Genomic DNA, 57671 nt, shown 5'->3' on the forward strand with positions numbered 1-57671 from the left:
TTGAGGTACTCATTTTTTAGCATTTGAGCCTCTTTTTCACTTGCTTTTCTTCTTTTATTTTCCGACTCTGAGAATGAATACTCACACCCTTGTAAAAAACCTACACCTGTCAGACTCCCCTCTCTCCCCACACTCCCCACACCCGCTACCCATACGTGAGAAATTCGAGTGTACTCTGCGCCTTTTCTGATTGTTGATCTACCGAGATGGATGTACGACCTTGCCCATAGCCGATTACAATGAAAACGCGATCGCACTTTCTCAAGGAGTATGCAGCAGTGCAGCCGGATTTACTGGGCTTAGAAATTAGTAAGGGAGAATTGAGGCGTTTGACTGGGTTTGACCCAGAAGATGTTTTCCGGCCTTCGGTTATGAAAGATAAAGAGAAGCGATTTGGCTTTTTAATCAACGAATTGCTGGTGGCTTTAGCACTCACACCAATTATTGTGGGTTTTATTTATGCGTTTATTATTTTGCCAACTATTGGTTCTTCCATCACATTAGGCATTATTTTATTAATTTTAGTACCGTTGGCTGTACTTGTTGGGCGATCGCTCTGGCGCAAGTTCACTTGTCCGCAAGCACTCACCATACTTTTAGATGAAGTCGATCAATATCACGCTGTAATTAACGCCATAGATATTCACGACCAATTAGCCACCTCAAATAACGCCCTCAACGACAGAGAACAAGTAATTTCAGCCTTACAATTAATTCGGGAAGATTTAGTCCGCGCCTTAAAAACCGAGCGAGTTTTACGGGACAATAAAAAACTCCTGGCGAATAATCAAGAATTATTTGTGAATAATTTAGCCAATCTGCAAGCTTTACAAGTCAGTACCCAAGCTGGCGAATATGCTCAACTACTCAATCAATCATTGCAGATTGCTCTTGATGTACAAGCCGAAATTAGAAAGTTGCAAAAGCCTTAATTCAAGATTGCATTGCCGCAATTTTGCTCAGATTTCTACTGGAGGATGCCAGCCTGCGGAAACCCAAGCTTGTCTGACAACAACAGCATAGGGATTATTCAATTGCAGAGCTAAAACAGTCGCGCGACCACAGGTAGTTAAACCTACAATCTGACTACCATCGTCTGTCCAAGTAAAATGATCTGACCACTTTTGTTGACGAGGGTTGAATAGTTTGACTTTAGAGTTAGTTATGGGATCTTTGGCATAGGCAGGACTTACGCAAAATCATGAAAAAACGAACCGCAAAGGGCGCAAAGGACACGAAGTTAAGAGGATTTGATAGGGTTCTTGCGTAAGTCCTAATAGGTTTGAATACCTTTGTAGGAATTACATAACCGACAGGCAAGCCAGAGATTTTCTTCATCATCAGTACCACCTGCTGCTTTGGGTACAATGTGTTCAATTTCGAGAATGCCTAGAACATACTTTTGAAGACTGCGGCAGTAACCGCACTGATTGTTGGCTTGTGTCCTGATTCTTACACGGACTGCTTCTGGAATTTGGCTCACTGGCTTAAAGGCTCAATTAATCCACGTTTGACAGCTTCATGTAGAGCAGTTGCTTTCCGTAAGAGTCCTTCTTGATAAATTTGCATCAAGTTTTGTAACTCTGGACGCTCATTATCGGTAATAGTCCCTGCTTGTTGACGCTCAAGTAATTCACTCAATCTGCTATCCTGTTCGGGTTCCATTTGCAATTCAGTCAAAGCTAGAATTTGTTCATTGGCAAGAACTGAGACAGGTTCTAAATTATTAACTTCTGCTCTCACAGATGGAATCGACAGTTGAATTGTATCTGCCAAAATACTAGCAACATCCCGATTTGCCAATTTCGCAAAACGTTCAGCATGTTGGTAAATCTCATCTGGTAAGGTGATAGTGATTTGAGTACTCATAACGCAAATAAGAATATTCCTCTGGATTTTTCCCTGCGATCGCTGTTTTTCTAATTAAGTTACAAGAAGTAAGTAAGCATTTCAATAATAAAAGTAAATTATAAGCTTTTACTTGTTAGGACGTACCACACTAATCAATTTACCTAATAAAGGTTCGTTAGCTAATATTGCTGTATGAATTCGTGCAGCTAAACTACTGCGTTCTGAATCGTCTGTGCAAATAATAATACCAGCATGACTGGTAAATGAACGATGCAAGCGTTTGAAGTCCCGACGGTTGAGGGTTAAAACAACTCGCTCGTTATTGCTGGCAAATGTTAGAACTTCATCATCGGGAATTTTTAAATTAGCTTTGCCAGCTTCTTGAACAGTTAGCACATCATGTTTTAAATCACGCAAGTACTCAACAACTTCTAAGGGAAATTATTCATCTGCATACAAACGAGCCATTAATCTTCTTCATTCTCCTGAATGGCTGTTTCAATTTCCTCTGGGTAGACTGTGGCATAAACCCAAGCATTAGTTAAGTCAGTTGCCGATAAAGTTGGATAATCTCTCAACAATTGAGCTTCACTAATACCTAATCTTCTAGCATTGATTAATACCCACACAGGAATACGTGTATCAGAAATACAAGCATCTCCACCACATACGCCAGGAGTTTTTTCAATACCTCGCCAAGAGTTACCTAAACTTTGAGCAAGCATTTGAATTGCTTGTGCTTTCTCGTTTGGTGTCAAGGCAAGTAATTCTGGCTCTAGTTTTTGCAGCGTCATATCATTATTGCCAAGTCAGCAGGAAGAAAGACTACATCTAATATTTTAACTAGAACAGGAATACACCATTTTTGCGAGATAATAAAAAATCGCTGGCAAATCATTGAGTGAATCTGCCAACCTAAACACTCACTATTCAAGCTGGTATATATATTTAACTGCTAAATTATTGCAGATTATTCTCTCAAGTCTGAAATATCCCACACAACAGTTGTGCTGCTGACTCTCATGAGTAACAAACCCAAAATAATTGTTTTAGATGATGATCCTACTGGTTCGCAAACAGTCCACAGTTGCTTGCTGCTGATGCGCTGGGATGTGGATACTTTACGCATTGGTTTGCGTGATGAATCACCGATTTTTTTTGTCCTGACTAACACCCGTGCGCTACCTCCAGAGTCAGCCGCAGCTGTAACTAGAGAAGTTTGTCAAAATTTAAAACAAGCAATAGCGGCTGAAGGAGTTAACGATTTTTTGGTTGTTAGCCGTTCTGATTCTACTTTACGCGGTCATTATCCCATTGAGACGGATGCGATCGCCGATGAACTCGGTTCTTTTGATGCTCATTTTCTCGTACCAGCATTTTTTGTTGGCGAAGCCTCTCGAAGAGAAGGCGGACGCATCACCTGTGACAGTATCCATTACTTAATTATTGATGGTGTCCCAACTCCAGTACATGAAACTGAGTTTGCCCGCGATTCTGTATTTGGTTATCATCACAGTTACTTACCCAAATATGTTGAAGAAAAGACTCAAGGGCGCATCAGCGCGGAGTCTGTCACCCGCTTTTTACTGGCTGATATTCGTGCTGGTAGCTTAGAACGCTTGCTGCAACTCACTGGTAATCAGTGCGCTGTAGTTGATGGTGAAACTCAAGCTGACCTGGATATGTTCGCCAAAGATTTATTAGCCGCCGCCAGCCAAGGTAAACGCTTTTTATTTCGTAGCGCCGCCAGTATTTTAACAGCTTTGGCTGCCTTACCTCCCCAACCGATTGCGTCCGAAAACATGGCTAAATACGTGCGCCAAGGTAAACCGGGTGCAGTCATTGTCGGTTCCCATGTCAAAAAAACAACTCAACAGTTAGAAGCTTTATTGCAAACAGCAGGAACAGTGGGAATTGAAGTTGAGGTACAAAGATTACTCGATCATCAAGAAAATTCTGCTACTACTTTGCTGACTGAGACATTAGCAAATATTCAGACTGTACATAACGCTGGCAAAACACCTGTTGTTTATACTAGTCGTCAAGAACTCACCTTTAATGATGTTAAAACGCGGTTAGATTTTGGGATTCAAGTTTCTAGTTTATTGATGGATATTGTGCGGGGCTTACCTGCTGATATTGGCTTTTTAATTAGCAAAGGTGGAATTACCTCTAATGATGTTTTGAGTACTGGCTTGGCTTTAACAACCGCCAGATTACTCGGACAAATTCTCGCTGGTTGTTCAATGGTAACTACACCTGCTAACCATCCCCAATTTCCCAATTTACCAGTTGTACTATTTCCCGGTAATGTTGGCGATGCTAATGCCTTGGCAACAGTTTATCAACGGTTAACTAAAGAATTATGAAGTGTGAAGTCTGAAGTCTGAAATTTCATCCTGGTCTATGAGTTTGTTCTGCAAACGTTATTTGTCATTGGATATTGATAAAATCACCTTTTTTCTAGTGAACTCTTGACTGAAAACGGCTTACGAATTATTCCTTGATGAGTGAATTAATTTTATACTTCATACTTCACACTTCAGTTGATTTTTGACTCTTGACTAATGACAATCTGCAAAAAACAGTGCAATATGTATGCCTAATAGCTGTCCGTATGTCTAGTTAAGAATAATAAATCAGGGTTGATACAAAATGTTTGTTCTGAAATACTTCAGAAACATGAGTTCAGTGAAAAACTCAAAAGTTCTGAGCCGCAGCTGTTGGTGCATCCTCCGGGAGATCACAGAAGCGTTGACAGTACTCAGTCCTCATAACTTTCTTGGGTGAGAATGTTGTTCCGTCGAGTAACTAATTTAAGATAAGTAATTACCCGGAGTTTCCGTTGTGTTTATGGCTGGTGCTGCATGACTTCTGATTTTGCTATCCCCAATCCAGAGTCAAATTCTGCGCTTCCTGATGCAGAATCCATCACTCATCTATCTGAAATAGATGTAAATTCCACGGTTTCTCAGATTGAACCGAATTCTACCGTTTTTGAGCCAGATCCCCATTCTGTGATTCCAGATACGGAATTATCATCTGTTCTCCTTTATTTAAAATCAAATTCTCCGCCTTTAGTGTTAAATCCAGAATCTGTCCCCGAAGAATCAGAGTCAAATGCTCCACTTTTGGATGTAGAGTTAAATCCTGCACCAGAAGAATTGGAATTAAATTTGGCTAAGGACTTAGAAGCGAATGCTGAAGTCCCCTATACAGATGCGAGTTCTACTCTTTGGGATGTGACAGAAACCGAAGTAGACAATCGACTCAAAAATCATATCCAAGTCCAGTTCAAACATGAAGACGGCAAACTGTTAGTGATTTTACCGACCGAATCCCAGTTACCTGCTTCGGAACTGGCTTGGTCTGATATTTGGCAACAGTTAAAGGTGCGATTAAATGCAGGCGATCGCTTAAGGATACCAAATACACCAGTGCATTTGATCGCCCATGACCGCTTGTTAGATAGCAGACAACTGCAAGATTTAGCCGACAGCTTTAGTGAAGTCCAACTCCAGCTAAAATATGTCGCTACGAGTCGTAGACAAACTGCGATCGCTGCTGTCACATCAGGGTATTCTGTAGAACAACTACAGCCCCAAACTTCCCTCAGTTCCGAACCCCAAGCCACACCCACCACCCACGCCGACGCACTCTATCTCGAAATGACCGTGCGTTCAGGAGTGGAAATTCGCCATCCCGGCACAGTAATTTTGCTAGGAGATGTCAATCCAGGTGGTATCGTAGTTGCAGAAGGAGATATTTTAGTCTGGGGGCGTTTACGTGGAATTGCTCATGCTGGTGCTGGGGGGAACCGTGAGTGCCTAATTATGGCTTTGCAAATGGAACCAACTCAATTGCGAATCGCCGATGCTGTAGCTAGAGCGCCAGAGAAGCTACCAGCACAATTTTCTCCCGAAGTGGCACATATCACGCCGCAAGGAATTCGCATCGCTAGGGCTACGGATTTTTCTAGAAATCAATTAGCTAGGATAAATCCAGTACCATAAATATCTATTATAATTCCTGAACCCTCATCGCTCGCAACTCTGAACATGACTCGCATTATTGTGATTACCTCCGGCAAAGGAGGGGTGGGTAAAACTACAGTGTCAGCAAACCTCGGTATGGCCCTGGCTAAAATGGGTCGTCAAATTGCCTTGGTTGATGCAGATTTTGGTTTAAGAAATTTGGACTTGCTGTTAGGGCTAGAAAACCGCATTGTCTACACAGCCGTAGAAGTTCTCTCTAGAGAATGTCGGTTAGAACAAGCTTTAGTCAAAGACAAACGCCAAACTAACCTCGTACTTCTACCAGCAGCCCAAAATCGTTCCAAAGATGCAGTTACCCCCGAACAAATGAAGTTATTGGTGAATGCACTAGCCCAAAAATATCAGTATGTCATTATTGATAGTCCGGCGGGAATTGAAAACGGATTTAAAAATGCGATCGCCCCAGCCAAAGAAGCCCTAATTGTAACTACACCGGAAATCTCCGCAGTTCGAGATGCTGACCGGGTAGTTGGGTTACTAGAAGCACAAGGTGTTAAGCGTGTACACTTAATAATAAACCGCATCAGACCAGCAATGGTACGGGCAAATGATATGATGTCTGTCCAAGATGTTCAGGAACTGCTTGCAATTCCCTTGATTGGCGTGATCCCTGACGATGAGCGTGTAATTGTCTCTACCAATCGCGGCGAACCCTTGGTATTAGGGGATACTCCCTCTTTAGCTGCTATAGCTGTAGAAAATATTGCTCGGAGATTGGAAGGAGAAACAGTCGAATTCTTGGATCTCGACGCACCCCCAGATAACATCTTCGCCCGATTGCGTAAGTTGTTATGGACAAAGATTGTTTAATGTTTCAGTCTCCTGATATCTATTAGCAATGATCATTGAACTTATCGAACGACTTTTTTCTCGACCTCCTGAAAACAGTCGCAATCAAGTTAAACGTCGCCTACAAGTAGTCATAGCCCACGACCGCGCTGATCTAGATGCTCAGACGTTAGAAAAAATGCGTCAAGAAATTCTAGATATTGTCTGTCGTTATGTGGAAATTGAAACTGATGGCTTGGAATTTACGCTCGAAAGTAACCAAAGAACCACAGCTTTGATTGCCAATTTACCAATTCGGCGGGTGAAAGACTCTCTGCCTCTTTTGGAAAGTGGTGATAAATCACAGTAGTTGTTCAGAAAGTGCTGAGTGCTGAGGAGTCACTGCGTTGAGCGGCTCTGCTGACTCCCTCCGTGGCGTTGCTAAGTAAAAACATACAAACCCTCTAGTTCCTAGTCTCTAGTCTCTAGCCTCTCTTTCATACTTGCTTGGTGGTAAAAATTCTTTTGTATTTTGGGCAAACTAAACTAGCCAAATACATCAGATATGTAATGAAATCACTGTTATTTCCGCAACTAATTTCTTTGAGTTTGCTAGTTTTTACTACTTTACTGACAAATTGTCAAGTATCTCAAGCATCTCAAGTATCCACTCTCCAAGCATCAGGTGTGAAAGAAAGTAAAATTATTGGAGGTGCAATTGATTGCGACAATGATGGGCGACAAAATGACTCACGCATTGATGATGATGGTGATGGTATTCCCGATAGATGTGAGATTGGTCATTCTGCAACCGCAAAACAGGAAATTGACACTCCAAAACAACTGTTTGAGAAGCTAATGCAGTCCCTCACAGAGATGACTGAAGGTTGCGAAGACAAGACAAAAGTAAAAGCAGGTGTAGTTTATAGAATTTGTACTATCAATAATGAACCTGTGACAGCTTCAGAAGCACTTTTAGAAGTCGGAGATGGGGTAGGTTTCTGGTTCAGAAATAACAAAGTTATAGCCATCAGGTATTTCCATTCTGGAGAAACTTTGTTTTTCGATGATGAACAATTAATTGCTAAATTTTCTGACGATGAAAAACTACAAAGTGAATTTTCCGATGAAGAACGTCGGGAAGCTGAGAATTTAGCCCAGTCTGGCTACCAAAATATTTTTCAAGTTTTTACTGAGTAATTTCCCTAATTTCTCATACCATTTTGGATTTTGGATTGGGTAAGGGTTGATCGGTAAGCTTTTGAGCCATCAATCTGTCGCAATCATTTTTTAATTTGGTATCAGTAAAATCCGATTTTGGAATTTTTCTAGGAGGCGTTGCTGATTTTAGAGACGCAAAAACATCTGAAAGTTTAACTTGTGGATGTTTTTCATCTCACTTTCAGCAACGCTGACTATTTTGTCAAGTATTAGACAGTAATAGACGCGATCGCTCGCGCCACTATTTAGCCTTATACTGCTTCTGTATTCTTTTCTCCAGTCCGAATCCGCACTACTTGTTCAACAGGAGAGATGAAGATTTTACCATCACCAATTTCGCCAGTGCGGGCAGCAGAAATAATTTTGTCTACCACCATATCAACTTGGTTATCTTCAACCACAATTTCTACTTTCAGTTTTTGCAGAAACTCAACAGTGTATTCTGAACCACGATAGCGTTCGGTTTGTCCTTTTTGCCGTCCAAAACCTCGCACTTCAGAAACTGTCATCCCCACGATACCCGCATTAACCAAAGCAATCTTCACTTCGTCAAGCTTAAATGGGCGAATAATTGCTTCTACTTTTTTCATGTATTTGACTCCTTAATCTTAAATAGGTTCGTTTATCTATCTAAGCAGATCAATCGTCTGACATTCTTACCAATAACCCGATTACCAAAACATAATGTAATAATTGCAACTTTTTTTAAAGTGTCTGGTTTTTGTCTATGCAGTTTTAGCAATTCAGATTGAAGTCCAAAATAGGGAGATATACAAGGAGCGAGTTGAAACTTGCTTGATTTACCTTAAAGATAGAAAAATTCTATATTTAAGTAGATTTGTTAACAATTCATGGCCAAATTAGTTACTTTGATGGGCAAATAAGGGCCTTACAATTAAATACCCAGCACCAAAAGCTGTCAGCATAACTAACACAATAGTAATCACTAATCCCCAACCATTAATTTCCCTCTTTTCCGGTTCCCTAGAAGGATAATAACTGACAGGCTGTTCCTCAATAAAGATGGTTTCCGGCTGGGGAGAACCTATTTCGACCACAGGTAAAGGAAAAGGACGGCGTTTGGCTTTTGGCGGGGCGGCTGGACGCGGACGCGCTGACTGTGAACGTGGGCGTGCTTCTTTTTTTGGCTGTTTGGGGAAATTTTTCACTTCACCACTAGCACGGCTGGGCGGGTTACTATCCTTACTTTCGGGGACACGGAAATCAACTAGTTTTTGCAATTGGGAAACAGACTGCAAGACTTTGGCAATTTCTTGGCGGAGAAATTTATTTTCTTGCACCAGTTGTTGATTTTTCGCGTTGAGTGCATCTAACTGGGCTTGGGTTGCTTCTAACTCTGCTGCCAATTCCCGATATACGTACAATGGCACAGAGGAGGGATGATTTGGAGAAGCGGGCCGTTTTGCAGAGTGGCTATGAACAGCTGCTGTGGTTGTTCGCATCGGTGAATTGGTATCAAAAGTTAAGGTAATGGAATTTTACAGAAATGCTAGGGGAAATGGCTAGATATGAAACTATGCCCAAGAATAATAGATAAATGCCGAGATAGCAAAGATTTTTTTCGGTCGAGTCAATACCTAAAAATCGCCATAACAAGCAACTAACAACTTACAATATTCCACTAAATACAGGTCAATTTCGTAACAAAGGAAAAAAGTGTCCTACAGGCCCTTGACCTTTGCCTATACTGAGTGAGTAAGCAAGAGCAGTTGTAACATAGTCTTTTGCTTGTTTGACAGATGTTAACAAATCCTTGCCCATTGCCAAATTAGCGGCGATCGCAGCTGATAGAGTACAACCAGTACCGTGGGTATTTTGCGTGTCTATTTGCTGTGTTGTCAAGAGTTCCAAACAATCGCCATCAAACCAGATATCCACCCCACGGGCATTGCCCTGCATCCCGCCACCTTTGACTAAAACACTTTGCGCTTTGAAATTACGGTGAATAGTTTGGGCAGCCGCCCTCATATCATCTAGAGTATTAATCGGGAAACCGCTTAAAATCTGCGCCTCATAGCGGTTAGGGGTAATAATTACCGCCTGGGGAATTAACTGCTGACATAAAGTTTTAATTGCATCATCATCAATTAACTGCGCCCCTGTGCGAGATACCATCACCGGGTCAACCACTAAATTATTAATTTCTAAAGCCTCTACTTGCTGGGCTACAGCCGCAATAATTTCTTGATTTAGCAACATTCCCGTTTTCGCAGCGATAACGCCAATATCCTCTGCTACCACTTGCATTTGGGCAACAACAGCCTCCGGTGGCATTGCATCCACTCGCCTCACCCCCAAGGTATTTTGCGCCGTCACGCAGGTTACAGCACTAGTACCGTGGACACAGTGAAAGGCAAAGGTGCGTAAATCAGCTTGTATCCCTGCACCACCGCCACTATCAGAACCAGCAATAGTTAAAGCTACAGGTATTTTTGATGTTGTTTCGGCATTCATAAGGGGAGTTGGGGTGTGAGGGGGGCGAGGTGGACAAGGGAGACAAGGTAGAAGGAATGACTAATGACCAATGACTAATAACCATTGACAACTTCTAGAGTCACTTCATTTCATACTTCACACTTCAGACTTCATACTTCACTTAACCTTCAATAAAGGGTTTGGTTGTGGGTTTTGGGGTCTGGTTTGTGGCACAACTGTAAGATAAGGTTGCAATTTTGCGGAGTCAACCCAGCCAGAGTAATATTTTACGCTGGTAGACTTGGGAGAAATATCAAGTAACTCTAAATCACCGCGCATTGCATTCCAATTCCTTGCTAATTCTGGGTTTGGGTTGAGTTGTCCAGAACCGATACCTTGAGGGCCGCCGCCAACTAAATTGAGAGAAACTTCATCTAAGGCACGAATAAAGCGTTGTCCATTCCAGTGCCATTCAAAACCAGGCCATTCAATAGGTGTTTTTCCTGCGGGTAAAGAACGCCCAAACTCATACTTACTTGCACCTTCATTGAGTTTTGCTGTGAAGCCTTGAGGATATGTCACCTCGTAACGTCCTTTGTTCGTTTGGAAATTCACAGGACTCCACCACAAAACTTCTACAGTCTGATTAGCTGATAAAGAAGCAGCAGACTTTTGATTAGTTGAGGCACTGTAAATTGGTAATGTTTCTGGCACTTTAGCCATTGCAGTAAAGCGCCAACAAGACCAACTCTCTGGGTTATCAGCAGCTTGCCATTTCACTTGGCAAACACCGTTAGCACTACTAACCCACAGACTGTTATTTTCTAATCTCAGTTTGTCAGGAATTGCCCCAACTAAAGGACTGTTATGTGTGGTGTATGTACTTAAAGAACCATCAGGACGATAAGCAACTAATCCCTTGGCGGGAATGTAGAGATTTCCTTCACCACTCACATTAGTACCCATCCAAAAAGTTGGACTATTAACATCGCCAGTAATGGCTAAATCTGTGATTTGTGTAAATGCCAGGGCTTCTGGTTGAATTAAGCTAAATTTATCAGTTTTTGGGTCATAACTAACAATGGTGGCAATACCGTTGTTACCTTCACCTTGCTCAAAGGCAATTGACCACCAAATCTGATCGCCATAAATTAAATTAGATGTAATTCTTGGCACACCTAACAAATTTCCTTCGGCAGAAAATCCGGCTTTTACTGCTGCATTTTGCAAATCTTTAAGGGTGTATAAAGTTTGGCGTTGAGGAGTTTTATTATTAGGTGTAATTAATTCAAAAACAATTTTATCTTTGGTTGGATCTTTGACTTCTGGGCGGGAGAGATTATTATCAGAATTTAAAGAATAATTTGGCTCTTGAATCACCCGATACTGATAAGTTTTACCCTGCAAGTTAATATTTTTGAACTTGGGATTTACTATCTCTTGGGCAAAAGCGGTATAGTTGGTTGGTGGTTGTAAGTCTTTGGGTAAAGTTCCTTTTTGGACTGTCCAAGTATTATTAGCTCGACAGAAAACAAAATCTTGCTTTAAAGTTTGAAATCTAATCGTGTCATCATTAGCTATGATATTGCGAATATGCCAATCAAACCTGTCATAAAAGCCTTCGTTTGGCTTTTGTCCTGGTAAAGCCACAACCTCAGCTTGGGGACAGTTTTCTACTTTCGCTTTCACGGTATTTGTAGCTTGAGAGATGCCGTCAATACTAGAACTACAAGCACCAAGAAGTAATAAGACACCCAAAACAGCAATATTTTTTTGCATAACCAATTCTCATCTCTTGACCAAGATGAATGATTTTTTATTTCTGTTTTTAACTACAATTTCTCTAGACAAGATTTCCCAAAATTTTGCAAAAAAATTAATTCATTTGGTTAAGATATTTGCTGGAAAAATGCTCAGGAAATTAGATCCCCGACTTATATAATAAATCGGGGATCTGATTTTGCTTTGCTTCTCAATATACCTTGCAATTTCCTAGAACTGATGACGGCGGGAAGATTAACTTTGTTCCCCGCGTAAATTTTGTAATGCTCCCTGTAAATATTTAGCCCATTGGGTGGCTAAGGGAATTTCTGTAAATGGGACAAGTACAGATTTAGCGGGTTCAGCAATAACAAATTCTATTTTGATATCTCGACCTCTGGCGGGTGGTGCTTCTATATTAACGATTGTATCGTTGACCAAAAGATTGATTTTTTTGACATCAAGTAAAGAAAAAGTTTCTACATTGATTGGGCCTTTAGTTGTGGGTTTACCCCAAGTAAGATTGTTGTCTTTTTGACCTAATACAGCATAAATATCATATTTGGCTCGTTCAAATTGTGCTGCCCAAGTTCGGTAAGCTTCGACCTTTTGATATTCTTTAGATCCTTGCCAAGCTAACCAAAAAAACGCTATCAACAAAGGCAACCATAAAAGACCACGTTCCATCGTTTAACAAATCCTGAGTCGTAAGTGAAGGTTTAACTAACTAAAGTGACAATTACACCAATCAGGGATGTAAATAAGTTATGTTAGTGAGCAAACTGGCAAAAGCGTTAACGAGTTAATATGAGAAGGCTATTATTATTGTGCCTGTTTATTATTGGGCTGGGTGCTGCTGTTTTTGGATTTTTAAATTTTCAGGGACTAGCAGCAAAAGGTGATTTTGAAACGATTGTGCTTGATTTTCGGGAAGATATTGCTAAAGATGAAATAGACCGAGACTTGCAAGCGATCGCTCAACAATACAACGTCACACCCCAATTAGATAATAAATTTTCTGCACAAGACAATGTGTATATTATCAAAGGCGATCGCCAAAGGCTGCAACAACTGAAAAAATCTCAGTTTGCCAAAGCCACAGAATTTATTGAACCAAATTACATCTATAGAATTCCCCCAGAACCTCAAACCACCGTTCTTGGAGAACTCACCCCGCCCCAAAATAAAGAAGTCAAACCTTCCTTAATCGGCCCCAACGACCCATATTACAGCAAGCAGTGGAACCTCCACAAAATCGGCATTGAAGGCGCATGGACTGAAAGCAAAGGTAGCGGCATCACCGTTGCAGTCATTGATACTGGTGTTACCCAAGTACGCGACTTAAAAGAGACAAAATTTGTCAAAGGCTACGATTTTGTCAATGACCGAGAACAAGCCACCGATGACTATGGTCATGGTACACACGTTGCAGGTACAGTCGCCCAAGCTACCAATAATCAATATGGTGTCGCGGGTGTTGCTTACGAAGCCACTCTTATGCCACTCAAAGTTTTAAATGAAAATGGTGGTGGTACAGTTGCTGATATTGCCGAAGCCATTAAATTTGCCGCCGATAAAGGTGCAGATGTCATTAATATGAGCTTGGGTGGTGGCGGTGAAAGCCAGTTAATGAAAGATGCTATTGATTATGCCTATAGAAAAGGTGTAGTCATCATTGCGGCGGCTGGTAATGAAAGTGCTAATGGTGCAAGCTATCCCGCCCGTTACCCCCATGTGATTGGTGTTTCCGCCTTCGGCCCAGAAGGTGAAAAAGCAGACTACTCTAACTATGGTGCTGGCGTAGATATTTCCGCCCCTGGTGGTAGTGACACTGGCAAGATTTTGCAAGAAACCATCAACGAAAATGGCGAAAGTGAATTTTTGGGACTCAAAGGTACAAGTATGGCTGCGCCTCACGTTGCAGGTGTAGCGGCTTTAATCAAAGCCAAAGGTATCGAAAACCCCGATGACATTTTAAAAGTTCTCAAACAGTCAGCTAGAGTTATTCAAGATGATGGGTTGAACTATTACGGTGCTGGACAACTCAACGCCGAAGCCGCAGTTAAACTAGCAGCCCAAGGACAACTCAGTTTCCCCGATTTCTTCCGGTGGTTGCGCGATAACGGTTATATTAACCCCGGCTTTTGGATAGATGGCGGTGCAGTGGCACTGTTGCCAAAAATTTTAATGGTAGTCGGTTCCTATTTACTGGCTTGGTTTTTACGGGTTTATTTCCCCTTTACCTGGAGTTGGGCTTTATTTAGTGGCTTAACTTTTGGTAGTTCTGGGTTATTTTTCCTCAAAGGTATCTATATATTTGATTTACCCCAGTGGCCTTTCCGCCTGTTAGGCAGTTCTCTACCTGAGTTGGGTAACACACTACAAGGTACAGATGCTTTTAATCCTGTATTTGCCAGTGTCTTAATTCCGCTTGTTTTAGTTGTATTCCTGCTAGGACATCCTAGTTGGAAATGGTTTGCCGTTGGTTCTACTTTAGGTGTGGCTGCTTGCTTGACAGTCAGTGCCATTTATGATCCAGCCGTTTGGGGTTTGGGTAGCGGTAACTTAGCAAGAACATTCCTCATTGTTAATGCTTTACTCTGTTACGGACTAGCCCGTTTGGCAGTTAACAACGAAAGACAAGTGGCATAAAATATCAGGGAATAGTGAGTGGGGAGTAGTGAGTAGTGAAAAATCCCCACTCCCTACTCCCTACTCTCTACTCCCCCATCTTATGAGCATCACAATTACAGGTACTATTGAACGTCGAGATATTGGTATGGGCGCTTGGGCTTTAGTCTCAGGTGACGGCATGACTTATGAAATTCTCAAAGGCGCTGATAAAAGCTTGCTCAAAGCTGGGCAGCAAGCTAAAGTCACAGGACAAGTGCGTGAAGATATCATGACAGCAGCAATGATTGGCCCAGTCTTAGAAGTAAAATCTTTTGAAATCCTTAATTCTCATTAGCAGTAGGATTTAAAACTGCTTGCAGACGAGTTCTAAACTCCCCTTTGGGGTGTCCGCCTTTGACTTCACCAATAATCTGAAATTCTCCCTCTGGCGCATCACAAATAATATAAGTAGGCCAGCCCATTTCTGATTTATCGGGATACTGGGTGAGCAAAATTTTCCGATATTTGCGATAAGTGGCTGTATCTTGCATTTTCACATCAATAAACTGCAAACCCAATTCTTCGGCTACTTTTTGGTCATAAAAAGCCATTTTATGGCAAATGCCGCAGTCTTCAGACGAAAATTTAATTACAGATAAACTCATATAATTTTGCGCCTCCCTGAAAATAGGCAATACATCGTATCATACTTATTCAAAGTAAGCATCTTACTAAAGGATGAGCGCCCAGGATAGCGCAATTAATGAAAATTAAAGTCCGAAATTGAGAGTTTTATCCAAAAAAAATAATTTTCAGGAAATACTCATAGTGTGGAAAAGCTGTTGACTAGGCGACGGAATTTAGCCAAAACCTAAGCTATGACTTTGTTCCAGATGGGGCAATGAACTCAAAAAAATTAATTTTTTAGCAATCTGTAATCTGGTTTTGACAAATCAGTAGAAATCTGACTATAAACTATGATAGGATGTACAAACTTACGATTCTCATCCAGGGTAGCTTCTGCAAAGCAACTGAGCGATCGCAAAAATATTTCCACAATCCATCTCCTACTTGTGAATAGTAGAAGGTAAATAAGTGAGTTTTATCTTAATAAACACTAAAAGTGTTTGATAAACTCTATCGGTGGCATGATAACTGCGAAGATTCAGATGGAAGTTAAGTCAATAAATGCTGACACTGATAGTCAAAAAACACTATTTGCACTAGTATATTGTCTGAAACTTACGCTAGAATATACGCCTAAGCAACTACCAACAAAAGACAATAATTGTCTCAACAATCGCCAAGTAAGTGTTAGTTAATCCAGGGAGTTAGATATCAGGGTACATCTACCAATTAATTGTTCCAAGGTCTAGCAAAGTCTTCCGGAACAATTACCATAAAGGTTTTTGGGTGCTTCAAAAGTAAAAATATAGTTGTATCTACCAAGCAGGAAAGTTAGTTATCTTAGTACAACTACCAATAATCTGTTTCCAGGATTTAGAAGTATGTTCCGGATAAAAATTCCAAAAATCAGTATGCTGCTAAAACAGCATAAAAAAATCTACCAGTTATGGCCAGTGCATAGGGGAGTTAGTTATTAGGGCGCGTCGATTGATAATATATTTATTCGAGAATTTATCAATATCTTCCGAATAAATATGCAATAATCATGGTTGCTATTTACCAAATATCAAAAAATCTCCCAGTAATGTCAGATAACTAGGAGATTTATTTATCAGGGTGCATTTATAAAAATTATTTAGTTCGAGATTTAATTAACATCTTCCGCAGAAAGCATATATAATTACTTTACTTCTGCTGAGATGTTGCTAGTAAAAAAATCCTCCCAGCCAGTGTTAGCCAACTAGGGGAGAAGTTATCAGGGTGCATCTACCAATTAATTGTTCTGTTCTCAAACTGCATCTCCCGGAACAATTTTGCACAACAAGCATCATCTACCAAAAAAAATCCCCCAGCCAGTGTTAGCCAGCTAGGGAGAAAGTTATCAGGGTGCATCTACCAATTAATTGTTCTGTTTTCAAATCGCATCTCCCGGAACAATTTTGCACAACAAGCATCATTTACCAAAAAAAATCCCCCAGTCAGTGTCAGCCAACTAGGGGAGAAGTTATCAGGGTGCATCTACCAATTAATTGTTCTGTTCTCAAACTGCATCTCCCGGAATAATTTTGCACAACAAGCATCATCTACCAAAAAAAATCCCCCAGCCAGTGTTAGCCAACTAGGGGAGAGTTTGAAAGCTTGAATGCAAGGGATAGTAAGACTTTTCCTCCTGCCTTCTGCTATATTCGGTTAAATATACTAAAATCTGAGGGCGCAAGTCTTTGCGTCTTTATTCATCTTGCACTCTTATGCTTGATAGCTATGAAAGTCAGATGGGCAATGCGGAAAATACAATAGAAATAAATTCCTTAAAATGAACCAGGTAGACTATCTCCGCATTAGTTTAATCGATCGCTGTAATTTTCGCTGTCAATACTGTATGCCGGAGGGTGCAGAACTAGAATATGCTCTCAAGCAACAACTACTCTCTGACGCGGAACTACTGACTTTGATTCAAGAGGTGTTTATCCCTGTCGGTTTTACGCAATTTCGTTTAACTGGGGGCGAACCTCTACTGCGTCCTGGTGTAGTAGATTTAGTTAAAGCGATCGCATCATTCAGGGAAACTAAAGACTTATCCATGACAACTAATGGGTTTTTACTTGCACCCATCGCCAAAAATCTTTATGAAGCTGGCTTACGCCGAATAAATATTAGTTTAGATTCCCTTGATCCTGATATCTTTGATCAAATTATCGGCAATCATGGACGTTCTCGCTGGCAACAAGTCTGGGATGGTATTCAAGCCGCCTACAAAGTGGGGTTCAACCCTCTGAAGCTGAATGTAGTGGTGATCCCCGGTGTTAATGACCACGAAATTCTCGATTTAGCTGCCCTCACCATTGACAAACAGTGGCACGTCCGGTTTATTGAATTTATGCCGATTGGTAATTGGCAATTATTTGGCGATCGCGGTTGGGTATCTTCTGCGGATTTACGCCAACGCATTCGCAAACAATGGGGATTGACAGAATCACAAGTCCGTGGTAGCGGGCCTGCGGATGTTTTTCAAATTCCGGGAGCGAAAGGCACGCTAGGATTTATTAGTCAGATGTCAGAATGTTTTTGCGATCGTTGTAACCGGATGCGACTCAGCGCCGATGGTTGGTTACGTCCCTGCTTATTAAATGAAACTGGTCAATTAGATTTAAAAACTGCCCTGCGTTCTGGTGTCAGCATCCACGAGTTACGAGAACAGGTGAGACACTTATTAGCCATCAAGCCAGAAATTAACTTTAAAGGCCGCGACTCTGGTACTACAGGCACATACAGCCGTACTATGTCGCAAATTGGCGGATAAAACTTTGTTGAGTAATGAGTTCTGAGATTTGAGGCTGTTTAATTACTCAGCACTCAGCACTCAGCACTCAGCACTTCCTTATGCTTGTCGTGAATAGTATTCCACAACCAGCAGTTCGTTAACTTGTAAAGCCACCCACTCGCGTTCGATGACACCGTTAACTTTGCCAACTAACTTGTTCTTATCAAATTCCAAGTGGCTGGGAAGGTTAGCCAAACCGGGATATTGCAAGTTAGTTTCTACCAACTTCCGTGATTGTGCTGTATCACGAACCGCAATTACCTCACCAGGACGGCACTGATAGCTGGGAATATTAACTACACGACCATTGATTGTGACATGACCGTGATTTACCAGCTGACGCGCTGCTGGAATTGTGGGAGCCATACCCAAGCGGAAAACGGTATTATCTAAGCGCATTTCTAGCAGTTGCAATAACACCTGCCCGGTAGAACCAGTAACACGTCTGGCTTTACGGACATAGCGTAGCAGTTGCTTTTCTGTTAGACCGTAGTTACAACGGAGTTTTTGCTTTTCTTCGAGACGGACAGCATATTCAGAACGCTTTTTGCGGTTCTGACCATGTTGACCGGGCGGATAGGCGCGTCTTGCGCTTTTACGAGTTAATCCTGGTAATTCGCCTAAGCGACGTACAATTCTGAGGCGTGGCCCTCTGTATCGGGACATGAGTTTCCTTAATTTAATCCTGTTTAAACTTTACCCAGACATACTATTATAAATATCTGTAAATGAAAAATGCCAAAAATCCGAAATTTAATCATCAAAAATTTATAAATATCCGAATTTATAGCGGTCGAAGCATAATCTCAGCTTATGTTTGCGGCTGAAGCTCTAAAAAATACTAAGAACTCAGCACTCAGCAATTTGCCATGACAACAGAATTGAGAATGTCAAGCAGAGTTGGCTTACATTTGAGTTAGCATAACTGAGGGTTTTGGAACAATGGCAATGGAAACACAAAAAGCGAGTAAAGCGAGAAAGCCTCAAGATCAGTCTATTTCTGGGATACTCAACACCAAAAGTATGCGCTGGACTACACCTGTTTTGGCTATAGCAGGACTGTTGATCTCTAGTCTTCCCAGCCCAGCACTGATCATATTTTCCGATGACCATGAAAGTTACCGTGCATGTGCGGCGCAACTTTTAAAAGCAGGTGTCACCCAAGCAGCCGCAGCCCAAGGTTGTGCGACAGCCATACGTCCCAGAGATTTATCTGCTTGTGTAGCAACCATTAAACAAAGAACAAAAATTAGCCCAACTGATGCGCTGGCTTACTGTTCCAGGGCGCGTCGTCCTAAAGAATTAGCCAGTTGTGTGGTTGGTGTCAGTCTCAATACCAAAGAAGAAATTAACTCAGCCGTTTTAAATTATTGTGGTCGTAGTTTATTACCTATCACTTTTGCTGACTGTGTGGTTGGTTTGCGTCGGGAAATTCCTTTAACACCAATGCAGGCGTTAGATACTTGTATTGACGCTAGTGAAACTGCTAACGGGCTAACTCTTTCTCCTACAACACCCTGAGAGGTGATTCATAGGGTAAAAATAAAAATTATCGTATTGGCGTGGCAAGGCTAAAGTAGTGCATTAGATTGGAAAAATTAACCGCAAATGTGGACGCGCAAGCGGCTTGCCGTAGGCTACGCGGATGAAATAGGTTTTTTAATGCAACATTTAAGGCTAGACACGCCAGTAGGATATTAGGACTTACGCATCAAAATGAAAAACCAAGGGTTGTGGCGAGGGTGTAGGGGTTCAGGGGTATACTGATTCAAAATCCTTACACCCCAAACCCTTTCACCCTTACACCCAATCTCCACAGATAATCTTTGTGCGTAAGTCCTGGATATTATGCAGAGGTAATTGATATTAATTTTTAAACTACATAAATTGAATTTACACAACAGATAACACAGTGCGATCGCTCTCAGTAAGACTTTTGTTAAGATGTCTTTGTCTTAGTTTAAATATTTTTGCTGACTATGACTACGCAAACTGTATCTCCATCACCAGTTTATCAAGGGCAATTTGGGGAATTTACGATTGATCAAAGCGATCGCACTGGTGTAATTATCTATCGTACTGCGTTAATGGTAGCGGCACTCAGCTTTGCTGTGGGGACTGTTTTGGCATTGTTTTACAATAATCCGACTACCATCCAAGCAATTACCCCTTTATATACCTGTTTTAGTTTAGCTCTCGGTGTGAGTTTGTTGACCATTCATATTTACATGGTTTTGCTGCACCGAGTTTTACAAGTTTTTTGGTTAATTGGGAGTATTTCTGCATTTATTTTTGCTCATTTTGACAGTCAACCTTTTGCATTGACTGTCTACACAAACCCATTGACTATTTTAGGTATAGGTTTTACCTTCGCAGCCTTAACAGGCATTTATTTTAAAGAAGCTTTCTGTTTTAATCGTCTGGAAACAAAGGTGTTAACTTTCACAGTTCCCTTGCTGTTATTAGGACATTTAGTCGGGATTTTACCAATTCAAGTAGAACAAATTTTGTTAGGAATTTGGGCAACTTTATTTTTAGTTTTTGCTTTGCGAAAAACTGTACAAGCAATTCCCGCCGATATTGGGGATAAATCTGTATTTGCTTATTTAAAAGCCCAAGGTTCAGCTAAGGTTTAATGTGGTTAATCAAACGTCAAGAAATTTGGACTCTTACAGCGCAGGGATGGGCGTTATTTCTGATTGTTTTGGCGGGTAATCTATTTTTTGTAATTCAGAATATACACTCATTTCTCGCCGTAAATTCTCCCATTAAATCAGCAGATACACTCGTTATTGATGGCTGGATATGTGATTATGCTTTAGAACAAGCAGCCGGAGAATTTAAAAGTGGTTCTTATCGCCAAATTATTACCATTGGCTCAAAAGTAGAACAAGGATTTTATCTGGCGGAATATCAGAATTTTGCCGAAATTGCAGCTTTGACATTAGCTAAATTGGGTGTTCCGCAAGATAAATTGATTATTGTACCTACGCCTAGTGTGACTAAAAATAGAACTAATGCTTCGGCGGTGGCATTATGGCAGTATATATCAGAGAAAAATTTACCAATTGAGTCAATTAATTTGTTGACAATTGATGCTCATGGGCGGAGAAGTTGGTTGATATTTAGTAATATATTTGCTCCCAAAATTCCAGTCGGAATTATCTCGGCTAAAACAAAAAACTATGATCCGCAAAAATGGTGGAGTTCTAGCGAAGGTGTGCGGGTAGTGATTAGTGAAGCGATCGCATACATTTATGCTAAGTTGATAAGCTGGAAGTTGTAAGAAGGGACAAGGGAGACACGGGGGACACGGGGGACACGGGAGACACGGGGGACGCGGGAGACAAGGGAGACACGGGAGACAAGGGGGACACGGGAGACACTGAAGCAATCTTTCTACCTTGTCTACCCCCTCTACCTTGTCTCCCCCCTCTCAGCACGTACACTTCGACTTCTCCTGACGGAGACGCTGCGCGAACGCTCAGTGTACGTGACTCAGCACTTTAAAACTTTACTTTATATAATTCAAATAATTCGCCTGATTGCTGTGCAACTAGTTTACCCCCGGTGGCTTTGATGATTTTTTCCCACTCAGCTAGAGGTTCTAAAAATACTTCTGCACCTAAATAAGTTTCTAACACCGCCCAGTCTTCCGCTAGAGGTTGTTGGGGGTTGAGAACATCAAAGACAAAATGCCCCCCAGATTTTAAAACTCGTTGAACTTCTCCTAAAACAATATTCCAGTATTCCAGGGGATAATAGCAACTAAAGCCGGTGGCGATCGCTAAATCAAATTGATTTAAGGCATAATTTAAACGGTGCGCTCCACCCAACTCTACACCTTTGAATAGTTTGGAGTTTAGCTGAGAACCGCGAGAATTAAGCGTATCTCGTGCGATGTTACTAATTTCTTGGCCATAGAAAAATGCCTGCCAATCACGCCAAGGATAAATCAAAAAACTGACACCACAACCAATATCTAAACAATGTTGATTTTTCTGCGGTTGAGCAATTTCCCAAAACGGAGAAACAGCCCTCCCTGCTAAAATACCCGCTTGCCATTCTTGGTATATTGGCAAAGCTTGTACTTCTGCTGGTAATTCAAAAGTTTGGTTTTGATATTGGCGGTTGAAGCGATAAGCTACTTGATTAGTTCTTTCTTGCCATTTATCTGAGTGGGGACTGCTGTTGAATGGAAAACTGGGAGACGGTTTTTTAGACATAAGGCTTCACGGCTGTTGAGTGTGAGTTCTGGGTTGGGGTTCGTAAAGATTGGCGAGATACGAAAAATCAAGGTTTTGAGGAAGGGTATAGGTGTGTATGTGTTCAAAAGTCTTATCCCCCTATACCCTTACACCCATTCTTAACAGAGAATAGTAGGTTGGGTGTAGCGATAGCGTAACTCAATAAGGTCTTGGAAATGTTGGGTTCCGTTCCTCCACCCAACCTACACCTGTTGAGTGTGAGTCTAGGTTGGGGTTGGTAAAGATTTATGCGATCGCCCAAGACACAACCTAAAGTCCATATTGTACAATCGCAACAAATATCATCTGGAGAACAGCTTGCCTAAATCAATCCACTCCACTCAACCACCACTAAAATTTATTCCCCAAAATTTTAACCCGCTAATACTCCAGATGATGCGGTGGTGCTTGCCATTTATCTTGCGGTTTCGGACTCGACCTTGGTTAACGGCTGGTGTGGTTAAAATCGAAGCGGAGAATGCAGAGATATTAGCCGAACTTTATCAACAATTCCAAGCCGGCAAAATCCGCTTTTTGATAGCATTTCGTCACCCAGAAGTCGAAGATCCCTTATGTATGTTGTATCTGCTGTCACGCTTGGTTCCCAAAGCAGCACGTCAGCATCATATTAACTTACAAGAACCGATTCATAGTCACTTTATTTATGAACGAGGAATGACTTTATGGGCGGGAAACTGGCTGGGTTGGTTATTTTCTCGTGTGGGTGGTGTTCCTGTGCGGCGGGGGAAACGAGTTGACAGGCTGGCTATTCAAACAGCACGAGATTTATTTGCGAATGGGAAAATACCGATCGCTGTTGCACCAGAAGGTGGTACAAATGGTCATAGTGGCATCGTTAGTCCGTTAGAACCGGGTGTAGCGCAATTAGGCTTTTGGTGTGTGGAAGACTTGCAAAAAAGCGATCGCCCTGAAACAGTATTTATAGTACCAGTTGCTATTCAATATCGTTACGTCCAGCCACCTTGGGCAAAAATAAACTGGTTATTAAGTAAATTAGAAGCAGATAGCGGTTTAACAGTCCAGTCAATTTCGCCGTCACAAATTGACAACCCGTCCGAAATTTATCATCAACGCATTTGTCGTCTGGGTGAACATCTCATCACCGAAATGGAAGAATTTTATCGCCGCTTTTATCATCAAGACTTACCCCAAATTCCAAATCAACCATTTATTACTCGACTGCATCGTTTATTAGATACTGGTTTAAAAATTGCCGAACAATATTTTGATGTTCCCGCCCAGGGAAACTTTATTGATAGGTGTCGGCGTTTAGAAGAAGCTGGTTGGAATTATATTTATCGAGACGACATTCCTGATATTAATAGCCTACCACCCTTGAAACGCGGGCTGGCTGATTGGATTGCCGAAGAAGCCGACTTACGAATGCAGCACATGAGAATAGTCGAAAGTTTTGTCGCCATTACCGAAAACTATCTCAAAGAACAACCGACTAGCGATCGCTTCGCTGAGACTGCATTATTAATGTATGATATGCTGACGCGGATTCAAAACTCCACATTACCAGGAAGACCGCGTTTAGGTTTGCGCCAAGTAAAAATTACCGTCGGTGAACCAATTTCTGTTACCGAACGCTGGGAAAAGTCCCAAAACAACCGTCAAGCAGCCAGACAAGCAGCCAGTAATTTAACCAAAGACTTGCAAACAGCATTAGAAAATTTGATTAACTAGTACAACAAGGCAAAAGGAAAAAGGCAAAAGTTAAAAGTAAGAACTGAATTTCCCCAAATGCGCGAATGGATAGGTGTAAAAAATTAGGGTTTCACCAAAATGGCTGTATTCCTTTCAGCATCAGGTTTTGCCGAAAAAAATAAATTAAAATCATCCGCGCACCTTATACAGTATAGGTTTCAGAGATTCAGTGTCAATCAATTGACATTATCGGGTGTTATAATCAACCCATCCGCGAAACTGAACCTTGAAAACTTCATAGCACAAGACTTTCTGCCTCCCGCTATTGCAATTCAAACTAATCCCTATTAGGGATTGAAACCTTTATATGTTTCAAATGGTGACATATATGTAGGATTGCAATTCAAACTAATCCCTATTAGGGATTGAAACCTTATATTAAAGAAAATGTATCTTATAAATTTGATATTGCAATTCAAACTAATCCCTATTAGGGATTGAAACAAGTAAAAAATCACGTAAGGCATCACTAAATAGAAATTGCAATTCAAACTAATCCCTATTAGGGATTGAAACTCGATTGACTCTGCTGTTTAAATCTTCTGATTCATTGCAATTCAAACTAATCCCTATTAGGGATTGAAACCACTGTGCAAGCGTTCGCATTGGGCCAGTGCAGAATTGCAATTCAAACTAATCCCTATTAGGGATTGAAACTCGCGCCGTGTTTTTTGGCGGCGACTCTAAATGGATTGCAATTCAAACTAATCCCTATTAGGGATTGAAACGCAAGGAAACTAAACATATCGATTAGAACGGTCGAATTGCAATTCAAACTAATCCCTATTAGGGATTGAAACCATTACCTTTTAAAATAGAATCCTTGCCGCGAGATTATTGCAATTCAAACTAATCCCTATTAGGGATTGAAACTTGCCGTAAATATCCTCATTGGATAATATCTGAGAAGATTGCAATTCAAACTAATCCCTATTAGGGATTGAAACCATCCACACTGGGGATGCGTAAGCCTGCCACAAATTGCAATTCAAACTAATCCCTATTAGGGATTGAAACAGACCAGTATACGTTACTTGGTTGCAAGGGATTATTGCAATTCAAACTAATCCCTATTAGGGATTGAAACAGTGATCGTAGGCACATCAGTAGGCAGGGAATCGTATTTGGATTGCAATTCAAACTAATCCCTATTAGGGATTGAAACATTGGGAATCTGATAATGAATGGCGTATACCAAATTGCAATTCAAACTAATCCCTATTAGGGATTGAAACGACTACCGCTATGGTTCACTAGGCGGGAAAGATTGCAATTCAAACTAATCCCTATTAGGGATTGAAACGTTTTACCCAGACAACAATATCATCCCAGTGGCGTATTGCAATTCAAACTAATCCCTATTAGGGATTGAAACATTTCTTCCAGATACTTGACGAGTTTCTGCTTGGATTGCAATTCAAACTAATCCCTATTAGGGATTGAAACGTGCTGCGCGGTTGATTTGGACTCAAACCGCGACCCCTATTGCAATTCAAACTAATCCCTATTAGGGATTGAAACATCAACTTATCGTACTGGCGCTGGGCTTCAGTCAACAACTGAATTGCAATTCAAACTAATCCCTATTAGGGATTGAAACATAACAAAACCTGTACTATCCTCTAGACAGTAAAATTGCAATTCAAACTAATCCCTATTAGGGATTGAAACTTTATTCACAGTTATAGCAATTTGAAAGAAGAATGCGACAGATATAAATCAGAAAAGTCTTACTGGAGCTAAATTTCTTAATGGCGAATTGCGAATTACGAATTGGTATTACTTCTATACATTGCATTGTTGATGTACAGATAATAAAGTACATTCCCAAACTAAACGCGGTTGGGCGTAAACTAAAAGTGCCTTGCGTGCCTGTTCTAGCTGATTAATAACTCCTGGTTGATGCCACTTTTGCCAATAAGAATGTTGTAGGTAATCAATTAACCATAGTTGTGATTCTGTATCTAAATCTTTGTCAATTGTTTTAGCTAGTTCTAAAGCATGGCGGGCAGATTTTGGGGCGGCGGTGAGGTGTGAGAGTAACTCAGAGGGGATAACTTGTAATTGTTCATAACAAGCGATCGCATTTCCCGGACTGCCAGCCGCTATACTCAACACAGCCGGATGTTGCAAAATTTCTTGATGATTTGTTTGCTGCAATACTTGACTTAACGCTGCACTGTCCAAGCAATAAAAAGGAATCTTTTGACAGCGCGAAACCAACGTTGGCAAAACCGACTCAGGCGTAGGTGTAATTAAAATAATCGTTGCTTGTCCTGGTTCTTCTAAAGTTTTTAATAACGCATTCGCGGCTGGTTCCGCCATTGTTTGCGCTTCTTCTAACACCACCACATTTCTTGGTGCTTCTAAAGCCGGACGACTGAGAAACTGTGTAATTTCCCGAATTTGTTCTAATCGAATTAAAGGCGGTGCTTTGCGCTTAAGTTTTTTTTCTGCTGCTTCGGCGGCTGTTAATCTTTGCCCTTGATATTGATATGTTGGCTGTACCCATAACAAATCAGGATGATTCCCTTGACGCACCCGATTCTGCACCGATGCAACCAAATGTGTGTCAACAGTACTAGAAAATAATAACTCGACAAAACACCGAGCCGCTAAACTTCTGCCTACACCCTCTGTCCCAGCAAACAAATAAGCAGGTGCAACTCGATTTTGTCTCACAGCCTCAGTCAATAATTCTATGGCTTGCTGTTGTCCAACAAGTTGTGCAAATGGATTGTTAGTCATGAGTTTTAAGCCCCTCTTCCCGTCAGCTACGGTGTACACACCAGTCGAAAATACCCAGTATGAAACGCATCTCGCCTAGAACTAAAGTTCCAGGCTTATAGCCAAAGTCCACTTAAGTGGACTGTCAGATATTTTTATTCGAGTCCTCTTGAGAGGACTTGCGCTATGAGACTCGGAATTTATTCCGAGGCGGGACAGATGCACCACACTAAAGTTCCAGGCTTATAGCCAAAGTCCACTTAAGTGGACTGGCAGAAATTTGAGTCTTCTTCAGAGGACTTGCGCTATGAGACTCGGAATTTATTCCAAGGCGGGACAGATGCACCGAACAAAAGTTGTGTGTACACCATAGCTCTGCATCAAAGAGAGGTTAATCAAACTCACTTTCAATGACGGTAAAATTCCCCATTAATTCACTCCGCACTTGCAGGCGAATGTCTTTCTAAAGCTAGTTGTACTAATCTATCTACCAATTCGGGAAAAGCTACGCCGCTATGAGACCAAAGTTGAGGATACATACTAGTAGCAGTAAAACCCGGTAAGGTATTAATTTCGTTGATTAAGATTTCCCCGGTTGCTTCTACATAGAAAAAATCTACCCTGGCTAACCCTGCTGCATCAACCGCCGCAAAAGCTTGTAATGCCATATCTTGAATTTTACGGCTGATATCATCTGGCAGTCGTGCGGGAATGACTAAATCGGCTCTACCTTCGGTGTATTTAGTTTCGTAATCGTAAAAATCGCTATCAAAGGTAATTTCACCAATAACTGAGGCTTGGGGTTGGTCGTTGCCTAATACAGCACATTCTACTTCTCTAGCGACTACTCCAGCTTCTACAATGATACGGCGATCGTAACTGGCGGCTTGGTCGAGTGCAGTTTCTAATTCTGAGCGCGATCGCACTTTGGCAATACCTACCGATGAACCCAAGTTAGCAGGTTTGACAAAACAAGGATAGCCCAATGTGGCTTCTATTTCATCGCAAAGTTTCGGGAAAATACAAGGATTTGACCAAATTTGCGCTCTGGTTAAGGTTTTATATTTAACTTGCGGTAATCCGGCTTGCTCAAATGCCATTTTCATCGCAATCTTATCCATCCCCAGCGCCGAACCTAACACCCCAGAACCCACAAAGGGAACTTGCATCAATGTCAATAAACCTTGAATTGTGCCGTCTTCCCCGTTGGGGCCGTGAAGAATGGGAAACCACACATCCACTTCTGCAACTTGGGAAGGAGATTGCCAACGTTCCAGGGTTTGAGTTTGAGAATTGGTGAGTTGGCTTTGTTCTGAGTTTGGGGAATTTGCCGATTCTAGTAAAGGCTTACCAGAACCTAATACTTGTTGTGGCGCGTCCCCAGCTAACCAACGTCCATCTTTTTGAATGTAGAAAGGCAAGATTTCGTACTTATTAGCATTTTGTTCTGCACTTAAGGCTTTAGCGATCGCTCTTGCTGAACTAATCGACACTTCATGTTCGCCAGAACGTCCGCCAAATAACAATCCCACCCTGAGCTTAGTCATTTTCTGTACCTCTACACTCCTATCGCAGATAGCGTATCATACCCTGTCGAAGTTGCTTCCCTATTTCCTGTTACCCGTCCCCTTTAAAAATATTCTGCAATTAAAGATGAGCTAAAATCACTCCATATTTAGGTATGTTTGTCTTACAACCATAAACTGGTCAGACTTTTATAAATACTGTTAAGATTTTTGAATGTTACAAAAGCGACATACCTTGGAAAAAAAACTCGGTTGGTCTTTGGATGAGCGAGATCCACAGTTCATCAAATCAATGATGCCTTTATTGGGCTTTCTCTACCGTTACTATTTTCGGGTGCAAACAAGCGGTTGGCATCACATCTCACCACAGCAAAAAGTCCTGTTTGTTGGTTCTCATAACGGCGGACTCTCAGCCCCCGATATGTTGATGATGATGTACGACTGGTTTGAGCGTTTTGGTGTGGAACAACCAATATATGGTTTAATGCACCCCAGAGTTTGGGAGGTGACACCACCAATGGCGCAACTGGCTGCCAAAATGGGAGCTATAATAGCTCATCCTAAAATGGCATACTCAGCTTTGCGTTCTGGTGCAAGTGTGTTGGTTTATCCCGGTGGCGCAGAGGATGTGTTTCGACCCCATTATTTAAGAAATAAAATTTATTTTGCAGGCAGACAAGGATTTATTAAACTGGCGCTACGGGAAAATGTACCGATTGTACCAGTGATTTCGGCGGGAGCGCATGACACCTTGATTGTCTTGGCAGATATATATAAAATTCTCAACCAATTTCATGAATGGGGAATGCCTTGGTTATTGGATATTGATCCGGTGGTGTTTCCCATTTACTTGGGTTGGCCTTGGGGATTAGCAATTGGCCCACTACCAAATATTCCATTCCCTGTATCGATTCATACACAAGTTTGTCCGCCGATTATCTTTGAACGCTATGGTCGGGAAGCCGCAAGCGATCGCAATTACGTTGATGAATGCTACGAATTGGTTGTGAGTAAAATGCAGTATCAATTAGATCAGCTTGTCTTGCTCACCGAAAAATCTTGATTAAGTATATTATTTCCATCAATTGCGGCGTTTAGTATGACGTTCGTAATCTTCAAAACGCAATTTAGCGATCGCACCCCGCGAAATAGTTCTTGCTACAATACCTTCGGCTCTACCCTTTGCACCTACATCTAAGGCTACATTGGTTTTAGGTAAAATTGTCAAAAGAAACTCATGTGCTTCCTCGATGCTAGTTGGTAAAGCTGTAACTTTTGCCAGTCTTGGCGTGAGTTCAAGTCTGTAATCTTTCGCTGTTTTGTTCAGTTGTGCTTCATCTAAAAACAGTTGACCTCCATTGTCTCGCCACGCCGACAGTTGCTTAGTAGACTTGGTAAATAATGTATCCATTTCTGTGAGAACAGCAACATCAAATAGCCGCCAGCCAACTCTTTGTTCGGCAGTATATTGTTTACTCGCAGAGGTAATCTTACCACCGTACAATTCCAGATAAACCACAGTGATACAATCCTGAGATGGCGGTAAAGAATCAGCAACATCTTTGAGTGAGTTGACAATTCCCAGCGCAGGATTACCAATCAAGTCCCCTTTGGCAAATAACAGCTCTTCTCGACTGCCTAAAACAAAGTTACCATCAGGTAGCAAAATTATCCGCGAGTTTGTGCCATCGACTTTTTCTGTCAAAATTACTTCACCATCAAAAATGACGGTTTCTTCCAACAATGCGCCTTTGTCTCCCAGTGTGTGATAAGTCGGAATGCTGGGATATTTAGTCATAGAGTTGAGTTTATCGAGGTCACAACTCCGTAATGAAAAATCGTCACTCATATAATGCTTGTATTATACAAAATACAATTGTAATATATCTGTTAGGCGATCGCACTTCATCTCAACAATAGGATAAGCGATAATTTCTCGGAGTTTGCCCTGTCCATTTTTTAAAAGCACGGTTAAAGGCACTCGGTTCCGAAAAACCTAGTAAAAATGCCACATCTTGAATTGGTGTAGCGGGATTTTTTAAATGTCGTAGGGCTAATTCTTTGCGAGTATTATCTAAAAGTTCTTGATAAGATGTGCCTTCAGTTTGTAATTCTCGCTGCAACTGACGAACACTAACAGCTAAACTCCGCGCTACAGTTTCTAGAGTCGGGAGATTGGCTTTGAGTTGTTGTAAAATCTCCTGTACAACTCTTCGCGTGTAATTATCTTCTTGGTTCATCGCATCGAGCATTGTTTGGGCGTGTTGTTCAAACATCGAAAGTAAGTTGGAGTTAGCTGATAATACTGCCCAATTCAAGCAATTAGCATCAAAGATAATGCGATTTGTTGGCATAGAAAAGTGTAAGCCTGTTTGAAATATGCGTTCATATTCCGCAGTCTCAGCAGGACGTGGATACTGAAACCAAACTGTATGCAGGTAAAGTTGTTTTCCTGTTAAGAATTTTGTGGCGGTTAACAGTGATGTAAAAGTACTTTCAATGGCATATTGCGGCTGTTCTAACAAGTAATTTTTTAAATCTTGTACAATGTCGCAGTCACAAAATACCAAACCATCAGCAACCGTAAAATGAATATATGCTCCCTGGCTGAATAGACGTGTGTAGCGAGAAAATTTTTCTAAAGCTTCTCCAAAGGTATGACAGTTGACGAGTACATAACCCAGAATCCCAAAAGTTGCCAAATTAAAGGCTTCACCTAGATGTAAAGCAAAGTTTTCATCACCAGTACGCTTGATAACCTCTCGCCATAAAGCACTGTGCAAGCTTCCTGTAATTTGCTGGTCTGGCATTTTCAGCAAAATCGGGTCAATTCCTACATCTTTACACAAGCTATCTGCATCAATTCCATATTTCGCGGCGGCAAACTGCACAATACCTCGCGTGAGGTAAACAGAAAAAGTTGCTTCCTTCATGGGTGTAGGAGGTGACAGGGGACAGGTGACAGAGTTGGAATTTTTATGATGTCTGAAAAGTATTGGCTGTTGGTACAGCAATTGTCTGTGGGGATGAAAGGGTATGGGGTGAAAGGGTTTTGAATACTTACACCCTTATACCCTCATACCCCTGTACCCTTTACTAAAACCTTATTTTTTCGTTTTTTTGCGTAAGTCTTACAGATAACAAAAATGGCGCGATTGGTCAATTTCTTGGCGGGACTTGTCAATTCAGAATTGGGGAGAAAATTTATTGTTGAAGTGTAGTCAAACCGCACCACACAAGGAGTTATACACATGAATACATCAATGTTAACTACACAACAACAGCCAGAAGTAATTGTAAATCCTGTGACTGGCGATCGCATGACTATCTTAGAAACGGGTGCAGGGTATAGCAAAATTCGCTTTGATTTACCGCCAAAAGCTAAAGGTAGTCCACTACACTACCACACCAAAATGAGCGAAACCTTTACCGTTCTCCAGGGTTGTCTAGAAATGGAGTTTGGACACAAGGGAAATCGCCGGACGCTGTATGCTGGAGAAAGTCTGCACGTTCCCGCAGGTGTGCATCACAGTTTCCATAATCCTTCTGATGATTGGGTGGCGTTTACCAGTGAAAATAAACCTGCGGCTGGATTTGAGCAGTTTATCCGGTCAATGTATGGTTTAGCAATTGATGGCAAAGTGAACCACGAAGGAATGCCGACTAATTTACTGTACTTTGCCTTATTGCTGAAAAAAGCTGATATAGTTCTCGTCGGTATTCCGCGAGTAGTGCAAACACTTTTGGTTGGTGTGTTGGTACGCCTTGGTGATTTGATCAGCGTCGAGCGATCGCTTGTGAAATACTGGCATAAATGAAGCGTGGATTAATGGTAGAGGAATTACTGATACAAATCACTTCCTCTCGCCGAGCGATTTGTACTGAGCGTAGTCGAGGTAATACCAATTTGAAAAATGATTGCGACAAATGGGTTACTGAAAAGCTCACCAGTAAGCAATTTCCCAATCCAAAATCCAAAATATAAAATCCAAAATGGTATAAGTTGAGGCGCTGCTTGCATACATATATAATATTTGACGTGAAATGGTATCCAATGTAGAGCTTCTGTCAGTTCAAGCTAACTTTTTGCTTGTTGATGTTGTAGTAAAGCCTGATTAATATGATGCAGTAAATCTTCCATTGAGATGGAACGAGGTAAGATTTCTGTAGCGATCGCTCTGAGAGATTGATCTACATGATCTCGGTTGCTATGTTTGTTCTGCTTGATTTCTGCTGGAAAATTCCCTGGCTCACGCTGAGAACGTTGATCAAGTACTAAAATCGGTGGTAAATTTACCGTCACAAATTTTAATGCTTTCAATGCTTTTAAGACATCCTGGTGAATTGGCGCTTCTCCCAAGCAAATGAGCAATAAGTCAACGCTATTGTGGCGAATTTGTTGGTTAACTTCTGCCCAACAGCGCCCAATAGCTGCTTTTAAACCTGCTGTTTGCAGATACTGAATTAAAGCTTGAAACCATTCTGAGCCTCTTTCGCTCGTCACATGATTAGTAGCAGCATTTTTCAAGGTGCGATCGTGTCTCACCTGTTTCCGCCTGATCTGGGGTAAATCATGGAGTGTGGTCAAATCCACGACTAAAATACTTGGTGGACAGCAAATACCAGAGGCAATTTGTAATACTGACAACAACGGATCAAGTTTGTCTAAGCGACTGTGATTGTTTTTGCCAAAAGGTGTTAAGCAGGGAAATACAGACAGTCCAGGTATCTGGGAAGCTGCCAAGCTAGTAGCCACATCACAAGTCACCAACGGCAGAGCGACTAAACGCGGGTGCTGTGTTAATTGTTGTAAATAACTTTGGGCTAAGGAACCTTCTATATCTAATAAGATGACATCAAATTGCCACACCCTAGCCAAGAGTTCTGCTTGATCTAAGTTATCCACTTCTATGACCCGATGCTCACGCAATGAGGGGTGGGGGTTAATCGATGTTAATTCTGGATCAACCAATCTCAAAATTCGTAATGGTTGATTATTGGTAGTTGTGGGAGTTCTCCCAACCTCGGAAGTGGGAATTGAGGGTTTAGCACACAACTTGTCTAGCAGGGGTGCTAAAGCTTGATTTTCTATGGGTAAGCTTAAAAAACCTTCTGCTTGATTGGCAAATGCTTGCTCTTTTTCTGCACCGGTGGCGGTAATAATGATGGGGATGTGTCTTGTGGCTAAGTCAGATTTGACCAATGTCAGCACATCCCACCCGGAAAGTAATGGTAATAAAGGATTTAAAAATATCGCTTGGGGTTGTAAGCGTCGGGCTTTTTCGACGGCTTCTGTGCCGGAACGGGCGATAATGACTCGATAACCCAAACCTTTGAGTTTTTCTGCCAAATCTTCTATATATCGAGCCACAGCTTCAACTATCAGCACTAATCTTTGAGAGCAACCAGGGAGATGTTGATTACTGTTACTTGGGGAAGTCACCGCCAGGGGAACTTTTTGGGTACCCAGATTTTGTTGGGTTCTATCTTCTTGATTGCTAATTTCTGGATCAGTAAAACCTGTGGTTGGGGGACTAGGGGGTAATAAGAGTGTAAATTGACTGCCTTTGCCTTCTTGAGACAAAAAGCTGACATCGCCGCCATGTAAGCGGGCTAAAGCTCTGGTTAATACCAGTCCCAAACCAGTTCCTTCAAATTGTCTGGTCAGGGGATTTTCCAGTTGTTGAAATTTCTGAAAAATTAAATGTTGCTGGTGTTCGGGGATACCTATGCCTGTATCCCAAATTGTAAAAGCAATCCAGCCTTCCCAACGACTGACGCGCAGACCAATTTCGCCAGATATTTCGGTGAATTTAAAAGCGTTAGACAACAAATGTACTAACATCTGGCGCAGGCGCAATTCATCCGCCACCATCTGTTCTAAGCCTTGTTCAATGGCTAAGGTAAATTTCGGTACTGGGGGGCTGATATGGGCTGGGTTACTGGGGACAGTTTTGCTGCTTTGAGTGTGGATGGCGGTGACTTCGGCCAGGGCGCGATCGCACACAGCCTGTACATTCACTGGTGCCAGAGTTAACTCCATCTGCCCAGTTTCCATCCGGGTCAAGTCTAAAATGTCGTTGACCACACTCATTAAATGACGACCGCTTTGATGAATTAGTCCGGCGTAGCGTGCTTGTCGTTCGTTTAATTCTCCTAATTGTTGGTCTACCAGTAACCGTGATAATCCTAAAACTGCCGTTAGGGGTGTTTTCAGTTCATGACTAATACAAGCTAAAAATTCATCTTTTAACCGATTCAATTGAATCAAGTCGGCATTTTTAGCGGCGAGTTCTTTACATAATTGTTGCTGTTCGGTGACATCAGTCCCTAAAACCAACCACAAATGATGATGATTTTCGGCGGCTACTTCTTCTAAAACTCGTAAATCTGGGCTATCTAAGGGGATTTTGGCAAATTGCCAGATGCGTTCTTGACCGTTTTGTTCTTCGACCACACAGGTGCAAGTCCCCATTTGGCTATCTAAAAAGCAGCGATTAAAAGCAGGTGAAGTTGTTGGTGATTGTGGGAGGAAATTGTTATGGGGTAAAGCTTCATGCTTCAATGCCCAAGTATGTTCTACGGAATTAAATTTGAATTGAGATAATGTGCCATCTTCACTATAGGGAACTTTCACCGCCGTTTGACTGACATATTCTGGTTGTTTGGCTGAAGCTGGCGACAGGATATGTGCGACTTGTCGCCGCACATCTTCGGGATCTTTTAAACCTCCCAACTGTTGCCACCAAGCTGGGTTTTGGGTGACGATTTCTCCTGTACTGGTTTGCAGCATCAATGGCCAAGGCAGTTGTTCGAGTAACTTGATCAGGGGTTTGTGGCGCAATGGCTGAAATGAATGAGTTTTGCGCGATCGCCAGTGAGTTTTGACTTTAGAACTGTTGGTGTCTGGGGTTTCTCTGGATACCTGACCAACTGAACTCAAGAAATTAGCGGCTGTTTTGCCTGCTTTTTCCTGGGCTAATAATCTTAATAAACGACTGCTATCTAACAAACCTAAAAATTTGCCTTCACCATCAACCAATGTGCAGTTCACATTGTGGCTAGATGGGGCGGAATAGTATCGCAAAAACTGTACAAATTGCTCAACGCGATCGCTGGCTGCGAATATTTGTAATGGCTCAAAAATGCTGTGCTTCCACAGGGTTAAGGGCTGTTGCAGTAAATCCAAATATTGTTCTTCTGGGGATTCGAGCAGCAGTTTTTGGCTTAACTGGACGGAGTTTAACAACCCTATTGGTTCTTGCAGTTGATTAACTACTACTAAGCGATCGCACTGTTCTTGCTCAAAAACTTCTAAAGCCGCTACTAACGTACTTGTTTCACCACATTTAGGTACGGTTGCTAGAAAGTTATAAAGCGGGTACTGTAGCATTGACATAAGGCTTTGGGGTTAATTCTTCCTCTAGCAGCGTTGAGCTTGAGCATTGGCGATCGGATAAATCATGTTCGCGCTGACAATAACATCCTCATCAACAAACTCATTTCCCCAATTCTTGTTTGAGCCTTAAGACCATTGCCGTGGTAAATTTAATTGTTCCAGCCCTGCCTTGCTGGTTGACTTTGCCTTTGCCACTTTATAACTTTGGGGAAATAACCTAAAAGTGTTTTACTAGTGTTGTCACGTTTGATCAAGAGTGACAGCTAAAACAATTATGGCTCTCAAGACTCGCTTTAGAACCTTGAGGAATTATAATGATTTAGAATGCAAGCCTACTTTAAGTTAGTTTAAGTATCCTATCAAGGGGTGAAATCAAAAAATCTACATTCTGATGGATATACATAATATGCGAATCTCAATCAACTAATGTACCCTCTATAACGAACACCTCATCTTCCTGCTTACTTGTTTTCTGTAGTCGTTGAGCCACTATAGAAATTGGTTTATCTAGAGCGGTAATTAAGAATTGACTAACAACTTAACTAAATTATTAGTCAGATTCTCTCAAGTTTCTCTCAAACTTTGTTCAACTTAACCAACTCTGGTTGGAGTGATTCAGCAAGATGTTTAAATATATAAATGCTACTACCTATACTATTTTTCCAACCAAATGTTAAAAAAATTTTAGATAACCTAGTTCAACTAGGTACAAAACCACCATTTAACCCAAGCCGTGAGTACTCTTTTGGGCATAGTTCCGCTCAATTTAGCACATCTGCTCTTGTGTCTGCCACCACAGCTAGACTTTACTCCTTACTAAATTGGTTGCCAGCGAATCTTAATCAAAATTTTATAGACAAATATTTTTACGTGTTTGCGTGCCAGCAGCAAAAACCACAACAGGTTTTTCAGCAAATGACTCAAGTGGATCAGCAGGTATTATTACAACAAATTAAATCTGATTATCGCCAGATTCTTATAGATTACTTTACTACAGACAAAACCTTGAAAGAAAAAATCGATAAATTCATCAGTACAGTATTTTGTGCTAATATTCCTGTGCCTCAAATCATCGAAATTCACATGGAACTCATTGACGAGTTTTCTAAACAGCTAAAATTAGAAGGAAGGAGTGATGAGACATTACTAGATTACCGTTTGACTCTCATAGATATCTTGGCTCACCTATGTGAAGCTTATAGATGTGCAATTTCTAAATAGGTCATTAAACATATCAGCAACAGTCATCAACACCAAAAACTATGTATTTCCCTAAAATCACTAAACTTAGATTTTAGTTTTTATGTTTAAGTTCATCTTTTTATGAATAAAGCCAGAAAAACTTATGTTCTCAAACTTTATGTCGCTGGGAACACCCCTAACTCAGTCCGGGCATTAAAAACACTAAAGAACATATTAGAGCAAGAATTCCAAGGTGTTTATGCACTCAAAGTCATCGATGTAATGAAAAATCCCCAACTAGCTGAAGAAGATAAAATCTTAGCGACACCAACATTATCAAAGATTTTGCCGCCCCCAGTGCGGAAAATTATTGGTGATCTTTCAGATCGAGAAAGAGTGTTAATTGGATTAGATTTATTGTATGAAGAACTAAGTGAAGAAGACTGGGAAGAATCCCAAAACCTTTAATCTAAATTTTTTTGCAGACAAATTAGTACCTTTAGTAAGAGAAAAACTGGGTTAAAAGCCCTATTTATGATCAGGCAATGAGTGAAAACGAGCAAAAAGAGCAGAACCCGACACCAATTGGTGGTGTAGAAAAAATCCGCACAATGATCGAGGGGTTTGACGATATTAGTCATGGTGGTTTACCAGTCGGTAGAACTACCTTGGTTAGTGGCACCTCTGGTACAGGTAAAACCTTATTATCCCTTCAGTTTTTATATAACGGCATTACTTATTTTGATGAGCCTGGTGTATTTGTCACCTTTGAAGAATCGCCTAGCGACATTATCAAAAATGCTCATATTTTTGGTTGGAACTTACAACGCTTAATGGATGAAGGTAAGTTATTCATTCTCGATGCTTCACCAGATCCTGAAGGTCAAGATATTGTCGGTAATTTTGACCTTTCGGCATTAATTGAGCGACTACAATATGCTATTCGGAAATATAAAGCCAAACGTGTGTCTATTGATTCGATTACCGCCGTATTTCAACAATATGAAGCAGTGGGAGTCGTCAGACGCGAAATTTTCCGCTTGGTAGCTCGGCTGAAACAGTTGAATGTTACTACCATCATTACCACAGAACGAAGTGAAGAATATGGACCTGTGGCTTCTTTTGGAGTTGAGGAATTTGTTTCGGATAACGTGGTAATTGTGCGGAATGTACTAGAAGGAGAACGTCGGCGACGAACGACAGAAATTCTCAAGTTACGGGGTACAACCCACATGAAAGGTGAGTATCCTTTTACCATTACTAATGCTGGAGTCAACATCTTTCCTCTGGGCGCAATGCGCTTAACTCAAAGGTCTTCTAATGTCCGCGTTTCCTCTGGTGTCAAAACACTGGATGAAATGTGTGGTGGTGGTTTCTTTAAAGATTCGATTATTTTAGCCACAGGAGCAACCGGTACTGGGAAAACATTACTTGTAAGTAAATTTTTACAAGATGGTTGTGTGAATGGTGAACGTGCCATTTTATTTGCTTACGAAGAATCACGCGCTCAACTTTCACGGAATGCTTCTTCTTGGGGAATTGATTTTGAAGAATTAGAACATCAGGGGTTACTCAAAATCATTTGTACTTATCCCGAATCAACTGGTTTAGAAGATCACTTGCAAATTATTAAGTCAGAAATTGCTAACTTTAAACCAGCAAGAATAGCCATTGATTCACTTTCAGCTTTAGCCAGAGGTGTCAGTAATAACGCTTTTCGTCAGTTTGTGATTGGTGTAACTGGTTATGCCAAACAAGAAGAAATCACTGGCTTTTTTACCAATACAACTGACCAATTTATGGGTTCTCATTCTATTACTGACTCACATATTTCTACAATTACTGACACAATTTTGATGTTGCAGTACGTAGAAATTCGTGGGGAAATGTCGCGGGCAATTAACGTGTTTAAAATGCGAGGTTCCTGGCACGATAAGGGAATTCGTGAGTATAATATTACGGCTGACGGCCCAGAAATTAAAGATTCTTTCAGGAATTATGAACGGATTGTGAGTGGTGCGCCTACCCGCGTTAGCATCGACGAAAAGGCAGAACTTTCTCGCATAGTCAGAAGTTTTGAAGACAAAAGGAGTACCGATTCCTAAATTTGGTATCGTGCTATATCCCTTCTTCAATTTAGTATCGTGCTATATTCTGTGGTGAAGAAAAGGTTTCTGCCGCTAGATTGATTTTCGTGTGAGGGGATGCGGTGAAAGGACAGCAATTATTTCATAACAGACAGCAATTATTTCATACTTTCTTACCTGGCGTAACAATGGCGGTATTAACAGCCCAACCCGCCTTGGCTAACACAGTAAAAGTAAGTAACGTACAACAAAAACCTGCGCCTAGTGTTGTGACTTTAACTGAAAGTCATAACATAGTAGCAGATAACACTCAACTGCCTAAAACTGCAAACCAGATGTTTCCAGATGCAGGCTCTAATTCTGAGTCTACTGCCTTGAATGTGCCTACTTTAAATAGTCAAAGTCACCCAGGCACATCGACAGAAAATACTGGTATGACACTGGCACAAATACCTCAGAAACATCCAGTTGGTTTTGCCAATTCGACACCGACTTTGAATTTTTCTCCAAAGTCAGAGCCGCGTAATGCACGCAGAATTCAAAAACCCAAAAAATCAGCGACTGCGGCGAGAGAGAAGTTTAATCATACATCTGTCAATTCTGCTACTTTCCCAGTTTCTGCTATTCAAAAAAAACCTGTTTTCTTATCTTCGATTCAACAGTCCGCAGCATCACAGCCAAATTTAAAAACTCAGTTGCCCATAGCCCAACCAACGGTATTTAAGGGTGCAGGGGCGGCGCAATTGTTAGCAGCACGCAGTTGCTCACAAGAAATCGGGATATCGACGGCGCTATCTTTGTACTCTAGAGGTTGTGAGCAGCAAAAATTAACTGGAGAGCTAACGGCACAAAACAATACAGTTGCACCAGAACTGACGGAAGCAGCGCCAGACGCGACAACTGTGCCGAGTACTAGTGATTCTGGTGCTACGCCAGTGGAGACAGCACCAACAGCTAGTCCAACTCCTGTTGTAGAACCTGCTAATGCTCCCCAGCCCAGTAATACTAGTCCAACGCCTGTTGTAGAACCTGCCAATGCTCCCCAGCCCAGTAATGCTAGTCCAGCTGCTACTGATGCTGTCCAAGTTCCAGAAAACTTGATTCCGACGGCGAATCCTCTGCAATTTCCGACAAAAGCCGAGGAAGTGACTGTTCAAGGTAATCAACCAATTTCTTTAGAACAGGCTTTGGCGGTAGCGCGACGGAATAATCGAGAACTACAGATATCGGTATTGCAGTTAGAACGCAGTCGAGGAGCTTTACGGGAAGCCCAAGCCGCTTTGTATCCGACGTTGGATTTGAATGCGGATATTACTCGCAGTCAGTCGGCTTCTAGTCAGCTACAAGATACGTTAAACGGGCGAGCTGGGTTAAGTTCTAACAGTGATGAACCTAGCACTGGTTTCAATGGTCAGGCGCAGTTGACGTATAACATTTATACTTCGGGAAGACGGCAAGCGGCGATTAAAGAAGCTGAGGAACAGGTACGTTTCAATGAATTGGATGTGGAACGTCAGTCTGAGGAAATTCGCCTGAATGTGACTACCCAGTATTACGACTTGCAAGAAGCCGATGAGCAAGTACGGATTAACCAGTCAGCCGTAGAAAATGCTCAAGCGAGTTTGCGTGATGCGGAAGCCTTAGAGCGTGCGGGTGTTGGGACTCGCTTTGATGTTTTGCGATCGCAAGTTAACTTAGCCAATGCTCAACAAGACTTAACTAATGCAATTTCCAATCAGCTAATAGCCCGACGACAGTTAGTCACTACCCTGAGTTTGCCACAAGATATTACTATTAGTGCGGCAGATACAGTGCAGTTAGCTGGTTTGTGGAATCGGTCATTAGAAGAAAGTATTGTTTTGGCGTTTCAAAACCGTCCAGAACTACAACAGCAGTTGGCACAACGGAAAATTAGCGAACAACAGCGCCGACAAGCCTTAGCAGCGAATTTACCACAATTGAGTTTTATTGCTAACTACAACTTGTTGGATCAGTTTGACGATAGTGTCAGCATTACTGATGGTTATTCTGTTGGGGTGAGAGCAAGTTGGAACTTGTTTGATGGTGGTGCAGCACGGGCTAGAGCATCTCAAGCCAAAACCAATATTGCGATCGCAGAAACCAACTTTGCCGAGCAGCGTAACCAAATCCGCTTCCAAGTAGAACAGGCTTTTTCTACCCAACGGTCTAATTTAGACAACGTGCAAACCGCTAACACAGCCTTAGAACAAGCCAGAGAAGCTCTACGTCTGGCGCGGTTACGCTTCCAAGCTGGAGTGGGTACGCAAACTGATGTGATTAACTCCGAAACTGACTTAACAAGAGCAGAAGGTAATCGAGTCACCGCTATCTTAAATTACAACCGGGCCTTAGCTCGATTACAGCGTGCAGTTACTATTAGGTCATTTCGTTAATTAGTCAATGGTCAATGGTCAATAGTGATAGCAGGTTACAGGTGATAGAGTTAAAAGTCTTTGACTGTCATAAGTTTGATTGTTCACTGATGTCTTAACCACCTGGACTACTGTTATATCGCTGGAGTTGAAATTTTTAACTCTGGACTATTGACTCTAGACTATTGACTATGGACTATTGACTACAGACTACTCATGACTCAAGTGACATCTCAAGAAATTGCCTTATTTCGTTCTCAGTTAGCAGATGATCCTGTAGCTATGGAAGCACTGGATTTGATTGAAGACTGTGAAGGAGATTTAGAAGATGCAGCTATGACACTCGCTATCAAAGCCGGACAAGAACCAGAACAAGCAAATTCTGAATGGTTGGATGCTTTGGCGAAAAAGTGGCGGGCGGTAATTTGTGAATCAGAATTTAGAGAAGAATTGTTAAATAGCTCGATTTTAGGGATGATGGCACATCTCAAAACAATGCCCACTTTCCCTAAAATTTTGGCGACACCAGTTTTAATCTACGTCCTCAAGCAAGGTGTGAACAATTTTTGTGAACCACTGGATGGGATTAAGTTGGAAGTAGGGAGTGGGGAGTAGCACCTCGACTTCTCCTGTCGGAGACGCTGCGCGAACGCTCGGCGACCAAGGCAGAAGGCAGACAGGGAGCAGGGGGAGAAATTTTACTCAGCACTCAGCACTTCAGACTCAGCACTCAGCACTTTTTTCCTGATACCCTGTTAATTAAGGCGAACTTCTTTCAGGAAACTGTTGTTAGATCAATGAATTACCTTGTTGCTGTATTACCAGACCGTATCCAAGCTGAAGCTGCTTATTTAGCACTAGAAAAAGACAGCATCAATAGCACAATCTTAGGTAGGGGATATAAAACTGCTGACGAGTTTGGTTTGATTGATCCCAAAGAGCAAGCTAAGAAGCAAGCAAAACTGATGACATTTTGGTTAGTACCGTTTGGTTTTTTTGCTGGTTTTACCTTCAGTTTCATCACTGGGTTAAATACCTTTGCTTGGGCTGGTGAAATTGGTAATCACGTTGTTGGGGGATTACTGGGGGCTGGTAGTGGCGCTATGGGTGCTGTGTTTGTTGGTGGTGGAGTAGGTTTGATTACAGGTAGTGGAGATGCGCTACCTTATCGCAACCGCTTGGATGCTGGTAAGTATTTAATCGTGGTTCAGGGTTCGGAAACTCTGACTCGCCAAGCCACCAGAATACTACGTCAGTTTGAGCCAGAAAATATTCAAGGTTACGCTGACGCTAAATAAGGCGAAACAGGGGTGGAAGGGTGCAGGGGTGTAGGTGTGAGAAACGGGTGTAAGCTTAACCAAAGACCATTGACAATTGACTTTTAATAATGTTGCCACGAGAAGAACTTTTAAAGGGTGTAGAAAATCGAGATACTGTTGCGCGTGTGATTGATCAGGCGGAACAGGCGATCAAAACTTGGGAAGTGGTGTTGACGGATTTTTTGTCTCCGCCAGAATTAGCAGAAATTCAACGGGTTTTTAATCGATTAACTGAAGTGCAGTTATTGGCTTGGGGTGGATATCCCCAAGCTGAACGCCAACGAATTGCGATCGCTCGTGGAGAAATTCCCTTAGATCAATCACAAGTGGCTATTGTGGCTTTAGAAATTGCGGGTAATTTTTTATTCGATACCGCTAGTCACCGTGATTTTTTAGGTGCAATGTTGGGAACCGGAATTGTGCGGGAGAAGACAGGAGACATTATTGTTTTAGGCGAGCGAGGAGCGCAGGTAATCGTTGTGCCGGAAATGGCAGAATTTTTAGAGATGAATCTGCAACAAGTACGCTCAGTTCCCGTAAAAACCCAACCAATTGACATTAGCGAGTTAAAAATTCGGGAACCCAAGAAAAAAGAATTAACAACTGTAGAAGCTTCTTTAAGATTAGATGCGATCGCCAGTGCTGGTTTTGGCATGTCTCGCAGCAAAATGGTAGATTTAATCGATGGTGGCGATGTGCGCGTTAACTGGAAGGAAATTACCCAAGCTAGTTTTCAAGTCAAATCTGGTGATTTAGTTGCTATTCGCGGTAAAGGGCGTTTAGAAGTGGGCGACGTGGCGATTACTAAAAAAGACCGTTACCGTGTTCAACTGACACGATATATGTAACATAATAAACGGGTTTGAGTTTGTCTTATTGTTAGCAACCTCTGGTTTGTTCGGTAATGATTACTTGCAAAAGCCGCTTTTACATCCAAGTACCACAACATTTGACTACGGATGAACAACAGAATGCAATTGAGCAGGCATTGATTACTTGGAAACGCGATCGCATTTTACGGAATATGATAATTTGGGTTGCGATCGCCCAACGCAACAATCTGGGTTACAGTATTACTTACGGAAATATTATGCTTCCAGTGACAAAAATATACTGTCAGGTTATCTATGCTGCGTTTATCATATCAAGCTTTAATTACACCTTTAATATTCTGTTTTAGCTTATTAGGAATTAGCGCCCTGCAATTCCCTCGATTACAATTACTATTAACTAACAAACAAGATATTTCGTTAGAGGTTTTACAAAAAGATATCAAAGCTGAACATCTCCGGTTAAATTTATTAAAAGAGATACCCAGTTTTGGCTACGACAATTTGATGGCTAATTGGGTTTATCTCAATTTCTTACAGTACTTTGGTGATGATGAAGTACGAGAAAAAACAGGTTACAGTCTTAGCCCAAAATATTTTGATATTATTATTAAACATGACCCAAGATTTTTAGGAGCTTATGTCGGGCTTTCTACGAGTACTTCTTTGTATGCTGCTATGCCAGAACGCTCAATTAAATTAATGGAAGAGGGTTTACGTAGTATGACTCCCCAAGTTCCAGAAAAATCTTACTATATATGGCGTTATAAAGGTATTGATGAATTATTATTTTTAGGAAATGATCAGGCTGCACAAAATTCTTTCAGTATGGCAGCTAATTGGGCCAATAACTATTCCGATCCAGAAAGTAAATACATAACTCAAAATTCTCATCAAACAGCTTTATTTTTGAGCCAAAATCCCGATAGTAGGTACGCCAGAATTGCTACCTGGGCAATGATATTAAATAATGGAGTAGATGAAAAAACTCGCAAAAGAGTTATAAGAGAAATTGAGGCTTTGGGAGGAAAGGTAATTAGCACTCCAGAGGGTAACAAAATTGCTTTCCCTCCCAAAGATTGAAAAAAAGTATCTGAATCAATTATTCAGGATTCAGACGATCTCTGTTAAGAGGCCATTTATAAAGTAAATATTAAGTAGGGTGTGTTACAGCTATACAAGGATTTTGGAACTTAAGAGAGTCAGAATTAGCCTTAACGCACCGAGAGAGATGGTGCGTTCAGCGTTGCTATAAAGCACCCTAGAATTTAAGGTTTACTTAATAAACCATCTCTAACAATGCTTAGTTATTCGTTAGCACTAGGGGGAGTAGCTGGTGCAGTCTGTTGACGCTGTTCACGTTTTTTGCGGTCAGCTAAGAGCATATCTGCCATTACTGCTAGTGCTTGCGACATTTTCTCTAGATTAGCGCGATATAACTCCAAATCTTTGTTGAGTTTGTCTTCCGATAAATGCAACCCAGCCGCAATTGTTTTGATTGCGTCATTGCGTTGCTTGTCATCTTTTACCAAGTCTGGATCTGATTGTTCTAGTAAGGAAAATAGACCAATGGCAAACAAGCGATTGTACTTAAACTGAGAATTGTTAGCGATCGCTTGCAATTGTGATTGTAAATCAGGATCACGGTCTAAATGATTAGCCTGACTCAACCAAGCAATTAAATCATTGACTGCTAAACCTTTCGCCAAAGTTTGCAACCTTTCAGCATCCTGTCTATATCGCTGTGAGTCTTGCTCTACAGCTTGACAGATAGCCTGAAAAATTGATTCTTTGTCCCTTTCTGGTTGATAGCCTTGCATAAAGCGGTCAAAGGTTGTGACAACGCCCAAGGCATAAATTGGATTGTAACTAAAATCAACATTTACTGATAGCAGGTGCATTTCCACCATCAACTCTTCTACTACCCGACGATAGATTGTGTTGATGGGGCGGGTATGTAAGGAGTAGAAAGTTCTCTTGGTATCAGAGACAGTACGGACGTTATTCACAAAAAAAATATTAAGAATGTTAAGGGCGAAGTTATTTTATTGTCTCCCTTAAAGGCTACTTTGCCAAGTTCGGCTTTCTCATCAGAATCTTTGGTTAATTTGGTAGCATAAGGGAAATCAAAGTGATCAACGCAGAATTTACACCAAATTCTTTCAGATTGGCGAATTAATAACTCAGTTTGAGCCAGAGGGAGAATTGCTTATTTCGCGGTATACCCTCAGTGATGGCTTTGAGTTTCCTACTGAATTTATTCTGCTTCCCGAATTATTTTTGATCCAAATATTTTGAATTGTGCATCTCAATTTATGAGCCTTTCACCGCTTCTCATTACTCTGGGTAATTATATAGCTGGAGAATTTGACAATCGAGAACAAGCTTTAGCCGAACCTGCTTGGTATGTCCATTTACGGATGTGGCAAAGACCTGTGAACTTATTCACTCAAGACAGCATTACCTTGTTTGCCGAACAAGCGAATATTGTCAACTTAGACCGCCCTTATCGCCAGCGAATTATGCGGTTAATGGCAGGGAAAAATTGGGATGCACCTTTGCAAGTCCAGTACTATATGCTTAAAGATCCAAGTGCCTTAAGTGGCGCAGGTCGTAATCCTGCTTTACTCAAGACACTCACAATCGAACAATTAGATTTATTACCAGGGTGTGTGTTGACACTGACCCAGGAAGAATTAACTCCCAAAAACTATAAGTTTGTCGCTACGCAACCAACCGAGACTCGTTGCTGTTTTAATTATCAAGGCAACAATGTACAAGTTTCCTTGGGGTTTGCAGCTACAGCAGCAGAATTTTACAGCTACGACAAAGGCATTGACTCGGAAACTGGCAAAGCAACTTGGGGAGCGATTTTAGGGCCTTATCGCTACACTAAACGGGAACAGTATTCTCTTGATGGTGCTGAGTGCTGAGTAAAAAGCCTAACTGTTAGCCTTGAGCAGTTTTCTCACAGGTTGTTAGTGCCGTTATTCATACTCAGCACTTAATTAACTGGCAATACTCCGAGGAACACCTTCTAAGGCTTCCTCTTCTGTTTCAAAAATTTCAAATACTGTGTCCATCATCGTAACTTCAAACACGAGTTTGGCTTCTGGGTGTACGTTGCAAATGCGGAAACTGCCTTTGACTTTATCCGCATCGCGCATCCCAGCTACCAAAGAGGTGAGGCCAGAACTATCAATAAAATTTACTTGCCCAAGATTCACCACGACATGGCGACTCAACTTAGAAATACATTCCTGCAACTTTAAGCGAAACTGCCAAGCTGTGGTGATATCCAGACGACCAGCTGGTGCTAAAACTATGACGGTGTTACCGTCCTGGGTGGTATAGGTTGTTTGATCTATTTTTATCACTAAAAATCCCCGTGGCACTCATTTTCAAATTGACTATTGCTGGATTGAGCCTGAGATTGGTGAGTCAAACAACTTACTTTTTTGGTAATTCTGACTTTCGGAGGCACGAAAGCTTGACAGAAACTTGGTAAATTAGTTGACTCACCGCTTAAGAGGACTATCCAGTGCTGACACTTGAGATAAACAAGTTATAGCTAAAATAGTCACCTATTTACTAGGTGCTTACCTTTAGTAGTGTAACTCACTAAAAAAGTGCTGAGTACTAATGAAAGTGCTGAGTTGAAAGCTCTGAGTGCCAAGTAACGAATATGCAAAATTTTATATTCCTATACAACGCACCCAATACTGAACTTTCTCGGCAGATAAATTTCACTTGGGGGGATTATATTGTATGTGATCTTAGGGGGTTGCTGTCCAATTGATCCAATCTTGCGGCTTGAGGAAAGTATTATACAATTCGGCTTCGGGGGAATTGGGTTCTGGCTGATAACCATATTCCCAGCGTACTAAGGGCGGTAAGGACATGAGAATGGATTCGGTGCGGCCGTTGGTTTGGAGTCCAAAAATGGTGCCACGGTCGTAAACCAAGTTAAATTCCACGTAGCGGCCGCGTCGGTAGAGTTGGAAGTTGCGCTCGCGATCGCCATATTCTATTTCATGTCGCCGTTCTACAATTGGTACGTAAGCTGGTAAAAAAGCTCTTCCACTGCTATTGATAAAAGCAAATAAATCTTCCCAAGTCCGTTGCCCTACTACTCCTACTTGGTCGCTGTAATTTGCTGCTGGGCCTTGGGGGTTGGGGCCGCGATATAAAGTACCTTGACCATCTTGATAATCAAAGAACAAACCGCCAACACCCCGTGTCTCGTTGCGATGTTTGAGATAAAAATACTCATCACACCACAGCTTAAATACTGGGTAATATTCGGCGTGGTGTTCGTCACAAGCCTGTTTCACAGTTTTGTGGAAATGGGCTGCATCTTCGGCGAAGGGGTAATAAGGTGTTAAGTCAGCACCACCACCAAACCACCAAACGGGGCCAGCTTCAAAATAACGGTAGTTTAAGTGAACTGTGGGGACATAAGGGTTGCGTGGATGTAACACCAAAGAAGTACCTGTAGCATAAAATTGGTGTCCTTCCGCTTCTGGACGTTGGGCTAAAATCGAGGGCGGCAGGTGAGAACCCCAAACTTCAGAAAAATTTACACCTGCTTGTTCAAAAATTCTGCCCTCACGCAGTACACGCGATCGCCCACCACCACCCTCTGGACGTTCCCAAGCATCTTCTTGAAACTTACCCACACCATCTAACTCGGTCAACGCTTGGGTAATTTCGTCTTGCAGCTGTTTCATAAACTGACTCACCCTCGCCTTAGCATCCGTTGGCGGCAAGAACTTGGATGAGGCTGCTTTTACTGTTGGGGTGTGCGAATTAGTCAACATAGAGATTCCCGAACCTTAATTACAATTGCCAAAAACCCAGAAATTTTCCGTTAAAAATTGGTAGACAATAAGAACTGTTTTTTTAGCTCGACTTACTCAAACTACTTTTTTCTTAGTTGTCACACTTTTAAACGATTGATGTGTATGACTAGAGTTATTTTCCCTCAAATGCGTATAGGCTTGTATATTGACTCAGTTTTTTTTGTACTTCTTGATGGGAACATTCTGGTGTTAGCTCAACTTCTGGCAAGTTAGTATATGCCGTACTGATGATGGTGATGCTCTGCAAGCCTCGGTTTCCAGCCTTAGCAACCTTGTTATCATCTGTGACTAATTGGTACTTGCTATGCCGCAACCAATATTGAGAAATGTTAAGTCAGGGCAATTATGATTGCTCACCAGACCAGAGTTACCAGCAAGTCTGTAGCGAGGAGGATAAGGCAAATGCGAGGTTGGTTATCAAAATTCATCCACCGCAAACGTCGGCGCTTTTGTGCGTCTTTAGTCAGGACGTATCGAGAGATTAGTGACGCTTCTGTAGATGAACTGTGGCAAAAAGTAGTTGACTTAACCGATGTATCCTGGCATCCCCTACTCAAAAGTACGAATGTCCCCTACGGATTAGTCCCCAAACCCGGATTAATTTACCAAGCAGTCACTCGCGTTTCGCCCTTTCCTATCCGCATCTTTGTAGAACGAGTCAATCCCAGAGAACTGTTGAGTGTGAGAGTGCTGGCAATTCCTGGCGTGGAAGAGAGAATTACTTATCAAGTGGAATCTACGGTGTGTGGAACTTGTTTGTCTTATTCTGTCACCCTCAAAGGCTGGCTCTCTCCCCTGATTTGGTCATTTTCTCGCCCCTATGCCGATCGGGTGGCACGTTCTTTAGTTGAAGCCGTAGAAAATGCCGCAGTGCAAGCGGTATCTAGTAAGAAAAAACCTTTGAATGATGGTTGTTTTGATTTTTAGAAATGAGGGAGTGGGGAGTGGTGAGTTGGGAGTAGGGGTTGGAGGTTAGAAGCCAAAGCCGAAATTTGGTACGGCGAAAATTATTTTTTCATCTTTGACTCCCACTCCCCACTCCCTATTCCCCACTCCCCAACAAAGTTAAGATTCTATTAGGTAAGAATAAAAATTTCTTAAATTTTTTACGGCGGTAATGCTGAAAACACTATGTACGATGTCCTTGATTCCCGTTCTGTCTTAGAAGTATTGCGGCCTGTGCAAGACCCAGAACTCCGTAAGAGTCTGGTAGAACTGAATATGATTCGCAACGTTAACATTGACGGTGGCAAGGTGAGCTTTACTTTGGTTTTGACCACACCAGCCTGTCCTTTGCGTGAATTTATTGTCGAAGATTGTGAAAAAGCTGTTAAAAAACTTCCAGGCGTGACGGAAGTCAAGGTAGAAGTCACAGCCGAAACACCCCAGCAAAAAAATGTCCCCGATCGCAATGGGGTGCCTGGGATCAAAAATATTTTGGCAGTTTCCAGTGGTAAAGGTGGTGTCGGTAAAAGCACAGTGGCGGTGAATGTCGCCGTCGCCCTTGCCCAAACAGGTGCGAAAGTTGGTTTGCTGGATGCTGATATTTACGGCCCCAACGATCCCACCATGTTGGGGCTAGGAGATGCTCAAATTACCGTCCGTTCCACAGACAAAGGTGAAGTGTTAGAACCCGCCTTTAATCACGGAGTCAAATTAGTCTCAATGGGCTTTTTGATTGACAAAGACCAGCCGGTGATTTGGCGGGGGCCGATGCTGAATGGTGTGATTCGCCAGTTTCTTTATCAAGTGGAATGGGGCGAACTAGATTATTTAATTGTGGATATGCCACCGGGAACGGGTGATGCTCAGTTAACTTTAGCCCAAGCTGTACCAATGGCGGGATCTGTAATTGTGACTACACCACAAACTGTCGCTTTATTAGATGCTCGGAAAGGATTACGGATGTTTCAGCAAATGAACGTCCCGGTTTTGGGAATAGTAGAAAACATGAGTTACTTTATTCCCCCGGATATGCCAGATAAACAGTACGATATTTTCGGTTCTGGTGGTGGTGAAAAAACTGCTACAGAATTGGGAGTGCCTTTATTGGGCTGCGTCCCCTTGGAAATTTCTACTAGAGTTGGTGGTGACAGTGGTGTGCCGATTGTGGTGTCTCAACCAGATTCGGCTTCGGCTAAAGCCTTAAAAGCGATCGCCCTGACTATCGCCGGTAAAGTATCAGTTGCTGCGCTGACGGCATAAATTTTTAATTTTGTCTGATTCCTGGGCAATTGCCTAGGAATACAGATTATGAATTGAGAATTTAGAAGTTAAAATTCAGAAGTCAGAATTTCTCATTGTTTAAGTATGCGGAATTATAGTGAAAAAGTATTTTGGTTTGTGAAATAAATTCACAGGTTTGTCAACTCCTCCTGAATTTTACTTACTGTCTCCTAAATTCTTTTACTCAGTAAATTTAACTCTCCAAATTAAATTCTAAAATCACAACAATGTTGTTAAAACGTTCGCTTCCCAAAGTTCGCTGGAAGTCTTGGGTTAAACCTTGGCAACAAGTAGATTGGTTATTATTTTTTTTACCTGTGGCAGCCAGTATGTTTGGCGGTCTGATGATTCTTAGTACAGAACTCAAACAGCCTGTTACAGATTGGTGGTGGCATTGGTTGGTAGCGGGAATTGGCTCTTTTATCGCGTTGTTTTTAGCCCGCATCCGCTACGAAAATCTACTCCAGTGGCATTGGATTACTTATGGTCTGACTAACTTGAGTTTGATTGCGGTGATGGTGGCTGGTACGAGTGCGAAAGGCGCACAACGCTGGATTAGCGTCGCGGGTTTTAATGTCCAACCATCGGAATTTGCCAAAATCGGCATTATTATTACCCTCGCCGCCTTATTACACAAGCGGACAGCTTCTTCCCTAGATAACGTCTTTCGCGCCTTGGCGATTACTGCCGTTCCTTGGGCATTAATCTTTTTACAACCAGATTTGGCGACATCCTTGGTATTTGGAGCGATCGTTTTAGGGATGTTGTATTGGGCTAATGCCAATCCTGGCTGGCTGATCTTGTTCATTTCTCCAGTCATTTCCGCAATTTTGTTTAGTATTTACTGGCCTTTATCGGAGCCAATTATCTTATTTAAAGAATTAGCTTTAGGGCCTTTAGGGGTAGTTTGGTCATTTGCAATGGCAATTGTAGGCTGGCAAACACTTCCTTGGCGAAGATTTGGTCTGGGTGCGCTTGGCTCTTGGATTTTGAATATTTGCGGTGGTGAACTCGGTGTTTTTGCTTGGAATCATGTTTTAAAAGAGTATCAAAAAGACCGCCTCACCGTATTTATTAATCCCGATCATGATCCTTTGGGCGCAGGCTATCACCTGATTCAATCACGGATTGCCATTGGTGCGGGTGAAATTTGGGGATGGGGCTTGTTTAAAGGGCCGATGACTCAACTTAATTTCGTCCCGGAACAGCATACAGACTTTATTTTCTCTGCCGTGGGTGAAGAATTTGGGTTTGTGGGTTGTTTAGTAGTACTGTTTGTCTTTTGCTTGATTTGCTTCCGGTTGCTGCACGTAGCCCAAACCGCCAAAGATAACTTTGGTTCCTTATTGGCGATCGGTGTGTTGTCGATGATTGTATTTCAGCTGATTGTCAATGTGGGGATGACCGTTGGTTTAGCACCTGTCGCTGGGATTCCCCTACCGTGGATGAGTTATGGACGTTCTGCAATGCTGACTAATTTCATCGCTTTAGGAATAGTAGAATCGGTGGCAAATTTCCGACAAAAGCAGAAGTATTATTTATGAGTCATTGGTCATGAGTCAATAGTTGGAATGCAAAGGACAAATGACCAATGACAAAGGACAAGTATTAAGCTATTAACAGTAAACCAGCGAGGGTAAACATCATGATTCTGCCTGGAGCAACTGTTCGTGTTAAAAATCCCGCAGATACCTACTATCGCTATGAAGGACTCGTACAACGGGTAAGTGATGGCAAGGTAGCTGTATTGTTTGAAGGTGGCAATTGGGATAAATTAATTACCTTTCGCCTGTCAGAGTTGGAACCTGTAGACACCACAGCAGGACGCAAAAAAGCAAAATAAGCTTTTAGTCAATAGTCAACAAGCCTTGGACTATTGACTTTTTACTCAGCACTCAGCACTCAGCACTATCATGCGTCTTCCTCTACCACAATTTGCGACAAGCGATCGCCACCCCAGCCACATTGCGGAGGTGATTGAGACTAATACTACTGAATTTCTGGCACAATGCTTGGAACCAGAGGATTTAAGCTTTCCGGCTATGCCACCTTTTGGTAGTTGGGTTTGTGCTGTAGATGAAGAGTCTGGAAATCAAGTTTATGCTGTGGTTTCTTATGCCACAACTATGCCGATAGATTCTGTGCACCGGGCTGTGGCGATGGGTTTGTCATTGCAGGAATTACGAGAAGAACAACCCCAGATATTTGCTATGCTCAAAACGGAATTTCGGGCGGCGATTGTTGGTTTTTCACCGCCTACCCAAAATTCCGCAGCAACTCCCCGGATATATCAGTATTTACCACCGCGCCCACCGCAAATTCACCAAGCGGTTTATCGCTGCGAAGCGGAAGCAATTATTAAATTTACAGAAGAATTAGATTTTTTACGGACATTATTGTCTGTAAATGGTGCGCCAGTTGAGTCTTTAACCGCCGCAGCTATTCGAGATGTTTATCAGTTACGCAAAGCTGACAGAGAATGGCTGGTGAAAGCGGGACGAATGCTGAGTGTATTGTTAAAAGATGATTATGACCGCTTACGGTTTATTTTGAGTCAAATACACCCATAGGTAGTTATTTTATGAAAAATTACTTAAGTAATCTCAAATAAACTGTTTTGTCATTTATCAGGGTGGCTTTTATAATGATTTGTTTTGATTGTGCGATCGCCTAACAAGCGATCGTTGTTTTACCGTCGCTACTTGAAGTCCTACCTATGGAACCAGTCTTATCAGTTCTGGCGCTAGAACCTAACTTCCATCTGGGTCAGGAACCAATCGTTCCTTTGGCAATTTTACTATTGGTGATTTTAGCTGTACCCATTTTGTTTGAGCGCCTCAGAATACCAGGGTTAGTTGGTTTAGTTGGTTCTGGAGTTGTACTTGGCCCGTCAGGTTGGAATTTAGTTCACACTGATGACTCCATCATTCACCTACTATCTGACATTGGCTTAATCTATTTGATGTTTTTGGTAGGTTTAGAACAAGACTTGCGCCAATTACAGCATAGTCAAAAACAAGCTTGGAAATTTGCTGGGTTCACTTTGATTATCCCTTTACTGATGGGAATCTTAGTCGGGAAGATATGCGGCTGGGGGTCGAATACATCTCTATTCATCGGCTGTTTATTTAGTTCTTATACCCTTTTGGCACATCCCATTCTCAGCAGCTTGGGAGTGGTTAATAATCAAGCCGTTAGCACCTCAATTAAAGCAACGATATTAACTGATATTGGTGCTGTTTTGATATTATCAATTTTCTTATCTAGCCAACCCACAGAGACATTCAGTTTATCTTACATCCTCACATATTTAGGTCGGTTAATTATTTATACAACAATTGTTTGGGTGGGTTGTGATTGGGCTGGACAAGAATTTTTCCGTCGTTCTGGAGACGATGAAGGTAATAAATTTTTATTTGTCTTGCTATCAGTATTTATTGCCCTCATCAGTTGTCAATTACTGGGAATTGCAAAAATTGTTGGAGCCTTTTTAGCAGGTTTGGCAGTGAATACAGTAGTTGGTGACAATCCCACTAAAGAAAAAATTACTTTTTTGGGTAGTGTTTTATTTATTCCGGTATTTTTTGTTAACCTTGGTGTTTTGATTAATTTGCCTGCTGGCAGCAACCGAGTTACAGTTTTAGAGTTAATTTTGTTAGGTTTTGTTAGTGTAATTGTTAGTAAATTTGTAGCGGCGTTGTTAGCAAAACTTTGCGATCGCTATAACTGGCAAGAAATGTTTACTATGTGGTCGATATCCTTACCCCAAGTCAGTATTACCTTAGTGGGGACTTTTTTAGGGTATCGTGCTGGCTGGCTCTCTACAGAAGTATTTTTCAGCATAGTGGCGTTAGTATTGATCACATCAACTTTAGGGATTGTACTTACAGATCACCTAGCTGTGGCTTTAACACCTACACCCCAGCCAGAAACACTCACAGTAAATTTACCTGAAGCCAAAATCGTTAAAAAACCTAGTATTTTCACCATAGTTGTACCAATATATAATCCTCATACGCAGCAGTACTTAATGGAAATGGCGGCGCTATTAGCCCACTTAGAAAAAAGTAAAATTATCCCGTTACATATTGCCACGGCTGCGGCGCAGATGGATGCACCACAACTAGAAGCATCTCTGCAAAAAAGTGAACGTTTATTAGCCAAAGCCACTGAGCAGAGTTTGGGCTGGGAAATTGAAACAGTACCACTACTGCGGATTGATAATGCTTATGGAGCGGGAATTAGCCGAGCCGCAAGAGAGCAGCAAGCCAGTTTAATTGTTATGGGTTGGGGTAAACGGACTGGTTTGCGATCGCGTTTATTTGGTAATGTGACTGATAGTGTATTGTGGGCTTCCCACTGTGCGGTAGCGGTCACATGTCTGGTAGAATCCCCCCAAAAAATTCAGCGCATTCTCGTTCCATTAGAAAATTTAACTTCGCCTGTATTGCCTGCTGTCAAGTTTGCCCAAACGTTGGCCGAGGCTAATCAAGCCCAAGTCACAGTTTTAAATGTGTGCGATCGCCGCATCAGTTCTAGTAAAATTGCCGCTAGGCGATCGCAACTAACAGTTTTAGTCTCCCAATTAGCCCTGCCAAATCCCCCAGAAATTCAAATGATTGCTCATGAAAATATTGCCCAGGCAATTTTACAGGCAGCCAGATTGTATGATTTGGTGGTATTACCTTTTGTCCGTAACTATTATATCCCTGGCGGCTTGGTCACGAGTGATCTAACGACTCAAATCGTCAAGCACCTGACTTGCTCGATTGTCATCCTGAAAGCCTCTGAAAATACCCAAGTCACAAACATATCTAAAACCATTGCTAACAAGAGTTTTATGATTTAAGACATTTCCCTAATCCATCACTTGCAGTCGGCAATTTTGTAACTTCAGATAGATGAAAAGCTATTACTGATTATAATTTTGGTTTTACAAGCAGCTAAATTTTGTTGAAGATTTCATGAATTCTCCGGTAAAAATGCTCAAGCCTTCAGTGATGTTTGCTATTTTGCTAGAAGAATTGTCCAGCAAGTAAGTATTCATGTAACAAAATTGCATACATAACAAAGTTAGTCACTCATAAAATACATTACTAAAATTTAGCTGTGTTCGCCCTGCATTTTTGTATCTCGGCTGGGTATTCTAAAAACAAGCTAAACAGCCACTACTAGTATCTGTAAATATCAGGAAAACTATGAGAATTTTGGTGACGGGCGGCGCTGGTTTCATTGGCTCCCATCTCATTGATCGATTAATACCCCAAGGGCATGAAGTAATCTGCTTGGATAATTTTTATACAGGTACTAAGCGAAATATCTTCAAATGGATGGGACACCCAAACTTTGAGTTGATCCGCCACGATATTACTGAGCCAATTCGTTTAGAAGTCGACCAAATCTATCATTTAGCTTGTCCAGCTTCGCCAGTACATTATCAGTACAACCCAGTGAAAACCGTTAAGACTAACGTTATGGGAACGCTGAATATGTTGGGGTTAGCTAAACGTGTAAAAGCTAGATTTTTGTTAGCTTCGACTAGCGAAGTTTACGGTGATCCAGAAGTTCATCCCCAAACTGAAGACTACAGAGGTAATGTTAATCCCATTGGCTTGCGTTCTTGTTACGACGAAGGTAAAAGAATTGCGGAAACTTTAGCATTTGACTACTACAGACAAAATAAAGTTGAAATTCGCGTAGCCCGAATATTTAACACCTACGGGCCACGGATGTTGGAAAATGATGGGCGGGTAGTCAGCAACTTGGTAGTTCAAGCACTACGGGGTATTCCCTTAACTGTGTATGGTGAAGGTACACAAACACGTAGTTTTTGTTACGTGTCTGACCTAGTAGAAGGACTGATGCGGTTGATGAATTGTGAATTTACTGGCCCCATCAATTTAGGTAATCCTGACGAATACACAATCCTGGAATTGGCTCAGGCTGTGCAGAATTTGGTGAATCCCGATGCCGAGATTAAATTTGAACCACTACCCTCAGATGATCCTCGCCGCCGTCGCCCTGATATTAGCAGAGCAAAAACTTGGTTAAATTGGGAACCTACCATTCCTCTGCAAGAGGGGTTAAAACTGACAGTAGAGGATTTCCGCGATCGCCTAAAAAGTGATACTTAGGATTTAAGCTTCCCCGCAGTGGATCAAACTGCTCTGAATCAGAGTACAAGCTAGGTTGAATTCATAGCTTGTACTTGAATCATTAGTTCATCAACGGCGTGTAAATGTCGTATGGACAACTTCATTTTTGAAGAATCACCCCAAGAAAGCGAGGAGTTAATAAGATGCGTGTTTGCGTAATTGGTACTGGATACGTTGGTTTAGTTACAGGTGCTTGCTTGGCTCACATTGGCCATGATGTAGTTTGCATCGATAACAACGAAGAAAAAGTCAAATTGATGAAGTCTGGGCAATCACCAATTTTCGAGCCAGGACTCTCGGAAATTATGCAATCTGCCATTCAATCAGGCAATATTCAGTTTTCCTCCGATCTCGCGGCTGGTGTCGCCCACGGTGAAATTCTGTTTATTGCAGTGGGTACACCACCTCTACCCACTGGTGAAAGTGATACCCGTTATGTTGAAGCTGTAGCCCGTGGAATTGGTGCTAATCTCAATGGCGGTTATAAAGTCATCGTCAACAAATCTACAGTCCCCATTGGTTCTGGTGACTGGGTAAGAATGATTGTTTTAGATGGCATTGCAGAACGCCAAAAATCACTGGTACCAGCAGGTGGTGTGCCTAGCGATGACAAATTGCCAGAACTGGCTGCACATTTTGATGTAGTCAGCAACCCAGAGTTTTTGCGTGAAGGTTCAGCAGTATACGATACCTTTAACCCCGATCGCATTGTTTTAGGCGGCAATAGCTCAAAAGCGGTCGCTATGATGCAAGAACTTTATGCCCCCATTGTCGAGCGCAAGTTTGCTGCTGACCAATCTTTACCACCTGTACCTGTACTAGTTACAGACCTCA

General features: G+C 41.7%; 53 protein-coding genes, 1 pseudogene and 1 CRISPR repeat array (1 of these 55 running past the window's edge). Of the genes and pseudogenes, 33 read left to right on the forward strand and 21 right to left on the reverse strand.

Translation table 11 applies throughout. From position 1 onward, the window contains the following. Positions 1–278: 278 nt before the first annotated feature. Positions 279–932, forward strand: coding sequence for a hypothetical protein (locus H6G79_RS21725; protein ID WP_190591992.1), 654 nt, complete (start codon positions 279–281; stop codon positions 930–932). A gap of 341 nt (positions 933–1273) precedes the next feature. Here H6G79_RS21725 and H6G79_RS37665 read toward each other — a convergent pair whose 3' ends face one another. The 4 genes and pseudogenes from H6G79_RS37665 to H6G79_RS21745 all read right to left on the reverse strand — a co-directional run bounded on the left by H6G79_RS37665 (position 1274) and on the right by H6G79_RS21745 (position 2645). Then, positions 1274–1483, reverse strand: a complete 210-nt coding sequence (locus H6G79_RS37665) for an HNH endonuclease signature motif containing protein (protein WP_313933932.1) — start codon at positions 1481–1483, stop codon at positions 1274–1276. Then, positions 1480–1869 (reverse strand): hypothetical protein, encoded by a 390-nt coding sequence (locus tag H6G79_RS21735; protein ID WP_190591889.1) that lies wholly within the window; start codon positions 1867–1869, stop codon positions 1480–1482. Before H6G79_RS21735 ends, H6G79_RS37665 begins: the two co-directional genes overlap by 4 nt. A gap of 108 nt (positions 1870–1977) precedes the next feature. Further along, positions 1978–2280, reverse strand: a pseudogene (locus tag H6G79_RS21740) (DUF5615 family PIN-like protein); the annotation flags it as partial. A 38-nt stretch (positions 2281–2318) separates the two neighbouring features. After that, on the reverse strand, positions 2319–2645 hold the full coding sequence (locus H6G79_RS21745; RefSeq protein WP_190591890.1) for a DUF433 domain-containing protein: 327 nt from the start codon (positions 2643–2645) through the stop codon (positions 2319–2321). A gap of 228 nt (positions 2646–2873) precedes the next feature. Between H6G79_RS21745 and H6G79_RS21750 the strand changes: the two genes are divergently transcribed. From H6G79_RS21750 to H6G79_RS21770, 5 genes are all read left to right on the forward strand, one after another. Next, a complete protein-coding gene (locus H6G79_RS21750) occupies positions 2874–4220 on the forward strand; it encodes a four-carbon acid sugar kinase family protein (protein ID WP_190591891.1) in 1347 nt (448 codons plus the stop codon). A 498-nt stretch (positions 4221–4718) separates the two neighbouring features. After that, the gene (gene minC / locus H6G79_RS21755; protein ID WP_190591892.1) at positions 4719–5864 is read left to right on the forward strand and encodes a septum site-determining protein MinC; all 1146 of its coding nucleotides are present in this window, start codon (positions 4719–4721) and stop codon (positions 5862–5864) included. Positions 5865–5909: 45 nt separating this feature from the next. Beyond that, the gene (gene minD / locus H6G79_RS21760) at positions 5910–6716 is read left to right on the forward strand and encodes a septum site-determining protein MinD (protein WP_190591893.1); all 807 of its coding nucleotides are present in this window, start codon (positions 5910–5912) and stop codon (positions 6714–6716) included. A gap of 28 nt (positions 6717–6744) precedes the next feature. After that, entirely contained in the window at positions 6745–7044 is a 300-nt protein-coding gene (gene minE, locus H6G79_RS21765) for a cell division topological specificity factor MinE (RefSeq protein WP_190591894.1), read from the forward strand. A 200-nt stretch (positions 7045–7244) separates the two neighbouring features. Continuing rightward, complete coding sequence (locus H6G79_RS21770; RefSeq protein WP_190591895.1) at positions 7245–7874, forward strand: hypothetical protein; 630 nt, start codon at positions 7245–7247, stop codon at positions 7872–7874. 272 nt (positions 7875–8146) lie between these two features. On the opposite strand, the gene H6G79_RS21775 is transcribed toward H6G79_RS21770, so the two are convergent. The 5 genes from H6G79_RS21775 to H6G79_RS21795 form a co-directional block, all read right to left on the reverse strand. Further along, entirely contained in the window at positions 8147–8485 is a 339-nt protein-coding gene (locus H6G79_RS21775; RefSeq protein WP_015111218.1) for a P-II family nitrogen regulator, read from the reverse strand. Positions 8486–8755: 270 nt separating this feature from the next. Then, entirely contained in the window at positions 8756–9286 is a 531-nt protein-coding gene (locus tag H6G79_RS21780) for a hypothetical protein (protein ID WP_313933933.1), read from the reverse strand. A 262-nt stretch (positions 9287–9548) separates the two neighbouring features. Beyond that, the gene (gene thiD, locus H6G79_RS21785) at positions 9549–10370 is read right to left on the reverse strand and encodes a bifunctional hydroxymethylpyrimidine kinase/phosphomethylpyrimidine kinase (RefSeq protein WP_190591897.1); all 822 of its coding nucleotides are present in this window, start codon (positions 10368–10370) and stop codon (positions 9549–9551) included. A gap of 138 nt (positions 10371–10508) precedes the next feature. Then, the gene (locus H6G79_RS21790) at positions 10509–12110 is read right to left on the reverse strand and encodes a hypothetical protein (RefSeq protein ID WP_190591898.1); all 1602 of its coding nucleotides are present in this window, start codon (positions 12108–12110) and stop codon (positions 10509–10511) included. A gap of 237 nt (positions 12111–12347) precedes the next feature. Next, positions 12348–12779, reverse strand: a complete 432-nt coding sequence (locus H6G79_RS21795; RefSeq protein WP_190591899.1) for a hypothetical protein — start codon at positions 12777–12779, stop codon at positions 12348–12350. A 120-nt stretch (positions 12780–12899) separates the two neighbouring features. Between H6G79_RS21795 and H6G79_RS21800 the strand changes: the two genes are divergently transcribed. Both H6G79_RS21800 and H6G79_RS21805 read left to right on the forward strand, forming a co-directional pair. After that, a complete protein-coding gene (locus H6G79_RS21800; RefSeq protein ID WP_190591900.1) occupies positions 12900–14744 on the forward strand; it encodes a S8 family peptidase in 1845 nt (614 codons plus the stop codon). Positions 14745–14826: 82 nt separating this feature from the next. Continuing rightward, complete coding sequence (locus H6G79_RS21805) at positions 14827–15060, forward strand: hypothetical protein (protein WP_190591901.1); 234 nt, start codon at positions 14827–14829, stop codon at positions 15058–15060. On the opposite strand, the gene H6G79_RS21810 is transcribed toward H6G79_RS21805, so the two are convergent. After that, positions 15047–15370: a thioredoxin family protein gene (locus H6G79_RS21810; RefSeq protein WP_190591902.1), complete on the reverse strand. Its 324-nt coding sequence runs from the start codon at positions 15368–15370 to the stop codon at positions 15047–15049. The genes H6G79_RS21805 and H6G79_RS21810 overlap by 14 nt on opposite strands. 1775 nt (positions 15371–17145) lie before the next feature. Between H6G79_RS21810 and moaA the strand changes: the two genes are divergently transcribed. Beyond that, positions 17146–18132, forward strand: coding sequence for a GTP 3',8-cyclase MoaA (moaA, locus tag H6G79_RS21815; protein ID WP_190591904.1), 987 nt, complete (start codon positions 17146–17148; stop codon positions 18130–18132). A gap of 78 nt (positions 18133–18210) precedes the next feature. On the opposite strand, the gene rpsD is transcribed toward moaA, so the two are convergent. Beyond that, complete coding sequence (rpsD, locus tag H6G79_RS21820; RefSeq protein ID WP_190591905.1) at positions 18211–18819, reverse strand: 30S ribosomal protein S4; 609 nt, start codon at positions 18817–18819, stop codon at positions 18211–18213. 282 nt (positions 18820–19101) lie between these two features. Between rpsD and H6G79_RS21825 the strand changes: the two genes are divergently transcribed. From H6G79_RS21825 to H6G79_RS21835, 3 genes are all read left to right on the forward strand, one after another. Then, positions 19102–19674, forward strand: a complete 573-nt coding sequence (locus H6G79_RS21825) for a hypothetical protein (protein WP_313933934.1) — start codon at positions 19102–19104, stop codon at positions 19672–19674. Positions 19675–20132: 458 nt separating this feature from the next. Next, positions 20133–20789, forward strand: a complete 657-nt coding sequence (locus H6G79_RS21830; protein ID WP_190591907.1) for a DUF2301 domain-containing membrane protein — start codon at positions 20133–20135, stop codon at positions 20787–20789. Beyond that, positions 20789–21439: an ElyC/SanA/YdcF family protein gene (locus tag H6G79_RS21835; protein ID WP_190591908.1), complete on the forward strand. Its 651-nt coding sequence runs from the start codon at positions 20789–20791 to the stop codon at positions 21437–21439. Before H6G79_RS21830 ends, H6G79_RS21835 begins: the two co-directional genes overlap by 1 nt. Before the next feature lie 220 nt (positions 21440–21659). Here H6G79_RS21835 and H6G79_RS21840 read toward each other — a convergent pair whose 3' ends face one another. After that, the gene (locus H6G79_RS21840; protein ID WP_190591909.1) at positions 21660–22379 is read right to left on the reverse strand and encodes a class I SAM-dependent methyltransferase; all 720 of its coding nucleotides are present in this window, start codon (positions 22377–22379) and stop codon (positions 21660–21662) included. A 339-nt stretch (positions 22380–22718) separates the two neighbouring features. On the opposite strand from H6G79_RS21840, the gene H6G79_RS21845 reads away from it, so the two are divergent. Further along, on the forward strand, positions 22719–24110 hold the full coding sequence (locus tag H6G79_RS21845; protein WP_190591910.1) for a 1-acyl-sn-glycerol-3-phosphate acyltransferase: 1392 nt from the start codon (positions 22719–22721) through the stop codon (positions 24108–24110). A gap of 285 nt (positions 24111–24395) precedes the next feature. Next, a CRISPR array of direct repeats spans positions 24396–25802; the repeat unit is 37 nt; unit sequence ATTGCAATTCAAACTAATCCCTATTAGGGATTGAAAC. Positions 25803–25916: 114 nt separating this feature from the next. On the opposite strand, the gene holB is transcribed toward H6G79_RS21845, so the two are convergent. Together holB and H6G79_RS21855 are read right to left on the reverse strand one after the other, a co-directional pair. Further along, the gene (holB, locus tag H6G79_RS21850) at positions 25917–26879 is read right to left on the reverse strand and encodes a DNA polymerase III subunit delta' (RefSeq protein ID WP_190591911.1); all 963 of its coding nucleotides are present in this window, start codon (positions 26877–26879) and stop codon (positions 25917–25919) included. A 413-nt stretch (positions 26880–27292) separates the two neighbouring features. Further along, complete coding sequence (locus H6G79_RS21855) at positions 27293–28405, reverse strand: D-alanine--D-alanine ligase family protein (RefSeq protein WP_190591912.1); 1113 nt, start codon at positions 28403–28405, stop codon at positions 27293–27295. A 193-nt stretch (positions 28406–28598) separates the two neighbouring features. Here H6G79_RS21855 and H6G79_RS21860 point away from each other — a divergent pair, with 193 nt between their 5' ends. Next, a complete protein-coding gene (locus tag H6G79_RS21860; protein WP_190591913.1) occupies positions 28599–29447 on the forward strand; it encodes a lysophospholipid acyltransferase family protein in 849 nt (282 codons plus the stop codon). Between the two features lie 18 nt (positions 29448–29465). Here H6G79_RS21860 and H6G79_RS21865 read toward each other — a convergent pair whose 3' ends face one another. Next, the gene (locus tag H6G79_RS21865) at positions 29466–30233 is read right to left on the reverse strand and encodes an RNA ligase family protein (RefSeq protein WP_190591914.1); all 768 of its coding nucleotides are present in this window, start codon (positions 30231–30233) and stop codon (positions 29466–29468) included. A 61-nt stretch (positions 30234–30294) separates the two neighbouring features. After that, positions 30295–31317 carry an AraC family transcriptional regulator gene (locus H6G79_RS21870; RefSeq protein ID WP_190591915.1) on the reverse strand — a complete coding sequence of 341 codons (1023 nt, stop codon included), beginning with the start codon at positions 31315–31317 and terminating at the stop codon, positions 30295–30297. Between the two features lie 318 nt (positions 31318–31635). Here H6G79_RS21870 and H6G79_RS21875 point away from each other — a divergent pair, with 318 nt between their 5' ends. Then, on the forward strand, positions 31636–32202 hold the full coding sequence (locus H6G79_RS21875; RefSeq protein WP_242048510.1) for a cupin domain-containing protein: 567 nt from the start codon (positions 31636–31638) through the stop codon (positions 32200–32202). A gap of 260 nt (positions 32203–32462) precedes the next feature. On the opposite strand, the gene H6G79_RS21880 is transcribed toward H6G79_RS21875, so the two are convergent. Beyond that, the gene (locus H6G79_RS21880) at positions 32463–35783 is read right to left on the reverse strand and encodes a hybrid sensor histidine kinase/response regulator (protein WP_190591916.1); all 3321 of its coding nucleotides are present in this window, start codon (positions 35781–35783) and stop codon (positions 32463–32465) included. A gap of 639 nt (positions 35784–36422) precedes the next feature. Between H6G79_RS21880 and H6G79_RS21885 the strand changes: the two genes are divergently transcribed. The 9 genes from H6G79_RS21885 to H6G79_RS21925 all read left to right on the forward strand — a co-directional run bounded on the left by H6G79_RS21885 (position 36423) and on the right by H6G79_RS21925 (position 44677). Beyond that, entirely contained in the window at positions 36423–37004 is a 582-nt protein-coding gene (locus tag H6G79_RS21885; RefSeq protein WP_190591917.1) for a KaiA family protein, read from the forward strand. 102 nt (positions 37005–37106) lie between these two features. Further along, positions 37107–37433 (forward strand): circadian clock protein KaiB, encoded by a 327-nt coding sequence (kaiB, locus tag H6G79_RS21890; RefSeq protein WP_062294773.1) that lies wholly within the window; start codon positions 37107–37109, stop codon positions 37431–37433. Between the two features lie 77 nt (positions 37434–37510). Next, positions 37511–39070: a circadian clock protein KaiC gene (kaiC, locus tag H6G79_RS21895; RefSeq protein ID WP_190591918.1), complete on the forward strand. Its 1560-nt coding sequence runs from the start codon at positions 37511–37513 to the stop codon at positions 39068–39070. Positions 39071–39174: 104 nt separating this feature from the next. Beyond that, positions 39175–41466 (forward strand): TolC family protein, encoded by a 2292-nt coding sequence (locus H6G79_RS21900; protein ID WP_396019813.1) that lies wholly within the window; start codon positions 39175–39177, stop codon positions 41464–41466. Between the two features lie 195 nt (positions 41467–41661). Then, a complete protein-coding gene (locus tag H6G79_RS21905) occupies positions 41662–42060 on the forward strand; it encodes a hypothetical protein (RefSeq protein ID WP_190591919.1) in 399 nt (132 codons plus the stop codon). Between the two features lie 182 nt (positions 42061–42242). Continuing rightward, a complete protein-coding gene (locus H6G79_RS21910) occupies positions 42243–42743 on the forward strand; it encodes a hypothetical protein (protein WP_190591920.1) in 501 nt (166 codons plus the stop codon). 89 nt (positions 42744–42832) lie between these two features. Beyond that, a complete protein-coding gene (locus H6G79_RS21915; protein ID WP_190591921.1) occupies positions 42833–43612 on the forward strand; it encodes a photosystem II S4 domain protein in 780 nt (259 codons plus the stop codon). Between the two features lie 56 nt (positions 43613–43668). Further along, positions 43669–43944: a hypothetical protein gene (locus H6G79_RS36905; RefSeq protein ID WP_242048511.1), complete on the forward strand. Its 276-nt coding sequence runs from the start codon at positions 43669–43671 to the stop codon at positions 43942–43944. Beyond that, positions 43892–44677 carry a hypothetical protein gene (locus H6G79_RS21925; protein WP_190591922.1) on the forward strand — a complete coding sequence of 262 codons (786 nt, stop codon included), beginning with the start codon at positions 43892–43894 and terminating at the stop codon, positions 44675–44677. The genes H6G79_RS36905 and H6G79_RS21925 overlap by 53 nt, the downstream gene beginning before the upstream one ends. A gap of 224 nt (positions 44678–44901) precedes the next feature. On the opposite strand, the gene psb29 is transcribed toward H6G79_RS21925, so the two are convergent. Next, on the reverse strand, positions 44902–45603 hold the full coding sequence (psb29, locus tag H6G79_RS21930) for a photosystem II biogenesis protein Psp29 (protein WP_190591923.1): 702 nt from the start codon (positions 45601–45603) through the stop codon (positions 44902–44904). 306 nt (positions 45604–45909) lie between these two features. Here psb29 and H6G79_RS21935 point away from each other — a divergent pair, with 306 nt between their 5' ends. Further along, positions 45910–46527, forward strand: coding sequence for a chromophore lyase CpcT/CpeT (locus tag H6G79_RS21935; protein ID WP_190591924.1), 618 nt, complete (start codon positions 45910–45912; stop codon positions 46525–46527). A gap of 75 nt (positions 46528–46602) precedes the next feature. Here H6G79_RS21935 and H6G79_RS21940 read toward each other — a convergent pair whose 3' ends face one another. The 3 genes from H6G79_RS21940 to H6G79_RS21950 all read right to left on the reverse strand — a co-directional run bounded on the left by H6G79_RS21940 (position 46603) and on the right by H6G79_RS21950 (position 48769). Beyond that, the gene (locus H6G79_RS21940; protein ID WP_190591925.1) at positions 46603–46971 is read right to left on the reverse strand and encodes an STAS domain-containing protein; all 369 of its coding nucleotides are present in this window, start codon (positions 46969–46971) and stop codon (positions 46603–46605) included. Positions 46972–47370: 399 nt separating this feature from the next. Then, positions 47371–48414, reverse strand: a complete 1044-nt coding sequence (hemF, locus tag H6G79_RS21945) for an oxygen-dependent coproporphyrinogen oxidase (protein ID WP_190591926.1) — start codon at positions 48412–48414, stop codon at positions 47371–47373. A 154-nt stretch (positions 48415–48568) separates the two neighbouring features. Continuing rightward, positions 48569–48769: a hypothetical protein gene (locus tag H6G79_RS21950; RefSeq protein ID WP_190591927.1), complete on the reverse strand. Its 201-nt coding sequence runs from the start codon at positions 48767–48769 to the stop codon at positions 48569–48571. Positions 48770–48858: 89 nt separating this feature from the next. Between H6G79_RS21950 and H6G79_RS21955 the strand changes: the two genes are divergently transcribed. The 8 genes from H6G79_RS21955 to H6G79_RS21990 all read left to right on the forward strand — a co-directional run. Further along, positions 48859–49383, forward strand: a complete 525-nt coding sequence (locus H6G79_RS21955; RefSeq protein WP_190591928.1) for an SRPBCC family protein — start codon at positions 48859–48861, stop codon at positions 49381–49383. A gap of 204 nt (positions 49384–49587) precedes the next feature. Further along, positions 49588–50661, forward strand: coding sequence for an Mrp/NBP35 family ATP-binding protein (locus H6G79_RS21960; protein WP_190591929.1), 1074 nt, complete (start codon positions 49588–49590; stop codon positions 50659–50661). Between the two features lie 248 nt (positions 50662–50909). Continuing rightward, on the forward strand, positions 50910–52226 hold the full coding sequence (rodA, locus tag H6G79_RS21965; protein WP_190591930.1) for a rod shape-determining protein RodA: 1317 nt from the start codon (positions 50910–50912) through the stop codon (positions 52224–52226). A 101-nt stretch (positions 52227–52327) separates the two neighbouring features. Continuing rightward, entirely contained in the window at positions 52328–52525 is a 198-nt protein-coding gene (locus H6G79_RS21970; RefSeq protein ID WP_190591931.1) for an NAD(P)H dehydrogenase subunit NdhS, read from the forward strand. Between the two features lie 70 nt (positions 52526–52595). Then, the gene (locus H6G79_RS21975; protein WP_190591932.1) at positions 52596–53252 is read left to right on the forward strand and encodes an HAS-barrel domain-containing protein; all 657 of its coding nucleotides are present in this window, start codon (positions 52596–52598) and stop codon (positions 53250–53252) included. A 146-nt stretch (positions 53253–53398) separates the two neighbouring features. Next, positions 53399–55531, forward strand: coding sequence for a cation:proton antiporter (locus tag H6G79_RS21980; protein ID WP_190591933.1), 2133 nt, complete (start codon positions 53399–53401; stop codon positions 55529–55531). 349 nt (positions 55532–55880) lie between these two features. Next, positions 55881–56816: a UDP-glucuronic acid decarboxylase family protein gene (locus H6G79_RS21985; protein ID WP_190591934.1), complete on the forward strand. Its 936-nt coding sequence runs from the start codon at positions 55881–55883 to the stop codon at positions 56814–56816. Positions 56817–56980: 164 nt separating this feature from the next. Then, a protein-coding gene (locus H6G79_RS21990) for a UDP-glucose/GDP-mannose dehydrogenase family protein (RefSeq protein ID WP_190591935.1) crosses the window boundary here: on the forward strand, positions 56981–57671 show its 5' end (the start). 701 nt of this gene lie beyond the right edge of the window; only the first 691 of its 1392 coding nucleotides appear in the window; it begins with the start codon at positions 56981–56983; its stop codon lies beyond the right edge, outside the window.

Source organism: Anabaena sp. FACHB-83, assembly GCF_014697485.1.
Lineage (GTDB): Bacteria > Cyanobacteriota > Cyanobacteriia > Cyanobacteriales > Nostocaceae > Nostoc_B.

Coding starts and splice junctions, on each gene's coding strand:
- rodA (WP_190591930.1), top strand. CDS start 50,910: ATGTTGTTAAAACGTTCGCTTCCCAAAGTTCGCTGGAAGTCTTGGGTT.
- H6G79_RS21960 (WP_190591929.1), top strand. CDS start 49,588: ATGTACGATGTCCTTGATTCCCGTTCTGTCTTAGAAGTATTGCGGCCT.
- H6G79_RS21875 (WP_242048510.1), top strand. CDS start 31,636: ATGAATACATCAATGTTAACTACACAACAACAGCCAGAAGTAATTGTA.
- H6G79_RS36905 (WP_242048511.1), top strand. CDS start 43,669: ATGATTACTTGCAAAAGCCGCTTTTACATCCAAGTACCACAACATTTG.
- H6G79_RS21915 (WP_190591921.1), top strand. CDS start 42,833: ATGTTGCCACGAGAAGAACTTTTAAAGGGTGTAGAAAATCGAGATACT.
- H6G79_RS21885 (WP_190591917.1), top strand. CDS start 36,423: ATGCTACTACCTATACTATTTTTCCAACCAAATGTTAAAAAAATTTTA.
- H6G79_RS21865 (WP_190591914.1), bottom strand. CDS start 30,233: ATGAGTGACGATTTTTCATTACGGAGTTGTGACCTCGATAAACTCAAC.
- H6G79_RS21880 (WP_190591916.1), bottom strand. CDS start 35,783: ATGTCAATGCTACAGTACCCGCTTTATAACTTTCTAGCAACCGTACCT.
- H6G79_RS21855 (WP_190591912.1), bottom strand. CDS start 28,405: ATGACTAAGCTCAGGGTGGGATTGTTATTTGGCGGACGTTCTGGCGAA.
- H6G79_RS21970 (WP_190591931.1), top strand. CDS start 52,328: ATGATTCTGCCTGGAGCAACTGTTCGTGTTAAAAATCCCGCAGATACC.
- H6G79_RS21935 (WP_190591924.1), top strand. CDS start 45,910: ATGAGCCTTTCACCGCTTCTCATTACTCTGGGTAATTATATAGCTGGA.
- H6G79_RS21790 (WP_190591898.1), bottom strand. CDS start 12,110: ATGCAAAAAAATATTGCTGTTTTGGGTGTCTTATTACTTCTTGGTGCT.
- moaA (WP_190591904.1), top strand. CDS start 17,146: ATGAACCAGGTAGACTATCTCCGCATTAGTTTAATCGATCGCTGTAAT.
- minE (WP_190591894.1), top strand. CDS start 6,745: ATGATCATTGAACTTATCGAACGACTTTTTTCTCGACCTCCTGAAAAC.
- H6G79_RS21775 (WP_015111218.1), bottom strand. CDS start 8,485: ATGAAAAAAGTAGAAGCAATTATTCGCCCATTTAAGCTTGACGAAGTG.
- H6G79_RS21985 (WP_190591934.1), top strand. CDS start 55,881: ATGAGAATTTTGGTGACGGGCGGCGCTGGTTTCATTGGCTCCCATCTC.
- H6G79_RS21975 (WP_190591932.1), top strand. CDS start 52,596: ATGCGTCTTCCTCTACCACAATTTGCGACAAGCGATCGCCACCCCAGC.
- H6G79_RS21750 (WP_190591891.1), top strand. CDS start 2,874: ATGAGTAACAAACCCAAAATAATTGTTTTAGATGATGATCCTACTGGT.
- H6G79_RS21905 (WP_190591919.1), top strand. CDS start 41,662: ATGACTCAAGTGACATCTCAAGAAATTGCCTTATTTCGTTCTCAGTTA.
- H6G79_RS21870 (WP_190591915.1), bottom strand. CDS start 31,317: ATGAAGGAAGCAACTTTTTCTGTTTACCTCACGCGAGGTATTGTGCAG.
- minC (WP_190591892.1), top strand. CDS start 4,719: ATGACTTCTGATTTTGCTATCCCCAATCCAGAGTCAAATTCTGCGCTT.
- H6G79_RS21980 (WP_190591933.1), top strand. CDS start 53,399: ATGGAACCAGTCTTATCAGTTCTGGCGCTAGAACCTAACTTCCATCTG.
- H6G79_RS21795 (WP_190591899.1), bottom strand. CDS start 12,779: ATGGAACGTGGTCTTTTATGGTTGCCTTTGTTGATAGCGTTTTTTTGG.
- H6G79_RS21860 (WP_190591913.1), top strand. CDS start 28,599: ATGTTACAAAAGCGACATACCTTGGAAAAAAAACTCGGTTGGTCTTTG.
- H6G79_RS21955 (WP_190591928.1), top strand. CDS start 48,859: ATGCGAGGTTGGTTATCAAAATTCATCCACCGCAAACGTCGGCGCTTT.
- H6G79_RS21800 (WP_190591900.1), top strand. CDS start 12,900: ATGAGAAGGCTATTATTATTGTGCCTGTTTATTATTGGGCTGGGTGCT.
- kaiC (WP_190591918.1), top strand. CDS start 37,511: ATGAGTGAAAACGAGCAAAAAGAGCAGAACCCGACACCAATTGGTGGT.
- H6G79_RS21745 (WP_190591890.1), bottom strand. CDS start 2,645: ATGACGCTGCAAAAACTAGAGCCAGAATTACTTGCCTTGACACCAAAC.
- H6G79_RS21825 (WP_313933934.1), top strand. CDS start 19,102: ATGGAAACACAAAAAGCGAGTAAAGCGAGAAAGCCTCAAGATCAGTCT.
- kaiB (WP_062294773.1), top strand. CDS start 37,107: ATGAATAAAGCCAGAAAAACTTATGTTCTCAAACTTTATGTCGCTGGG.
- H6G79_RS21810 (WP_190591902.1), bottom strand. CDS start 15,370: ATGAGTTTATCTGTAATTAAATTTTCGTCTGAAGACTGCGGCATTTGC.
- hemF (WP_190591926.1), bottom strand. CDS start 48,414: ATGTTGACTAATTCGCACACCCCAACAGTAAAAGCAGCCTCATCCAAG.
- H6G79_RS21735 (WP_190591889.1), bottom strand. CDS start 1,869: ATGAGTACTCAAATCACTATCACCTTACCAGATGAGATTTACCAACAT.
- minD (WP_190591893.1), top strand. CDS start 5,910: ATGACTCGCATTATTGTGATTACCTCCGGCAAAGGAGGGGTGGGTAAA.
- H6G79_RS21805 (WP_190591901.1), top strand. CDS start 14,827: ATGAGCATCACAATTACAGGTACTATTGAACGTCGAGATATTGGTATG.
- H6G79_RS21770 (WP_190591895.1), top strand. CDS start 7,245: ATGAAATCACTGTTATTTCCGCAACTAATTTCTTTGAGTTTGCTAGTT.
- H6G79_RS21840 (WP_190591909.1), bottom strand. CDS start 22,379: ATGTCTAAAAAACCGTCTCCCAGTTTTCCATTCAACAGCAGTCCCCAC.
- rpsD (WP_190591905.1), bottom strand. CDS start 18,819: ATGTCCCGATACAGAGGGCCACGCCTCAGAATTGTACGTCGCTTAGGC.
- H6G79_RS21830 (WP_190591907.1), top strand. CDS start 20,133: ATGACTACGCAAACTGTATCTCCATCACCAGTTTATCAAGGGCAATTT.
- thiD (WP_190591897.1), bottom strand. CDS start 10,370: ATGAATGCCGAAACAACATCAAAAATACCTGTAGCTTTAACTATTGCT.
- H6G79_RS21925 (WP_190591922.1), top strand. CDS start 43,892: ATGCTGCGTTTATCATATCAAGCTTTAATTACACCTTTAATATTCTGT.
- H6G79_RS21910 (WP_190591920.1), top strand. CDS start 42,243: ATGAATTACCTTGTTGCTGTATTACCAGACCGTATCCAAGCTGAAGCT.
- holB (WP_190591911.1), bottom strand. CDS start 26,879: ATGACTAACAATCCATTTGCACAACTTGTTGGACAACAGCAAGCCATA.
- H6G79_RS21835 (WP_190591908.1), top strand. CDS start 20,789: ATGTGGTTAATCAAACGTCAAGAAATTTGGACTCTTACAGCGCAGGGA.